39 protein-coding genes are annotated in these 44478 nt (G+C 68.3%); 13 read left to right on the top strand and 26 right to left on the bottom strand.

Going from position 1 to position 44478, the window contains the following annotated elements; genetic code table 11:
- Positions 1-77: 77 nt before the first annotated feature.
- Both AC5Y4D_RS24490 and AC5Y4D_RS24485 read right to left on the bottom strand, forming a co-directional pair.
- A complete protein-coding gene (locus tag AC5Y4D_RS24490; RefSeq protein ID WP_500038428.1) occupies positions 78-5870 on the bottom strand; it encodes a PE family protein in 5793 nt (1930 codons plus the stop codon).
- A 560-nt stretch (positions 5871-6430) separates the two neighbouring features.
- On the bottom strand, positions 6431-7219 hold the full coding sequence (locus AC5Y4D_RS24485; protein WP_500038427.1) for a (2Z,6E)-farnesyl diphosphate synthase: 789 nt from the start codon (positions 7217-7219) through the stop codon (positions 6431-6433).
- Positions 7220-7354: 135 nt separating this feature from the next.
- Between AC5Y4D_RS24485 and trhA the strand changes: the two genes are divergently transcribed.
- Entirely contained in the window at positions 7355-8119 is a 765-nt protein-coding gene (trhA, locus tag AC5Y4D_RS24480; protein WP_499946936.1) for a PAQR family membrane homeostasis protein TrhA, read from the top strand.
- An 8-nt stretch (positions 8120-8127) separates the two neighbouring features.
- Here the strand turns inward: trhA and AC5Y4D_RS24475 are convergent, their stop codons facing one another.
- The 4 genes from AC5Y4D_RS24475 to mca are packed head-to-tail and all read right to left on the bottom strand — an operon-like array spanning position 8128 to position 11680.
- On the bottom strand, positions 8128-8511 hold the full coding sequence (locus AC5Y4D_RS24475) for a nuclear transport factor 2 family protein (protein WP_500038426.1): 384 nt from the start codon (positions 8509-8511) through the stop codon (positions 8128-8130).
- A 13-nt stretch (positions 8512-8524) separates the two neighbouring features.
- A complete protein-coding gene (locus tag AC5Y4D_RS24470; protein WP_500038425.1) occupies positions 8525-10534 on the bottom strand; it encodes a thioredoxin domain-containing protein in 2010 nt (669 codons plus the stop codon).
- Positions 10521-10811: a hypothetical protein gene (locus tag AC5Y4D_RS24465; RefSeq protein ID WP_499946932.1), complete on the bottom strand. Its 291-nt coding sequence runs from the start codon at positions 10809-10811 to the stop codon at positions 10521-10523. The genes AC5Y4D_RS24470 and AC5Y4D_RS24465 overlap by 14 nt, the downstream gene beginning before the upstream one ends.
- Entirely contained in the window at positions 10808-11680 is an 873-nt protein-coding gene (mca, locus tag AC5Y4D_RS24460; protein ID WP_499946931.1) for a mycothiol conjugate amidase Mca, read from the bottom strand. Before mca ends, AC5Y4D_RS24465 begins: the two co-directional genes overlap by 4 nt.
- A gap of 79 nt (positions 11681-11759) precedes the next feature.
- On the opposite strand from mca, the gene AC5Y4D_RS24455 reads away from it, so the two are divergent.
- Positions 11760-12194 (top strand): DUF4307 domain-containing protein, encoded by a 435-nt coding sequence (locus AC5Y4D_RS24455; protein WP_499946930.1) that lies wholly within the window; start codon positions 11760-11762, stop codon positions 12192-12194.
- Positions 12195-12378: 184 nt separating this feature from the next.
- A complete protein-coding gene (gene greA, locus AC5Y4D_RS24450) occupies positions 12379-12873 on the top strand; it encodes a transcription elongation factor GreA (protein WP_036364008.1) in 495 nt (164 codons plus the stop codon).
- Positions 12874-12969: 96 nt separating this feature from the next.
- Here the strand turns inward: greA and AC5Y4D_RS24445 are convergent, their stop codons facing one another.
- The 4 genes from AC5Y4D_RS24445 to AC5Y4D_RS24430 form a co-directional block, all read right to left on the bottom strand.
- On the bottom strand, positions 12970-14124 hold the full coding sequence (locus tag AC5Y4D_RS24445) for a cystathionine gamma-synthase (protein WP_499946929.1): 1155 nt from the start codon (positions 14122-14124) through the stop codon (positions 12970-12972).
- 199 nt (positions 14125-14323) lie between these two features.
- Positions 14324-14983 carry an RDD family protein gene (locus AC5Y4D_RS24440; RefSeq protein WP_499946928.1) on the bottom strand — a complete coding sequence of 220 codons (660 nt, stop codon included), beginning with the start codon at positions 14981-14983 and terminating at the stop codon, positions 14324-14326.
- Positions 14984-15024: 41 nt separating this feature from the next.
- Positions 15025-16419, bottom strand: coding sequence for a cystathionine beta-synthase (locus AC5Y4D_RS24435; protein ID WP_499946927.1), 1395 nt, complete (start codon positions 16417-16419; stop codon positions 15025-15027).
- A 106-nt stretch (positions 16420-16525) separates the two neighbouring features.
- Positions 16526-17593, bottom strand: coding sequence for an alpha/beta hydrolase (locus AC5Y4D_RS24430; RefSeq protein ID WP_499946940.1), 1068 nt, complete (start codon positions 17591-17593; stop codon positions 16526-16528).
- Positions 17594-17803: 210 nt separating this feature from the next.
- On the opposite strand from AC5Y4D_RS24430, the gene AC5Y4D_RS24425 reads away from it, so the two are divergent.
- Together AC5Y4D_RS24425 and AC5Y4D_RS24420 are read left to right on the top strand one after the other, a co-directional pair.
- A complete protein-coding gene (locus AC5Y4D_RS24425) occupies positions 17804-18754 on the top strand; it encodes an SGNH/GDSL hydrolase family protein (RefSeq protein ID WP_499946939.1) in 951 nt (316 codons plus the stop codon).
- A gap of 77 nt (positions 18755-18831) precedes the next feature.
- Positions 18832-20049 carry an acetyl-CoA C-acetyltransferase gene (locus AC5Y4D_RS24420; RefSeq protein ID WP_499946926.1) on the top strand — a complete coding sequence of 406 codons (1218 nt, stop codon included), beginning with the start codon at positions 18832-18834 and terminating at the stop codon, positions 20047-20049.
- Positions 20050-20362: 313 nt separating this feature from the next.
- Here the strand turns inward: AC5Y4D_RS24420 and AC5Y4D_RS24415 are convergent, their stop codons facing one another.
- Positions 20363-21217 carry an endonuclease domain-containing protein gene (locus AC5Y4D_RS24415; protein WP_499993541.1) on the bottom strand — a complete coding sequence of 285 codons (855 nt, stop codon included), beginning with the start codon at positions 21215-21217 and terminating at the stop codon, positions 20363-20365.
- A 162-nt stretch (positions 21218-21379) separates the two neighbouring features.
- The gene (locus AC5Y4D_RS24410) at positions 21380-22213 is read right to left on the bottom strand and encodes a Bax inhibitor-1/YccA family protein (protein WP_499946754.1); all 834 of its coding nucleotides are present in this window, start codon (positions 22211-22213) and stop codon (positions 21380-21382) included.
- A 261-nt stretch (positions 22214-22474) separates the two neighbouring features.
- On the opposite strand from AC5Y4D_RS24410, the gene AC5Y4D_RS24405 reads away from it, so the two are divergent.
- Genes AC5Y4D_RS24405 through AC5Y4D_RS24395 form a run of 3 tightly spaced genes read left to right on the top strand, consistent with a single transcriptional unit; the run spans position 22475 to position 26041 of the window.
- The gene (locus AC5Y4D_RS24405; protein ID WP_499946755.1) at positions 22475-23524 is read left to right on the top strand and encodes an enoyl-CoA hydratase/isomerase family protein; all 1050 of its coding nucleotides are present in this window, start codon (positions 22475-22477) and stop codon (positions 23522-23524) included.
- A gap of 10 nt (positions 23525-23534) precedes the next feature.
- Positions 23535-24308, top strand: a complete 774-nt coding sequence (locus AC5Y4D_RS24400) for an enoyl-CoA hydratase (protein ID WP_499946756.1) — start codon at positions 23535-23537, stop codon at positions 24306-24308.
- A complete protein-coding gene (locus tag AC5Y4D_RS24395) occupies positions 24305-26041 on the top strand; it encodes an alpha/beta hydrolase (RefSeq protein WP_499993543.1) in 1737 nt (578 codons plus the stop codon). The genes AC5Y4D_RS24400 and AC5Y4D_RS24395 overlap by 4 nt, the downstream gene beginning before the upstream one ends.
- Here AC5Y4D_RS24395 and AC5Y4D_RS24390 read toward each other — a convergent pair.
- Positions 26038-26421 carry a rhodanese-like domain-containing protein gene (locus tag AC5Y4D_RS24390; RefSeq protein ID WP_499946758.1) on the bottom strand — a complete coding sequence of 128 codons (384 nt, stop codon included), beginning with the start codon at positions 26419-26421 and terminating at the stop codon, positions 26038-26040. The genes AC5Y4D_RS24395 and AC5Y4D_RS24390 overlap by 4 nt on opposite strands.
- Positions 26418-27002, bottom strand: a complete 585-nt coding sequence (locus tag AC5Y4D_RS24385) for a cysteine dioxygenase (RefSeq protein WP_499993545.1) — start codon at positions 27000-27002, stop codon at positions 26418-26420. The genes AC5Y4D_RS24390 and AC5Y4D_RS24385 overlap by 4 nt, the downstream gene beginning before the upstream one ends.
- 154 nt (positions 27003-27156) lie before the next feature.
- Here AC5Y4D_RS24385 and lpqV point away from each other — a divergent pair, with 154 nt between their 5' ends.
- Positions 27157-27555: a lipoprotein LpqV gene (lpqV, locus tag AC5Y4D_RS24380; protein ID WP_500038429.1), complete on the top strand. Its 399-nt coding sequence runs from the start codon at positions 27157-27159 to the stop codon at positions 27553-27555.
- An 84-nt stretch (positions 27556-27639) separates the two neighbouring features.
- Positions 27640-28701: a patatin family protein gene (locus tag AC5Y4D_RS24375; RefSeq protein WP_499993547.1), complete on the top strand. Its 1062-nt coding sequence runs from the start codon at positions 27640-27642 to the stop codon at positions 28699-28701.
- Here the strand turns inward: AC5Y4D_RS24375 and AC5Y4D_RS24370 are convergent, their stop codons facing one another.
- From AC5Y4D_RS24370 to AC5Y4D_RS24345, 6 genes are all read right to left on the bottom strand, one after another.
- On the bottom strand, positions 28702-29565 hold the full coding sequence (locus tag AC5Y4D_RS24370; RefSeq protein WP_499993549.1) for a patatin-like phospholipase family protein: 864 nt from the start codon (positions 29563-29565) through the stop codon (positions 28702-28704).
- A gap of 23 nt (positions 29566-29588) precedes the next feature.
- Positions 29589-30470 (bottom strand): class II glutamine amidotransferase, encoded by an 882-nt coding sequence (locus AC5Y4D_RS24365; RefSeq protein ID WP_499993550.1) that lies wholly within the window; start codon positions 30468-30470, stop codon positions 29589-29591.
- Between the two features lie 4 nt (positions 30471-30474).
- Positions 30475-30948: an SRPBCC family protein gene (locus tag AC5Y4D_RS24360; protein ID WP_499946763.1), complete on the bottom strand. Its 474-nt coding sequence runs from the start codon at positions 30946-30948 to the stop codon at positions 30475-30477.
- 83 nt (positions 30949-31031) lie between these two features.
- Positions 31032-32663, bottom strand: a complete 1632-nt coding sequence (locus tag AC5Y4D_RS24355) for a long-chain fatty acid--CoA ligase (protein ID WP_499993551.1) — start codon at positions 32661-32663, stop codon at positions 31032-31034.
- 98 nt (positions 32664-32761) lie between these two features.
- A complete protein-coding gene (locus tag AC5Y4D_RS24350; RefSeq protein ID WP_499993553.1) occupies positions 32762-33880 on the bottom strand; it encodes a YncE family protein in 1119 nt (372 codons plus the stop codon).
- Between the two features lie 432 nt (positions 33881-34312).
- Positions 34313-35095, bottom strand: a complete 783-nt coding sequence (locus AC5Y4D_RS24345) for a hypothetical protein (protein WP_499993554.1) — start codon at positions 35093-35095, stop codon at positions 34313-34315.
- Positions 35096-35206: 111 nt separating this feature from the next.
- On the opposite strand from AC5Y4D_RS24345, the gene AC5Y4D_RS24340 reads away from it, so the two are divergent.
- The 3 genes from AC5Y4D_RS24340 to AC5Y4D_RS24330 all read left to right on the top strand — a co-directional run bounded on the left by AC5Y4D_RS24340 (position 35207) and on the right by AC5Y4D_RS24330 (position 39944).
- On the top strand, positions 35207-36865 hold the full coding sequence (locus AC5Y4D_RS24340; protein WP_499993555.1) for an acyl-CoA synthetase: 1659 nt from the start codon (positions 35207-35209) through the stop codon (positions 36863-36865).
- A gap of 138 nt (positions 36866-37003) precedes the next feature.
- On the top strand, positions 37004-39712 hold the full coding sequence (locus tag AC5Y4D_RS24335; RefSeq protein ID WP_500038424.1) for an acyltransferase family protein: 2709 nt from the start codon (positions 37004-37006) through the stop codon (positions 39710-39712).
- A 52-nt stretch (positions 39713-39764) separates the two neighbouring features.
- A complete protein-coding gene (locus AC5Y4D_RS24330; RefSeq protein WP_500038423.1) occupies positions 39765-39944 on the top strand; it encodes a hypothetical protein in 180 nt (59 codons plus the stop codon).
- Between the two features lie 92 nt (positions 39945-40036).
- Here the strand turns inward: AC5Y4D_RS24330 and AC5Y4D_RS24325 are convergent, their stop codons facing one another.
- From AC5Y4D_RS24325 to AC5Y4D_RS24300, 6 genes are all read right to left on the bottom strand, one after another.
- On the bottom strand, positions 40037-40939 hold the full coding sequence (locus AC5Y4D_RS24325) for a vWA domain-containing protein (protein ID WP_500038422.1): 903 nt from the start codon (positions 40937-40939) through the stop codon (positions 40037-40039).
- Positions 40936-41907 carry a hypothetical protein gene (locus AC5Y4D_RS24320; protein ID WP_500038421.1) on the bottom strand — a complete coding sequence of 324 codons (972 nt, stop codon included), beginning with the start codon at positions 41905-41907 and terminating at the stop codon, positions 40936-40938. Before AC5Y4D_RS24320 ends, AC5Y4D_RS24325 begins: the two co-directional genes overlap by 4 nt.
- On the bottom strand, positions 41898-42371 hold the full coding sequence (locus tag AC5Y4D_RS24315; protein WP_500038420.1) for a hypothetical protein: 474 nt from the start codon (positions 42369-42371) through the stop codon (positions 41898-41900). Before AC5Y4D_RS24315 ends, AC5Y4D_RS24320 begins: the two co-directional genes overlap by 10 nt.
- Positions 42361-43227 carry a DUF58 domain-containing protein gene (locus tag AC5Y4D_RS24310; protein ID WP_500038419.1) on the bottom strand — a complete coding sequence of 289 codons (867 nt, stop codon included), beginning with the start codon at positions 43225-43227 and terminating at the stop codon, positions 42361-42363. The genes AC5Y4D_RS24315 and AC5Y4D_RS24310 overlap by 11 nt, the downstream gene beginning before the upstream one ends.
- Positions 43228-43234: 7 nt before the next feature.
- Positions 43235-44236, bottom strand: a complete 1002-nt coding sequence (locus AC5Y4D_RS24305) for an AAA family ATPase (protein ID WP_500038418.1) — start codon at positions 44234-44236, stop codon at positions 43235-43237.
- Between the two features lie 48 nt (positions 44237-44284).
- Positions 44285-44478, bottom strand: a 194-nt coding sequence (locus AC5Y4D_RS24300; protein WP_500038417.1) for an EAL domain-containing protein, incomplete at its 5' end; no start/stop codon positions are given.

Below are 44478 nucleotides of genomic sequence, written 5' to 3'. Positions count from 1 at the left end.
ACAGTGCAGACTGTCGCTGTTCGACGTGTGTGGAGTAATACCTGGTAGGCCGCTTACGTGGCCGATTCATTGAGTGCTTACGTGCCGTTCGGACCGTTGGTGCCCGGAGTGCCTGCGGCGGCGCCCGTACCTGGGGTGCCCGCCGCGCCGCCTAGGCCGCCAGTACCGAAGGCACCGTCCGCACCCGAGCCGCCACTGGGTCCGCCGCCCAGGCCGGCCCCTCCGGTACCGCCGTTGGCGTGGTTGCCGCCGGCGCCGCCGTTGGCACCATTGCCGGCCTGGCCGCCAATGCCGGTGTTCGGAATACCACCGTTGCCTCCGGCACCACCTTGCCCGCCGTTGCCGGAGTTTCCGGCGTTACCGCCGACGCCGCCGCCGTTGCCAGCACCGCCGGTACCACCGGCGCCGCCGACGCCACCAGCTCCCGCCGTGCCCGCACTGCCGCCGAGACCACCCGCGCCGGTGCCCTTGCCGCCACCACCGGTACCGCCGGCGCCCGACTGGCCGCCTTCGCCGCCTTGCCCGCCATTACCGCCGGCTCCACCCGCGGTGGTGTCGGTGCCTGCTCCACCGAGGCCACCGGCGCCACCGGCACCGCCCGCACCGCTTGCGCCACCGGCGCCGCCCAGACCGCCGACTTGGGTACCGCTGGTTCCGGCGCCGCCGTTGCCGCCGTTGCCGCCGGTTCCGCCTTTACCACCGGCGCCACCGTCGCCACCATCGCTGGCGGCGCCATTGGTGCCGCCTCCGGTCGCGGTGCCACCGGACGCGCCGTTGCCGCCGGCACCGCCGACACCGCCGGCGCCGCTGGCGCCACCGGCGCGGGCGTCGCGGCTGGCGACCGTGTTGGTGTTTTGGCCGGCACCGCCCTGGGCGCCGTTGCCGCCGTCGCCGGCCTGGCCACCGTTTCCGGCGGTACCCGCGGCACCGCCGGACTGGCCATCGCCACCGGCACCCGCGTTGCCTCCGGCGCCACCGTTACCGCCGGTGCCACCAGCTCCACCGTTGCCGCCGGTGGTACCGGTAGCCAAACCACCCGTACCACCAGTGGATCCGATGCCGCCCTGGCCGCCGTTACCACCAACACCACCATTGGTGGTCGCAGTGCCGGTACCACCGGCACCACCGGCGCCACCGGCCCCACCAGCGGCACCGTTACCCCCGGTACCACCGTTGGTGCGGTTGCCGGTGCCGTTGCCGCCGGTGCCAGCCGTCCCGGCGTTACCGCCCGTACCACCGTTACCGCCGGTGCCAGCCGTGCCGTCGTTGCCCAGCGTGGCCGTACCCGCGTCACCACCCCTGCCGCCGGCGCCGCCGGCGCCGCCGGCACCCGCTGCGCCACCGGTGCCGGCGGTGCCATTAGCGGTACTGGAGGTGGAGCCGGCAGCACCGCTACCGCCCTGGCCGCCCTGGCCGCCGTTTCCGGCACTGCCGCCGTTACCTGCGTCACCGGAGACAGATCCGCCGGCGCCACCCGCTCCACCGTTGCCGCCCTGGCCACCGGTGCCGCCGGCGGCGCTGGCGCCACCGGTGGTGCCGGTCGCGCCATTGCCACCGCTACCGCCGTGACCGCCGTCACCATACGAACCGCCGGCACCACCGTTGCCGCCCTTACCACCGGCCGAGCCATTGGTGAGCGCGCCGGCGTTGAAGCCGTTGCCGCCGTCGCCGCCGTTGCCGCTGTTGATCGCCCCGGCGCCGTTAGTGCCGTTGTTGCCGACGGTCGAGCCGGTGCCCGCCGTGCCGCCGGTCCCGACCGCGCCTGCGTCGCCGCCCTTGCCGCCATTGCTGGCGTTGATGTTGCCCGCAGTGCCGTCGGCGCCGCGGCCGCCGTTCCCGCCGAGGCCCGCTCCACCACCGGCGCCGCCGTCTCCGGCAGCACCCACGGTGCCTGCGGTGGCAGCGCCACCGTTACCGCCTGCGCCACCGTTACCGCCGGCGCCACCAGCTCCACCGAAGCCGCCGGCCGTGGTCGGGTTCGTGGAGTTGGCGCCTAGACCGCCGTTACCGCCTTGTGCGCCTGCGCCGCCGGTACCGCCGGCACCACCGTCACCGGACACCGTGCCGCCGGCGCCACCGTTGCCGCCGACACCACCGAAGCCGCCGGCAACCCCGGCGCCGCCGTTGCCACCCGAGCCGACCCCGGCCGCACCGGCCTTGCCCTGCAGACCCGCACCACCGGCGCCGCCGTGACCGCCGTTGCCGGCCTCCCCGGCGTCGCCACCGTGACCGCCGGCACCACCGCCGGCCTGACCGATACCGCCAGCACCACCGGCGCCGCCGTCACCAGACGTCGCACCGCCGGTGCCGCCGTGACCGCCGGCACCACCGACACCCAACGGTGACTGGCCGAGGCCGCCCGCACCGCCGATGCCACCAGTACCCGTCTCGCCGCCGGCGCCACCTTCACCGCCGGCGCCACCGTTGCCGGCCTGCGCTCCGCTGACACCACCCTCACCGCCGGCGCCACCGGCACCGGTGCCGTCGCCGGCACCACCCACGCCACCGGCACCACCGTTGCCGAGCACACCGCCGGCCCCACCGTTGCCGCCGACACCTCCGGCTGCGTTCGAGCCCGCCTCGGCGGCGTAGCCCTTGCCGCCGACACCGCCGTCGCCACCCTCGGTGGCCGCAGCGCCGGTAACGCCGTTCGGACCGCCGCCGGGCCCGCCAGTACCCTTCGCCGCACCGGCCCCGCCGGTGCCCGCGGCGCCACCCTGACCACCGGCACCGCCGTTGATGTTGCCGGAGTTGCCGTCGCCACCGACACCACCGGTGCCGCCGATGCCGGCCGCACCACCGTTACCACCGGCGCCACCGGCGCCGACTGCGCCCGCAACGCCCTTCGCCGCCGCACCGCCGGCGCCGCCGTTACCGCCGACACCGCCGCCACCGCCGAGGCCGCCCTGTCCGCCCGTTCCGCCAGCCCCGCCGCCATCGGCACCGGTCTCACCGACACCACCGGTGCCGCCCACGCCACCGACGCCACCGGCACCGCCCGCGCCACCGGCGCCACCGTTGCCTGCCAGCGAGCCGGCCGCGCCGCCGGCACCGCCGTGGCCGCCGATACCTCCGGCCTGGCCGGTGTCACCCTGCAGACCGGTGCCGCCGGTCGCGCCCTGCGCACCCACTGCGCCGCTACCACCGGCGCCGCCGGCGCCACCGTTGCCGACCGAACCGCCCTTACCGCCGGCGCCGCCGTTACCGCCCGCTGCGCCGGTCACGTTGCCCGCGGCGGCGTTGTACCCGTCGCCGCCGGCACCGCCGTTGCCTCCACTGGTGGCCGCGGCGCCCGCGGCGCCATTCGCGGCAGCGACGGTCCCGTTGCCGTTCAATCCGCCGGCCCCGCCGGCCCCGACGGTGCCGGCGTTACCGCCGATCCCGCCTGCGCTGCCATGGATGCTGGTGATGGTGCCATTTCCGCCGTGGCCGCCGTCGCCGCCGAGTCCGGCGTTACCGCCGGCACCGCCGACACCGCCGACGCCCAGGTTGCCGAGCGGGTTCTGTGCGAGGCCGCCACGACCGCCGCCGCCGCCTTGGCCACCGGCGCCGCCGACCCCGCCGGTACCGCCGATCTGGGACGGGTCAGCTGCGTAGGCGCCGACTGCGCCGGTGCCGCCCTGCCCGCCAATGCCACCCTGACCGCCGGTCCCGCCAGAGCCCGCCTTCGTCCCGGCGTCACCGCCGGCACCACCGGTACCACCGTTGCCGCCGGTCCCACCGGCACCACCGGTTTGGGTTGGGTCCGTGCCGGTCGCGCCGATGGCGCCGTTGCCGCCGGCACCGCCCGCACCGCCATTGCCCACCAGGCCACCGGCACCGCCGCGACCACCGTTACCGCCATTGGCGCCCGGCGTGACAGCGTTCCAGCCCGCGCCGCCGGCGCCGCCGTTGCCGCCAGTCAGCGCCGCGGCGCCCGCGGCACCGCTCGCAGCTGCGCTGGTTCCGGTGCCATTCAATCCGCCGGCTCCGCCGGCCCCGACGCTGCCGGGATTTCCGCCCTGGCCACCGACGCCACCGTTGCGGACGGTGGAGTTACCGGCACCGCCGATCCCACCGTTACCACCGAGTCCCGCAGCGCCGCCGTTACCGCCGACTCCACCGGCACCGGTAGCGCCACCGGTGCCGGAACCCAGCGCGGTGCCCCCGACGCCGCCGGCGCCACCCTGACCGCCAAGGCCGCCGGCGCCGCCCACACCACCGGTTCCACCGGTCGCACCTGCCACGGTCGCGTCAGCACCAGTGGCGCCGCTGCCGCCGGCTCCGCCGAGACCTCCGGCACCGCCGGCGCCTCCGGCGCCGCCGTCGCCCGATATCGCGCCGCCGTGGCCACCAGCCCCACCGACACCGCCGGTGCCGCCGGTCACTCCGGTACCACCCGCACCGCCGGGAGTGACCGCATTCACGCCCGCCGCGCCGGCCACGCCGGCGCCACCCTTACCACCGGCGCCGCCGTTGCCGGTCACGCCGCCGTCGCCGCCGACACCACCGGTCCCGCCGACCACGCCGACACCGCCGTCACCGCCCTTGCCCCCGGCGGCACTGCCGTCGCCGTTACCGCCTGCACCGCCGGTGCCACCGTTACCGGCCGATCCGGCGTTACCGCCGACACCACCGTTACCGCCGGCCGCATTCGAGCCACCTGCGGCGGTGAGACCCGCCCCGCCGGTACCACCGTTGCCACCGCCGGTGGCCGCGGCACCCGCGGCGCCGTTTGCCGCACCAAGCGAGCCCGCACCGCCCGCGCCACCGACGCCGGCGTTACCGCCCTGACCACCGGCACCGCCATCGGGAGTGCCGATGTCGCCGGCGCCGCCGACGCCGCCGTTACCGCCAAGCCCGGCCGCACCACCGGCACCGCCCACTCCGCCGGCCCCCAACAGGCCGGTGCCACCGGCCGCGCCGCCGGCGCCACCGTTACCGCCCTGACCACCGGCGCTGCCCGTCGCACCCGCGACGGTGGCGTCCGCGCCGTCACCGCCGTATCCACCTGCGCCGCCGGCACCACCGGCACCGGCCGTGCTGAACAGCGTTCCGCCGTTACCACCGGCACCGCCCGCGCCACCGGTACCACCGGCGATGAGCGACGACGGGTCACCGGTCCCGCCGGCCCCGCCGGCACCGCCCACACCGCCGGCGCCGAACATGCCGGCGTTGCCGCCAGTGCCGCCCACACCGCCGGTCAGACCGGGACCGGCACCGATGCCGCCGGCGCCGCCGGTACCGCCGTTGCCGTACAGCATCCCGCCCGAACCGCCCATACCGCCGTTGGCACCGGCGCCGCCCACGCCGCCGACGCCGCCGTTGCCGAACCAGCCGGCGGCGCCACCGACGCCACCGTTGGCCCCCACGCCGCCCGCACCGCCGACGCCACCGCTACCGAACAACCCGGCGGCGCCACCGGCACCGCCGACCTGACCGGCCGCGCCGGATCCGCCTGCCCCACCGTTGCCCCACAACAGGCCGCCGGCACCGCCGGCGGCGCCGGTCCCCGCCGCGCCGTTGGCGCCGTTGCCGATCAGCGGGCGCTGGAACAGCGCCTGGGTGGGCGCGTTGATCAGATCCGTCGCGGCTTGCAACGGGTTGACGTTGGCGACCTCGGCGGCCGAGTAGGCACCACCCGCCGAACTCAAGGCCTGCACGAACTGCTGGTGAAACGTCTGGGCTTCCAGGCTCAGCGCCTGATAGCCCTGCGCGTGCGTGCCGAACAACGCGGCGATGGCCGCCGACACCTCGTCGCGGGCTGCCGGTAACAACGACGCGATGGGTGCCGACCATGCGCCGTGGGCCTCGGTGATCGACGTTCCCAAGATCTCCAAGTTCGCCGCGGCCGAGGCGAACAGATCCGGGGCAGCCACCAAATACGACATCGCTGAAACTCCTGTGGTTCATAGCTGACGAGGTCACTCGAATGGGGAATGTACATGCTCTCGACAACGAAATGCCAGAAGTTGAAACAGGAATTTTCAGATTTTTCTGGAGGGCTTATCCGGCGTTCGCCTGGACGCCCGCCGCGGGCCCATCACTGAATGTTTGCCGGACAGTGTTTGAATTCATAATCATCCACTGCGGTCTCATCGACGTCTTCTCAGGCAGCCAGACATATTATTCATAAGTAGTTGTGCTGCAACGTGTTTGACAATCTGTCAGATACCTCGAAACGTAGGGCCCGGTACTGACGCAAGTTGAATACGAAATGCTTTCGGTGCTCGGAATCGTGGATGAAACAGCCTTGTCGCAAGCGGGCAACCCGCGGTATTAAAGTTTGCTAGAGGGCGTAGTTGCGGCTGCGCGGCGACGTTGTGCGCGTGACAGTTGCGGTCGCGGATGTCACGAACGACGGCACGCCGCCGCCCACGCCGACAGACCCTTTCGGGGGTAGACAGAGCGGTCTGCCAGCTAACGCCGGGACGCTATCGAACCGGATCGGCTACTTGCCGTACCGACGATGCCGCATGGTGTAGTCGCGCAGGGCGCGCAGGAAGTCCACGCGCCGAAACGCCGGCCAGTGCGCCTCGGTGAACCACATCTCCGAGTAGGCGCTCTGCCACAGCAGGAATCCGGACAGCCGCTGCTCCCCCGAGGTGCGGATCACCAGGTCCGGGTCGGGCTGCCCGGAGGTGTAAAGGTTCTCCGAGATGCCCTCGACAGTGACCGCCTCGATAAGCTCCTCGGCGCTGGCGCCGTTGGCGAGTTGCTTGTTCAGCAGGGCCCGAACCGCGCCGACGATTTCCTGCCGTCCCCCGTAGCCCACCGCGACGTTGACGTGGAAGGTGGCGTTCTGCGGAGTGGAGTCCACCGCGTCCCGCAGTCGACGCGCCGGCTCTTCGCCGAGCAGCGCGAGATCGCCGACGGTACGCACGCTCCAGCGGTTGGCCGGCGCGCAGATCTCCTCGACGACATCGGTGATGATCTCGATCAGGGCGGTGAGCTCGTCGGCGTCGCGCTGCAGGTTCTCGGTGGACAGCAGGTAGACGGTGGTCATCTCGATCCCGGCTTCCTGGCACCACCGCAGCATCTCGGCGATCTTGACTGCCCCCATGCGGTAACCGACGCTGACGTCGTCGTAGCCCAAGCTGCGCGCCCAGCGGCGATTCCCGTCGCACAAGACCGCGATGTGACGCGGCAACTCGGATCTCGTCGCGGCCAGACCCTGCCGCAGCCGCAGCTCGTACAGCCGGTACAACGGCTCCTTGAGGCGCGGCGGGACGATCTCCACGAGGATCACCCTACTGTGACGTGCGCCAGTTTCTCGGGTCGAATTCCGGCTATATCACTGAATGTCCATCAGGTTCTACTCAGCTGATTTCGCTAACCTGATATGACCCCATCGCTAGATCACAGACGAGGACAGATGAGCAGCCAAACCAGCACGCTCACCAACGCTGAGCAGGAAAAGGACGAATCCTCGCCGGTGCAGACCGCCCAGGATGCGGTCGAAGGCGCAGCGCACCAGATCGTCGAGGGCGTCGCCAAGGTCCTGACCAAGCCCCGTTTCCGCGGCTGGATCCACGTCTACTCGGCCGGCACGGCGGTCGCCGCGGGCGCCTCGCTGGTAGCGGTGTCCTGGGCGGTGGATTCCACCAAAGCCGGCCTGGCGACGATGCTCTACACCTTCGCCACCATCATCATGTTCACCGTCAGCGCCACCTACCACCGGGTGAACTGGAAGTCCGCCACCGCGCGGACCTGGATGAAGCGCGCAGACCACTCGATGATCTTCGTCTTCATCGCAGGCAGCTACACACCGTTCGCGCTGCTTGCCCTACCGGGCCACGACGGCCACGTGGTGCTGGCCATCGTCTGGGGCGGTGCGCTGGCCGGAGTCACGCTGAAGATGCTGTGGCCCTCGGCGCCGCGCTGGGTGGGGGTGCCGCTGTACATCCTGCTGGGCTGGGTCGCGGTCTGGTACACCGGGACGATCCTGCACAACGCCGGAGTCGCGGCCATGGTGCTGCTCTTCGTCGGCGGCGCGCTGTACAGCATCGGCGGCGTCCTCTACGCGGTGAAGTGGCCGGACCCGTGGCCGAGCACCTTCGGCTACCACGAGTTCTTCCACGCCTGCACCGCGGTCGCGGCGATCTGCCACTACATCGCGATGTGGTTCGTCGTCTTCTAGAGCGCGTTCTAGAGCTGGGTCATGTCGGCCGCTGACCAGTAAGCCTTCATCGCGGTGACCTTGCCGCTGTCGTCGAACACCATCGTCTCGATGGGCTCGATGCGCATCGTGTGGGCGCCGATGGTGACCGTGAGCCGGAAGTGGAACGCCGCTTCGTTGCCGCAGACTCGCAGCGTCACCAGTTCGCATTCACGTTGTGCGCCTGTCACTACCGAGTAAAAACCCTGGATGGCGCGGGTGCCGATGTGCACTTCGCCGCCGACCGGATCCTCCAGCGTGGCGTCGTCGGCGTAGAACGCGGTCAGATCCGCGGCGCTGCCGTCGCTCACGGTCTTGATGTAGCGGTGCACCGTGTCGGTGATCAGCTGGACACGGTCGGCGGCGTTCGGCATGGGACGCACGCTACTACCCGGGCACGCCGAGGGCCGACGCGAGATGGTCGGCGCCGGTGACCGGCAGATCGCAGACCCGACCGCGACACACATAGGCGGCGTCGGCGCCGTTGACCCGGTCGCGTCCGGCCAGCAGCGGCGACGAGTCCACCGGGCCGCCGACGACGATCGCTCCGCCGGGGGCGAGCCGGCGGGCTTCGGCCAACAACGACGACGGTTCGGCGCAGGACACCGCGATCTGCAGCGGGCCGCGGACGGCCGCTTCCGCGACGGCCAGCCAATGTCCGGCTGAGCGGGGCGCGCGCGCCAGCAAAACCGAGTGGGCACCCAGGGTCTCGCCCGCGACTTGCAGATAACGCTCGGCGCGTGGTCCGTCCACCAGATGCGCCGCGGTCAGCAGCGCCTCGGCGATCGACGACGCACCCGACGGCGTCGCGCCGTCCAGCGGGTCGGCCGGCCGTAGCACCAGCTGCTCGGCGTCGTCGGCGGTGTCGAACCACCGGCCGTGCCGCTGCGGATCACCGAAATGCTGCACCGCCGCGTCCAGCAGCCGGGTGGCCGAGACAAGCCATCGTCCGTCGGCCGTGGCTTGGTAGAGCGCCGTGAGCCCGACGGCCAGCATGGCGTGGTCCTCGAGGATCGCCGCACTGTCGCCCACCACTCCACCCAGGCTGGCGCGCCGCAGCCGGCCGTTGACCACGTGCAGTTCGAGTAGCGCGCTCGCGCAGCGCCGGGCCGCGTGGACCAGCTCCGGGTCGCCGAGCGCGACGCCGGCTTCGACGAGTGCGGTGATCGCCAGTCCGTTCCAGGCGGTCACCACCTTGTCATCGCGCCCGGGCTGCACCCGGGTATGCCGGGCGGCCAGCAAGCGGGCCCGGACGGTCTCCAGTCGCGCCAGGTCGTCGGGCTCGCTGAGCAATTGCAGCACCGAGGTGCCGTGCTCGAAGGTGCCCGACTCGGTGACATTGAAAACCCTTGCCGCCCAACGGCCGTCGTCGGCGCCCAGCACCTGGGTCAGTTGGGCGGGCGTCCACACATAGGTCGACCCTTCGCGGCCGTCGGCGTCGGCGTCCAGCGAAGAGACGAACATGTCGTCCGCGACGAGGTCGTCGAGCAGGAACCGAGCGGTCTGCGCCGTGATCCGGCGCGCCAGCGGGTCCCCGGTCCGCCGCGCCCAGTGCGCGTAAACCCGCAGTAGCAGCGCGTTGTCGTACAGCATTTTCTCGAAATGCGGTATCACCCAGGCGTTGTCGACGCTGTAGCGGGCGAAGCCGCCGGCGAGTTGGTCGTAGATGCCGCCGCGGGCCATCGCGTTGCCGGTGCGGGTCACCGCCTGGAGCGCGGCGGGCGACCCGGTTCGCTCGTAGTTGCGCAGCAGTGCCTCCAGCAACGCCGACGGCGGGAATTTGGGGGCGTGGCCGAAGCCGCCGTGGACGGTGTCCTGTTCGCCCAGTACGACGGCGACGGCATGGTCGCACAGTTCCGGGGCCACCTCGGGACCGCCGCCGGGCAGTCCCGAGCTCATCGAGCGCAGCTCCCCGGCGATGTGGTCCGAAGCTTCCTCGACCTCACCGCGACGTTCCCGCCAGGTGTCGCTGATCGCCGAAAGCAGTTGCAAGAAGCTGTCTTTGGGGTAGTAGGTGCCGCAGAAGAACGGCCGGCCGTCCGGGGTCAGAAAGCACGTCATCGGCCAGCCGCCCTGCCCGGTCAACGCGACGGTGGCGTTCATGTAGACGGAGTCGATGTCGGGCCGCTCTTCGCGATCGACCTTGATGCAGACGAAGTCCGCGTTCATCGCCGCCGCGACGTCGTCGTCCTCGAACGACTCGTGCGCCATCACGTGACACCAGTGGCAGGCGGCGTACCCGATCGACAACAGAATCGGCACGTCGCGCGCGGCGGCGTCGGCCAGCGCCTGCGGCGTCCACTGCTGCCAGTGCACCGGGTTGTCGGCGTGCTGGCGCAGGTAGGGGCTGGTGGCCTGCGCGAGGGTGTTGGTGCCCGCGCCGTCAGCCGGGGTCATGAGCGGCCGGCCGCGCGGGTCCGTCGCCGTCGGACCCCGGGTCGGCGCGGTCGACCGTGTCGGTGCCGTCGTCGGCGGCCTGGTCCGGTTCCGGGTGCTGCCGGTCGAACGATTCGGGGACCTTCTTGAGCTGCCGGTTCATCGAGCGCACCAGGAAGACCGTGGCGACGACCAGCAGCACGACGATCAACAAGCCCAGCGGGCTGGCCTTGCCGAAGTCGGGGCCGGGGTTGCGGGTGCCGCCGTCTGCAATCACGGTGAGCAGAAGGGCGTTCACTGGTCCGGCTCGATTCCGGCGAACAGGTCGGTCTCGGGCAGTGCCACCGGGACCCGCGAGCGGGCCAGCTCGAATTCCTCGGTCGGCCACAGCCGCTCCTGCCACGAGATCGGGGCGGCGAAGAACTCGGCGTTCGGGTCGATCTGGGTGGCGTGCGCGAGCAGCGCATCGTCACGCTGGCCGAAATACGCCGAGCACTCCACGCGGGTGGTCACCCGTTTCTCGAAGTGGTCGTGCTCGGGCAACCAGTGCTTGAGCCATTTGTCGAACGGCCCCTTTTGGCCGTGCTTCTCGAACTCGTCCTGCAACAGCTGCATCCGGGCCCGCAGGAAACCGTGCACGTAGTAGAGCTTGGACACCGTCCAGGGTTCGCCGGCATCGGCGAACCGCCGGTGGTCACTGCCCGCCTCGTAGGCGGCGACGGAAACCTGATGGCAGCGGATGTGATCAGGGTGCGGGTAACCGCCGTTCTCGTCGTAGGTGATCATCACGTGCGGTCGGAACTCCCGGACCACCCGCACCAGCGCCTCGGTGCACGTCTCCAGCGGCGCCAGCGCGAAGCAGCCTTCGGGTAGCGGCGGCGGCGGGTCTCCTTTGGGTAGGCCGGAGTCGACGAAGCCCAGCCAGGTGTGCTCCACGCCCAGGATCTCGGCCGCTTTGGCCATCTCGTCGCGGCGGATCTCGTGGATGTGTCCGTGTACGTCGGGCAGGTCCATCGCGGGGTTGAGGATGTCGCCGCGTTCACCACCGGTCAACGTCACCACCAGCACTTGGTGACCCTCATCGGCGTACCGGGCGAGGGTCGCGGCGCCCTTGCTGGATTCGTCGTCGGGGTGGGCATGTACCGCCATCAACCGCAGCTTGCTCACGTGCTCCCTAGTGTTCGTCCGGCTCTGTCGAGTGCCACCTATAATTCCAGTTCTCCTGTACCCCACAACTCCCCAGGGCATGACTGACGATTCGCTCGAGCGTCCCGAGGCACGCTACGGCCGCACCCGCCTCTCCCGGAAATCACGGCGTTGGGTGATCCTCGGTCTGACCGCGGCGGCCCTGGCGGCGGGCATCGCCATCGCAGTCGTCGGCTACCAGCGGATCGGCACTGCCCCGGTCACCGGGACGCTGGCGGGCTATCAAGTGATCGACGACGAGACGGCCTCGGTGATCATCAGCGTCACCCGCAAGGACCCGTCGCGCCCGGTGGACTGCATCGTGCGGGTGCGGTCCAAGGACGGCAGCGAGACCGGCCGGCGCGAGGTGCTGGTGCCGCCGGCCGAGCAGGCCACGGTGCAGGTCACCGCGACCCTGAAATCCAGCAAGCCGCCGGTGATCGCGGACGTATACGGCTGCGGCACAGACATACCCGCCTATCTGCGCTCGCCGTGACCGCCCGACAAACGCCGAACTGCGGATATGTCAGTCATCATCGGTTAGCGCGGTGGTAACGTAGTCGAGTGCACGGTCCTGCTTGGGACCGTGTATTGCTGCATTAGGGGCGGGGGGACTGGCCCCGAAGCGGGATCAGTATTCACGCGAATACGCGGAACGACAAAGCAAGGAGCGCCACGAGATGACGGACACTCAGGTGACCTGGTTGACCCAGGAGTCACATGACCGACTCAAGGCCGAGCTCGATCAGCTGATCGCCAATCGTCCGGTCATCGCCGCTGAAATCAACGACCGCCGCGAAGAGGGGGACCTGCGGGAGAACGGCGGATATCACGCCGCCCGCGAGGAGCAGGGCCAGCAGGAAGCCCGCATCCGGCAGCTGCAGGATCTGCTCAACAACGCCAAGGTTGGCGAGGCGCCCAAGCAGTCCGGTGTCGCGCTGCCCGGTTCGGTGGTGAAGGTCTACTACAACGGCGACAAGTCCGACAGCGAGACCTTCCTGATCGCCACCCGCCAAGAGGGCGTCAACGACGGCAAGCTTGAGGTCTACTCGCCGAATTCACCGCTGGGTGGCGCGCTGATCGACGCCAAGGTCGGCGAAACCCGCAGCTACAAGGTGCCCAGCGGCAACACGGTCGAGGTGACGCTCGTCAGCGCGGAGCCCTACCACTCCTGAGTCCTGCTTAGGGCGCCGAGAGTGAAGCGCGCGACGCCTGAGCGGGGTGTCGCGTCGTCAGTTTCACGCTCGGCGGAGACGCAGACCGGCGGGAAGTCAGGCCAGCGCCTGTTCGAGATCACCGAGCAGGTCGGCGACGTCTTCGATACCCACCGAGAGTCGCACCAGGTCGTCAGGAACTTCCAGCTGTGACCCGGCAGTGGACGCGTGCGTCATGGCGCTGGGGTGTTCGATCAGCGATTCCACCCCGCCCAGCGATTCGGCGAGGATGAAGATCTTGGTGCCGGCACACAGCTGCTCGGCCGCCTGCCGTCCGGCGCGCATCCGCACCGACACCATGCCGCCGAAACCGGACATCTGCCGCGCGGCGACCTGGTGACCGGGGTGGTCGGGCAGGCCGGGGTACAGCACGGCGCTCACCGCCGGATGTTCGGCCAGGAATTGCGCGACGGCTGCGGCGTTCTCGCTGTGCCGCTGCATCCGCAACACCAGAGTCTTGATTCCCCGGATGGTCAGGTACGCGTCGAACGGGCCCGGCACCGCGCCCGCGCCGTTCTGCAGGAACGCGAACGCCTGGTCGAGTTCTTCGTCGTCGGTGACCAGCGCGCCGCCCACGACGTCGGAGTGACCACCGATGTACTTGGTGGTCGAGTGCAGCACGATGTCGGCGCCCAACGTCAGCGGGCGCTGCAGCGCGGGTGAGGCAAAGGTATTGTCCACCAACACTTTCGCCGACGTCTCGGCTCCCAACTGGGCGATACCGGCGATGTCGGCGATGGACAGCAGCGGGTTGGTCGGCGTCTCCACCCAGATCAACCGCGTCTGCGAAGTGATGGCTGCCCGCACCGCGTCCAGGTCTGACAGCGCCACCGGGGTGTAGGCGACGCCCCATTGCGTGAAGACCTTGTCGATCAGCCGGAAGGTGCCGCCGTAGGCGTCGTCGGGAATGACCACGTGGTCCCCGGGTCGCAACACGGCGCGCAGCACACAGTCGGTCGCGGCCATGCCGGAACTGAATGCGCGCCCGAACCTGCCGTCCTCGATCGCGGCCAGCGCGGCCTCCAACGCCGACCGGGTCGGGTTGCCGGTGCGCGCGTACTCGAACCCGCCGCGCAGGCCGCCGACCCCGTCCTGGGCGAAGGTGCTGCTGGCGTAGATCGGGGGGTTGACGACGCCGGTCGCGGGATCCGGGCGATAGCCGGCATGGATCGCCTTGGTGGCCAGGCCGGTGAAGACGTGTTCATCGCTCATCGAGGGCCAGCCTAATCGCGTCCAGCGCCGCTCGGGCATTGAGTGTGCGCCTACGGCCTTGAGCGTGAAGCTATGGCTTCCAGGGTGAAGCCAGGGCGGGAAATCGCGAATTCTCCCGCCCTGCTTGCACTTTCAAAGCCCTGTGTTCACTCTCGTCCGGCCGCGGGACCCGCATCCGGTCCGATTGACTCGATTCGGATCAGAGTGGCAGGCAGACCGTTGTCATGATCTTGTCGGCTAGGGTTTGACGCGTCTTATCCCACAACGGGAACAGGAACCCGACATAGCAGATGATCGCGTCGACGAAGTGCGCGAGCTGGCGCACCAACGACATGCTGAATCCCAGCGGGTCGCCGCTGACCTCGCTGACCACCTTGAACTTCATGATCGACTTGCCGATGCTCGACCCCGTGACGCCCTGCTTGTAGCCGTAGTTCCAAACCACGTAGGCAGCGATCGCCCCGTTTGCCACCAAATTCAGCAGCGTGGCGACGATCGAGTCGTCCGGCACGACCAGCGCTATCGCCGTCGTGATTGCACCGATGACCAGCACCGGGGCGAAATCGATCAGGAATGCAAGCGCCCGGGTTCCCCACGGGGTGTAGGACTCCGTCGGCAGCTCCCTGATCGCCGGGCCGGGCGGCGGCGGTGCGACCGCACCCGTGGGTGGTGGCGGCGGCGGGTAGCCACCGGGCGGCGGCGGTGGCGGTGCCGCACCGGCGACCGCAGGCGGATTGAATCCGGCACCGCCCCCGGCGTTCGGCGGCGGCGGAAACCCGCCCGACGGTGAGCCGCCGGACGACCCGGGCGGCGGAGGCGGGGGTGGGTAGGACCCGCCGGGGGGCGGCTGAGCGGTCATGGGCAACCTTCCGACGAGGACTAGCTGAACTTAGCGGGATACTAGCGTCGTCGCGTTCCCTCGGACAGGAAGCCCAACAGGTCGTAGCGGGTGATCACCCCGACCGGCTTGCCCTCCTCCACCACCATCAGCGCGTCCCAGTCGCGCAACGCCTTGCCTGCCGCGCTGGCCAGTTCACCTGCCCCGATCAGCCGCAACGGCGGGCTCATATGTTGCGACACCGCGTCGGCCAGCTTGGCGCGACCTTCGAACACCGCCGACAACAGTTCGCGTTCGGAGACACTGCCCGCGACCTCACCGGCCATCACCGGAGGCTCGGCGCCGACGACCGGCATCTGCGACACCCCGTACTCGCGCAGGATGCCGATGGCGTCGCGCACGGTCTCCGACGGATGGGTGTGCACCAGATCGGGTAGCGCACCGGACTTGCGCCGCAACACATCCCCCACCGTTGCCTCCGCGGCCGAGCCGTCGAGGCGGCTGCGCAGGAACCCGTACGACGACATCCAGGCGTCGTTGAAGATCTTGGCCATGTAGCCGCGTCCGCCGTCGGGCAGCAGGACGACGACCAAGCTGTCCGGTCCAGCCTGTTCGGCGACTTTCAGCGCCGCCACGACGGCCATCCCGCAGGATCCGCCGACCAGCATGGCTTCTTCACGCGCCAATCGCCTGGTCATGTCGAATGAGTCGGAGTCCGAGACGGCGATGATCTCGTCGGGCACCGCCGGGTCGTAGGCGGCGGGCCAGAAGTCTTCGCCGACGCCCTCGACGAGGTAGGGCCGGCCGGTGCCACCGGAGTACACCGAGCCTTCCGGGTCGGCGCCGATGATGCGCACCCGCCCGTCGGAGACCTCTTTGAGGTAGCGGCCCGCGCCGGTGATGGTGCCGCCGGTCCCGATGCCGGCGACGAAGTGGGTGACCTTGCCGTCGGTGTCGGCCCAGATCTCCGGGCCGGTGGTGGCGTAATGGCTAGCCGGACCCTCCGGGTTGGAGTACTGGTCGGGTTTCCACGCGCCCTCGGTTTCGCGCACCAGTCGGTCGGACACGCTGTAGTAACTGTCCGGATCCTCCGGCGGCACCGCCGTCGGGCACACCACGACCTCGGCTCCATACGCGCGCAACACGTTTCGTTTGTCCTCGCCGACTTTGTCGGGGCAGACGAATACACATTTGTAGCCGCGGCGCTGGGCGATCAGAGCCAGTCCGACACCGGTGTTGCCCGAGGTGGGCTCGACGATGGTGCCGCCTGGCTTCAGTTCGCCGCTGGCCTCGGCGGCATCGATCATCCGCTCGGCGATCCGGTCCTTGGAGCTGCCGCCGGGGTTGAGGTACTCGACTTTGGCGGCCACTACGCCCGCGCCTGGGGGGACGACGGAGTTCAGCCGAACCAGCGGGGTACCGCCGATGAGGTCACTGATGTGCTGCGCGATTCGCATGCGCCTATGGTCTCAGGCGGTTTCGCGCGGCGCCGCACTCGGGCCGACCGCTGGCCCTCGCGTCGCCTGCTGGCCCGTCGCGCCCGCTAGCCCGTGGCCTCGCCCGCTAACCCGTCGCCTCGCGGATGTACTCCCCGATCTGCCGCAACGAGCGTTCCGCCTCGGGCAGTACCGGTCCGGCGACCTGGAAGTCGTGCACCTGTCCCGGCCAGACCCGCACCTCGGCCGGCACCCCCGCCGCGGCCAGCCTGCGTGCCGCCAACTGTGCGTCGTGCAGCAACACCTCAGAGCCGGACACGTGGATCAACGTCCGCGGCAGGCCGGGTTCGATGTGCTCGAGCGGTTCGTAGATATCTTCGGGACGACCGAATTTCTTGTTCTTCGCCGCACAGCTAGCAACTAATTGACCAAGCGCGTCAAAAGCCCTGGACGGAAACATTGCGTCCGTTTTGATATTCGGATGGGCCTGCTTGTCTTCCTTTGCCAGCTGCAGCAACGGCGAGATCGCCACCAGCGCCGCGGGCTCCTCGCCTTCACGCAGCAGCCGCTGCGCGAGGGACAGCGCCAGGTAGCCGCCGGCGGAGTCGCCGGCCAGCACGATCTGCTCCGGGTCGTATCCCAGCTCGCGCAACCAGTAGTAGCCGTCGTAGCAGTCGTCGAGAGCCATCCCGATGGAATGCTTGGGCATCAGCCGGTAGTTGACGACGAGAACGGGCGCGTCAGCAAACTTCGACAGTGTCTCGACCAGTCGGCCGTGGGAATTTGCTCCACAGGTCAGGAACGCGCCGCCGTGCAGGTACAGCACGACCCGTCGGGTACCGTCGGCGGGCAGCACACCGGATGCCCGAACCAGTTGCGCGCAAGCATTTGGCAGCTTCACCTCGGCTCGTACACAGTTGGTCGCGGGCAGCAGCACGCGGGCCGCATGATCGATCAAACCCCAGGGCCAAGGCAGGTGCGGGACGTAGCTACCGGCAGCCAGAACGGGTCGTATCGTGACGCGCGTCGCAAGCGTGGCTAACCGCGCAGCGACACTTGGGCCGGCCTCGACCACCTCGACGGGTGCGCCGTCACTGATGGCAAACCTGCGGGCTTCGAGTCTACGGGCCTTCAGCGCGTCGCGCGGGCGAATCGTGACTCTGGGTGAACCGGAGACCTTACTTGGAGCGGTCATGCTCAACACTTCCTACGCCGTTGTAGTCCGATACAGCATGTGACGAGTTCGATGGTGCCGAGCTCGCAAACTTAGCTTGGCAGCCGATTACCCACTCGACATCCGTTTATTCAGTTCGATATCGCATTTGTTTCACACCGTAACCGGTTTGTTCTTCAGCTACCCACGAAATGAGCACAACAGTTCTAAACTAGATCCGTGAGCATGCGCGTGCCACGGCGTTCCACGATCGCTCTGGCCACTGCGGGTGCACTCGCCTCGACGGGCACGGCCTATCTGGGCGCACGCAACCTGCTGGTGGGTCAGGCGACGCATGTGCGAACCGTGATCCCGAAATCCTTCGACATGCCGCCGCGCGCCGACGGCGTCTACGCGCCCGGCGGTGCGCCGGTGCAGCGCTGGCGGCGGGGAACGCCGTTCGATCTGCACCTGATGATGTTCGGCGACTCGACCGCCACCGGCTACGGATGCAGCAGCGCCGAGCACGTGCCGGGCGTGCTGATCGCGCGCAAGCTGGCCGAGCAGACCGGCATGCGGATCCGGTTGAGCACCAAGGCGATCGTCGGTGCCACCTCCAAAGGTCTGGTGGGACAGGTCGACGCGATGTTCGTGGCCGGTCCGCCGCCGGACGCGGCGGTGATCATGCTGGGCGCCAACGACATCACCGCACTCAACGGGGTCGGCCCGTCGGCGCAGCGGCTGGGCTCGTGTGTGCGCAAGCTGCGCAACCGGGGCGTCGTGGTGGTGGTGGGCACCTGCCCGGATTTCGGTGTCATCACCGCCATCCCGCAGCCGTTGCGCCACCTGGCGCATACCCGCGGTTCGCAGTTGGCCCGCGCCCAAGCCGCCGCCGTGCGGGCTGCCGGCGGTGTGCCGGTGCCGCTGGCATTGCTGTTGGCACCGCGTTTCCGCAGCGGCACTCCCGAGTTGATGTTCTCCGCGGACCGGTACCACCCGTCGGCCACCACCTACGCACTGGCGGCCGAGGAGTTACTGCTGGCCATGCATCAAGCTCTGAGTGAGAAGGCCGGAATTGCGTTGCCGCCGTTGCCTTCTCGATCCACCGCTCTGGCCGGCGGCAGCAGCGAGCAGCGACGCACGATTTTGTCGCGGCTGTGGCGGCGCCAGGCAGCACCCGTCGCGGAGACGGTCGACGGGTAGCGACTAGATTTATTGCGTCTCGTCCTAGCCGGGCCGGGTGGGCGTTCCCATCTGCGCCACTCTCCGAGGGAGCCGTCATGCCCGAAGCCGTCATCGTCTCAACTGCCCGTTCACCGATCGGCCGCGCCATGAAGGGTTCGTTGGTCGGCATGCGGCCCGACGATCTGGCCACCCAGATGGTGCGCGCCGCACTCGACAAGGTGCCGGCACTGAACCCGCACCAGATCGACGACCTGATCCTGGGTTGCGGCCAGCCGGCCGGTGAGTCCGGTTTCAACGTCGCGCGCGTGGTCGCCGTGCAGCTCGGCTACGACTTCCTGCCGGGCACCACCGTCAACCGATACTGCTCGTCGTCGCTGCAGACCACCCGCATGGCGTTCCACGCGATCAAGGCCGGCGAGGGCGACGCGTTCATTTCGGCCGGTGTGGAGACGGTGTCCCGGTTCGCCAAGGGCAGCGCCGACTCCTGGCCGGACACCAAGAACCCGCTGTTCGACGAGGGCCAGCAGCGCACGGCCGCCGCTGCCGCGGGTGCCGACGAATGGCACGACCCCCGCGCCGACGGGAACGTGCCCGACATCTACATCGCGATGGGTCAGACCGCCGAGAACGTGGCCGCGCTGACCGGCATCAGCCGCGAAGACCAGGATCACTGGGGAGTACGCAGCCAGAACCGCGCCGAGGAGGCGATCAAGAACGGCTTCTTCGAGCGTGAGATCAGCCCGGTCACCCTGCCCGACGGCAGCACCGTCAGCACCGACGACGGCCCCCGCGCGGGTACCACCTACGAGAAGATCAGCGAGCTCAAGCCGGTGTTCCGGCCCAACGGCACGGTCACCGCGGGCAACGCCTGCCCGTTGAACGACGGCGCCGCCGCGGTCGTGATCACCAGCGACACCAAAGCCAAGGAACTCGGCCTGACGCCGTTGGCGCGCATCGTGGCCACGGGTGTGAGCGGGCTGTCCCCGGAGATCATGGGCCTGGGCCCGATCGAGGCGGTGAAGCAGGCGCTGGGGCGGGCGGGCATGTCGGTGAACGACATCGATTTGTTCGAGATCAACGAGGCGTTCGCAGTGCAGGTGCTGGGCTCGGCGCGCGAGCTGGGCATCGACGAGGACAAGCTGAACGTCTCGGGCGGGGCGATCGCGCTGGGCCACCCGTTCGGCATGACGGGTGCGCGCATCACCGCTACCCTGCTGAACAACCTGCAGACCCACGACAAGACATTCGGTGTGGAGACCATGTGTGTCGGGGGCGGGCAGGGTATGGCGATGGTGATCGAGCGGCTGTCATAGCTGCTTTGGCGTTGACTCTGCGTTCAGGGCGCAAAAGTGCGAGAAGGCGGCGTCCTCAGCGCAGACTCAACGCACTCCCGACCCCGCCGTCCGTTGACTCTGCGTTCAGGGCGCAAAAGTGCGAGAAGGACGCACCCTCAGCGCAGACTCAACGCACTCCCGACCCCCGCCGTCCGTTGACTCTGCGTCCAGGGCGCAAAAGTGCGAGAAGGCGGCACCCTCAGCGCAGACTCAACGCACTCCCGACCCCGCCGTCCGCTGACTCTGCGTCCACGGCGCAAAAGTGCGAGAAGGCGGCGTCCTCAGCGCAGACTCAACGCAACGAGCACGCGTCCCAGGCACAATGCATTCGGCGAATGATATCTGCGGCCCGATGCCGACTCACCACCCTGACGACGGTCCAACCGACCTCGTTGATGTACTCCTGGCGTTCGACGTCCCACGCGTACTGTTCCGGGTTGGTCCAGTGCTGCTCGCCGTCGTATTCGGCCGCCAACATCATGTCTTCCCAGCCCATGTCAAGGAAGTACCGGGGCAATCCGTCTGGCCCCAGCACCGGTATCTGCGTGCGAGGCTTCGGGAAACCCGCATCGATCAACAGCAGCCGCAGCCAGGTTTCCTTTGGTGATTGAGCCCCGCCGTCCACCAGACCCAGCGCGGCTTCCAGTTGGCGCAAGCCGCGGGTATGCCGATGGCCGGCAGCCAACTCCTCGACATCGGAAACTTTGAAGTCGGTCGCCGCAGCAAGGGCATCGAGTCTGGCAACGGCGCGACCGAGGGGTCCGCGGCGGCCGATGTCGAAGGCGGTGCGCTCGGGCGTCGTCACCGGCATTCCCTGCAGCCGTTGGAACTCGCCAGCTAACAACAACTCATCGCGCGTCACGACGCGCGGCGGTGTCCTCGCGTTGCGCCAGATCAACTCGACTGGCGCGTCGTGGTCAACCCATTTGGCGCCGAGCATCGCCGATGCAGCGGCACCGGCTATTACCGCTTCCCGACGCGACCAGAGCCACGCGGCAACAGTGCGTTGTCGCAACGACGGCTCGACTCCTTTGTCCAGGTAGACATTCGGCATGATCGCGCGGTAATACTTGCGAAGCTCGTACTTACTCAGCTCGCCCGCGGCAAGCGCCTCACTGCCGATGAATAGTCCACCTGCGTAGTTCATGACGGAATGGTGCCAGCGCGCACCGACACCTCAGTTGACTCTGCGCTCAGGGCGACAAAGTGCGAGTAACCCACGCCCTCAACGCAGACTCAACGCGAGAGCCCAGACAAAGAGAAAGCCGGCACGCGATGGCGTGCCGGCTTTGCCCGTCGAGGGGATCGACTAGTCGTTCTGGAAATAACTCAGCAGGCGCAGGATCTCGGTGTACAGCCAGACCAGCGTCACGGTCAGGCCCAGCGCGATTCCCCACGCCGCCTTCTCCGGCGCCCCCGCGCGGATCATCTGGTCGGCGGCGTCGAAGTCGATCAGGAAGCTGAAGGCGGCGATGCCGATGCAGATCAGCGAGAAGATGATCGCGATAGTCCCGCCGTTACGCAGCGGGCCGGCACCGTCGGTGAAGAAGCTCATGATCAGGTTGCCGATCGACAGCACAACCGCACCGATCAACGCAGCGAAAAGCATCCGGGCGAACTTAGGCGTGACGCGAATTGCGCCCGTCTTGTAGACGACAAGCATGCCGAAGAACACGCCGAGCGTGCCCAGGATGGCTTGGCCGATCATCACCCCGGCATTCGGCGACTGACCGCCGATATTCACATTGAAGGTCAGCAGGAATGAAAAAGCGCCGAGGAACAGACCTTCCAACGCGGCGTAACTCAGGACAAGCGCCGGCTTGTCCTGCCTGCCCGTGAAGATCGTGAACATCAACAATCCGAAGCCGCCCAAGCCACCGACCAGGACAAACGGAAACGCCAGCATTTTGTTAGCGGCCACCATGAAGTACGACACCGCCGCGACAGCCGACAGGGCGGCCAGCGTCAGGCCGGTCTTGGTGACGACGTCATCGATGGTGAGCGGGCGCGAAGGCCTCACCTGCGGCTGGTAAGGAGCGTAGGGGTCACCCTGGTACCCCGGCGCCAGACCGGGACCGAATTGCGCATACCCGCCCTGCTGCTTCGGCAGCGAGCGGAATACCGGGTTGCTTGTCTCCCGCACCGTCGGATCCTCTCTGAGATTCATGTGGCTGTTAGCCGACGAACAACTGCTCAACGATTGGTGGTCCGCTCGGGTTCCCCAGCGGAGCTGCTGTGTCTAGTTCGTCCGGGACTCCTGTACCCAGTCCGGATGAAGGTCCGGATAGCCCTCAACCTTAGCCCCGCGGGCATCGGCGAGCGAGTAACGATCTAGATTGCTGGTCAAACTCATGGTCGACGTGGCCGCGGTAGGCCAGGTATTCCGACGAGGGGAGACGAGCGGGTGACTGGGGCCGTAACTGGGGAGTCCGACGAGGTTCTGACCCGAGTAGACGGCGGGGTCGGCTTCGTCACCCTCAATCGGCCGAAGGCGATCAACTCGCTGAGCCAGAACATGGTCGAGTTGCTGGCCACGGTCCTGACCCGGTGGGAGCGTGACGAGGCGGTGCGCGCGGTGGTGCTCACCGGCGCCGGCGAGCGCGGGTTGTGCGCCGGCGGCGACGTGGTGGCGCTCTATCACAGCGCCCGCAAAGACGGCGTCGAGGCGCGACGGTTCTGGCGCGACGAGTATCTGCTCAACGGACAGATCGGCCGGTTTCCCAAGCCCTACGTGGCGGTGATGGACGGCATCGTGATGGGCGGCGGCGTCGGGGTCAGCGCCCACGCGAATACCCGGGTGGCGACCGACACCTCCAAGATCGCGATGCCCGAGGTCGGCATCGGCTTCATCCCCGACGTCGGCGGCACCTACCTGCTGGCCCGGGCGCCGGGCAAGCTGGGCCTGCACGCCGCGCTGACCGGGGCACCGTTCGACGGCGCCGACGCCATCGCGCTGGGATTCGCCGACCATTACGTGCCACACAGCGACCTGGACGCGTTCACCGCGGCGGTCGCCACCGACGGCGTCGAAGGCGCGCTCGCCCACCACGCCGTCGAACCTCCACCGAGTGGTCTTGCGGCACAACGTGAATGGATCGACGAGTGCTATTCGGCCGACACCGTCGCAGATATCGTCGCCGCGCTGCGAAGCCACGACGCGGCAGAGGCCAACAAGGCCGCGGACCTGATCGCCACCCGCTCCCCGATCGCGCTGTCGGTGACGTTCGAAGCGGTTCGCCGCGCCGGTGAACTGGAGACGCTGGAAGACGTTCTGGTGCAGGACTATCGGGTGTCCTCGGCGTCGCTGCGTTCGCACGATTTCGTCGAAGGCATCCGCGCACAACTGGTCGACAAGGACCGCAACCCGAAGTGGTCGCCGGCGAGGTTGGACGAGGTGACGGTCGCCGACGTCGCGGCCTATTTCGCGCCCCTGGACGACGACCTGAGTTTCTAGAGAGGCAAAGATGACGTACGAGACCATCCTCGTCGACCGCGACGAACGCGTCGGCATCATCACCCTGAACCGGCCCAAGGCACTGAACGCGCTCAACAGCCAGGTGATGGGTGAAGTCACCAGTGCCGCAGCCGAATTGGATGCCGACCCGGGCATCGGTGCGATCGTCATCACCGGTTCGGCCAAGGCGTTCGCCGCGGGCGCCGACATCAAGGAGATGGCCAATCTGTCCTTCGCCGACGCGTTCGGGGCCGACTTCTTCGCTCCCTGGGGCAAGCTGGCCGCCGTGCGCACCCCGACGATCGCCGCGGTAGCCGGATACGCCCTCGGCGGCGGTTGCGAGCTGGCGATGATGTGCGACCTGCTGATCGCCGCCGACACCGCGAAATTCGGCCAGCCGGAGATCAAGCTGGGTGTCATCCCGGGCATGGGTGGCTCGCAGCGGTTGACCCGCGCGATCGGCAAGGCCAAGGCGATGGACCTCATCTTGACCGGAAGGACCATCGACGCCGCCGAAGCCGAGCGCAGCGGACTGGTTTCGCGAGTGGTTCCCGCCGACGACTTGCTGACCGAGGCCAAGGCAGTCGCCACGACCATCTCGCAGATGTCGCTGCCGTCCGCGCAGATGGCCAAAGAGGCCGTCAACCGGGCATTCGAATCGACGCTGGCCGAGGGACTTCTCAACGAGCGCAGGCTTTTTCACTCGCTGTTCGCCACCGACGATCAGTCCGAGGGCATGGCGGCCTTCATCGAGAAGCGCCCGCCCGATTTCACCCACCGATGAGCGGTACCGCCACCGTCGCGACCGACGACGAGCCAAGCGACCTCGATAGGGACCTGGCGCCGCCGCTGGTGCACGGACGGTGGTGGGTCCGCAACTACACCTACACCGGGACCCTGCTGGGCCTGATCTTCCTGTGGTTGTCGCTGACGCCGTCGCTACTGCCCCGCGGTCCGCTGTTCCAGGGCGTGGTCAGCGGCGTCTCCGGCGCAATCGGTTACGGGCTGGGCGTTTTCACCGTCTGGCTGGTCCGCTACATGCGTTCGCAGAACACCACCGCCCCGGCACCGGGCTGGGCGTGGCCGCCGCTGCTCGTGGTCGGTGCGATCGGAGTGGTCGTGATGGCCATCCGGTTCCACGTGTGGCAGGACGACGTGCGGGACCTGATGGGAGTACCGCACCTGAAATGGTACGAGTACCCCTACACCGCCGCACTGTCGATGATCGTGCTGTTCACCCTGGTGGAAATCGGCAAGCTCATTCGATGGCTGGTCAGAGGTCTTGTGGCACAAGTGGATCGGATCGCGCCGTTTCGCGTGTCGGCGGCCATCGTGACCATCGGACTCACGGTGCTGACCATCAGCCTGCTCAACGGCGTGGTCCTCAAGTTCGCGATGAGATCCATGAACGGCACCTTCTCGTCGGTCAACAACGAGATGGATCCCGACACCGCTCCCCCGCGAACCAACCTGCGCTCCGGCGGTCCGGGCTCGCTGGTTTCGTGGGAGTCGTTGGGACATCAGGGCCGGCTCTTCGTCCAGGGCGGACCGTCGACGAGAAAGCTCGCCGCATTCAACGGCGCTCCGGCCACTGTGCCGATCCGGGCCTACGCGGGCCTGAAATCCGCGGACGGCATCGACGCGACCGCGGATCTGGCGGCGCGCGAGCTGATGCGCACCGGCGGCCTGCAACGCGCCGTCGTCGCGGTGGCCACCACCACCGGCACCGGATGGATCAACGAGGCGGAGGCTTCGGCGCTGGAGTACATGTATAACGGCAACACCGCGATCGTCAGCATGCAGTACTCGTTCCTGCCGAGCTGGTTGTCGTTCCTGGTGGACAAGGAGAACGCCCGGCACGCCGGGCAGGCACTGTTCGAGGCCGTCGACAAGCTGATCAAGCAGCTGCCGGAGTTCAAGCGCCCCAAACTCGTCGTGTTCGGTGAGAGCCTCGGATCATTCGGCGGTGAGGCGCCGTTCATGAGCCTCAACAACGTCCTGGCCCGCACCGACGGCGCCCTGTTCAGCGGACCGACGTTCCAGAACACGATCTGGACCCAGCTGACCGCGACCCGGGATCGCGGTTCGCCGCAATGGTTACCGATATACGACGACGGTCACAATGTGAGATTCGTTGCGCAGCAACAGGATCTGGACCGGCCCAAAGCCGAGTGGGGCCGACCGCGGGTTGTCTATCTGCAGCACGCCTCCGATCCCATCGCCTGGTGGACCCCCAACCTGTTGTTCAAAGAACCGGACTGGCTGAAGGAAACACCCGGCTCCGACGTGCTGCCCGCCATGCGCTGGATCCCGTTCATCACGTTCTTGCAGGTATCCGCCGACATGGCGGTTGCGGTCGACGTTCCCGACGGGCATGGCCACCGCTACGTCGCCAACTGCGCCGACGGTTGGGCCGCGGTGTTGTCGCCGCCGGGATGGACGCAGGACAAGACCGAACGGCTGCGACCGCTGCTGCACGCCAATGTGACGCTGGAAGGGCCGTCCGGCGACAACTAGCCGGCTGCGAGGTCCAGCACGCCGGCGGCGACCAGCGCGTGATAGCCGCCCGCCACGTCGGTCGCGCGATGCAGACCCAGGTCCAGCAGTGCGGCGGCCGCCAAGCTCGAGGTGTAGCCCTCCGAGCACAGGATCACCCACTCGACGTCGTCGCCGACGGCCTGCGGCAGGCGGGCGTCGCTGGTCGGGTCGCAGCGCCATTCCAGGACGTTGCGTTCGATCACCAGCGCGCCGGGAACCTCGCCTTCGCGGGCGCGCTGGGCGGCCGGCCGGATGTCGACGAGCACCGCGCCGCGTCGCAACGCCTCGGGCAGCTCATCGGCGGGCAGTCGGCGATACCGTTGGCGGGCCGCGTCCAGTACCCGGTCGATCCGGCTCATCCTGGCCCTTCGGGCTGATCGGTCAGTTCGGTGCGCTGCCGGCGCAGCGTATTGCGTTCGGTCACTTCGTAATACGACATGGCGGTCAGCGGGGGGGAGTATGCGTGCACGCTCAGGGTCGGCTCCAGCGGAGGCGACGAGGCGGCCGGTCGCGGCGCCCACACCACGTCGTGCACCCAGCCCAGCGGGAAACCGGCCTGATCGCCGGCGTCGAGCCGCCGACGACGCAATTTTCTACCGTCCCAACGGAACTCGTTGAGCGACCCGGCAAGCACCGTTAGCGCGCCGAGCGAACCGCCGTGGTCGTGCAGTTCGGTCGCATGCCCGGGGACCCAGCTGATCAGCCAGAGGTCGAGTTCCTCGTCACCGTGGATGCGGACGAACCAACGGTCGTTCTCGGGCACGCCGCCCGCGGGCAACAGGTGGTCGCAGCGCCCACTGAGCACGTCGTCCGCGGCCTGATCGGTGGCATGCAGCAGATCCGGCACCCGAAGCCGGGTGGGCCCGGGGTAGGGAACGGCCAGCGCGGCAGCGGGGGCGGAGAAGGGACGGGAAAGAGACTGCGAAAGAGGCAGAGCCATGGGACAGAACTCCGGAGTGGGAAACGGCTGGGGCAAGCGGCGGCGTCAGGGCCGACAACACTCGCAAAGTCCGAACCGCTCCAACACGGGGAAAGTGTTGCATAGATTGGGTGGCGTGTGCCGACGCAGACACCTCTCAGCGCGGTCGGTAGTGCTGTGCGCAGTGGTCGTCGTTTCGGCCGTCGTGGCCGGCTGCTCGGGCGGCGGCAGCGGCGGCAATGCCGGTTCTTCGTCGGCGCCGTCGTCGCCCGCGTCCAGTTCGCTGCCCGCCGGAGCGATCGGCGTCTCCCCCGCCGGTGTGACGACCCGGGTCGACGCGCCCGCGGAATCCACCGAAGAGGAGTATTTCCAGGCCTGCCATGCCGCCAAGGTGTGGATGGACGCCCAGGGCAGTACCGGCGAGGCCGCCATCGAGCCGTACCTGGCGATGGTCCAGAGGTCCGCGTCCGGCGTTGCCGGCAGCTGGAACAAGCGGTGGGCGGACCTCGGCTCCGCACGGCAGGCCGCTGTGATCGTCGCGGCCCAGGCAGGCGCCCGCGGCGAATGCGGTTGAGGCTGACTTTCGAATTCCGATCAGGGGTGCAAGAAACCCTTGGCCGGTTCTGCCGGTGCGGGCCGCGCCAAGCAGAATGAGGCCATGGCCGGTCCGAATTCCGTTCGTCCGCGCGGATCGTCCGGCGCTCGCGTCGCGTTGGCGCTGGGCAGCGGCGGCGCCCGCGGTTACGCCCACATCGGGGTGATCCAGGCGCTAGAAGAACGCGGTTACGAAATAGTCGGGATCGCCGGCTCGTCGATGGGCGCGGTGGTCGGCGGCGTTCAGGCGGCCGGACGGCTCGACGAACTCGCCGACTGGGCCAAGTCCCTCACCCAGCGCACGATTCTGCGCCTGCTCGACCCGTCGTTGACGGCGGCGGGGGTGCTGCGGGCCGAGAAGATCCTGGACGCGGTGCGCGACATCCTGGGTCCGGTCACCATCCAGGAATTGGACGTCCCCTACACCGCGGTTGCCACTGACCTACTGACCGGCAAGTCGGTGTGGTTTCAGCGTGGTCCCGTCGACGAAGCCATCCGGGCGTCCATCGCGATACCGGGTGTGATTGCGCCGCACGAGATCGACGGCCGTCTGCTCGCCGACGGCGGCATCCTGGACCCGTTGCCGATGGCGCCGATCGCTGCCATCAACTCCGACCTGACCATCGCGGTGAGCCTCAACGGCAGCGAGCCGGGTGCCACCCGCGACGCCGAACCGGGTGTGACCGCAGAGTGGCTGAACCGCATGCTGCGCAGCACCACCGCGTTGTTCGACACCAGCGCCGCCAAGGCACTGCTGGACCGTCCCACGGCGCGCGCGATGTTGAGCCGGTTCGGGGCGACCGTCCCGGATCTGGAGGACGAAGCCGACGCGGTCGACCAATGCGACGACGACGATGTCGATGCGCCGGAGATCCCGAAGCTGGGCGGTTTCGACGTGATGAACCGGACGATAGACATCGCCCAGTCCGCACTGGCCCGCCACACGTTGGCGGCCTATCCGCCCGACCTGCTGATCGAGGTACCGCGTACCACCTGCCGCAGCCTGGAGTTCCACCGTGCCGTCGAGGTGATCGACGCTGGTCGCGCGCTGGCGACCCGCGCGTTGGATGCGTTCGAGAACTCCGGCGACGACGAGCAGGATCGGAACGCGGTCGAGACCCGCTGACTATTCGGCGACGCCGAGGAAACGCGCGACCGCTCCGGCCTCGCGGCGTCCCTGTTCGCGCCCGGCCCGCGCCGACCCGATCCGGCAACGCGGATCGAGCGGGTTGGGCCCGAATGCCGTCAGGGACTCCTCGTCGGCGAACACACTCAGCGCAGTGCCGGGGAACGCGGCGATCTCGGCGGCGGGTCCCGGACCGAACGGTGACGGAGCGTCCGCGCCGGCGGGCACCAGCACCACTATCGCGTCGCAGTCGTCGGCGACACCGACGTTGACCGTGCTGTTGACGCCGCCGTCGATGTAGCGCCGGCCGTCGATCGTCACCGGCGGCCACGCCCCGGGCACCGCGCAGCTGGACGCCACCGCGTCCACCAACTCGACTCCGGAGTCGCGGTCGAAGATCACCAGGCCCCCGGTTTCGGTGTCGATCGCGGTGATCCGCACGTCGCGCTGCGGCCATTGGTGCGACGGCAGCCGGTGCGCGATCACCTCCCGGCGCACGGCCTCGGGCACGGTCCGGGTGGCCAGCGCCACCGCGCCGATCCGCTGCAGCCGTTGCGCCTTGGAGGCACCCGGCTCGCGCAGCGCGTCCAGGAACAGCGCGGTGATCGAGTCGATGTCGACGCCGGGGTCGATCTCGGCCGACGTCTCCGCCACTTGCCGGTCGAACAGCTCGGCCAGCGTGCTCCCGCTGCTGATCTGAGCTGCCACCGTCGACCCCGCCGACGTGCCGACCAACACGTCGGATTCCAGCAACAGCCGCGCCGCGTCCGGCGATTCGTCGGCGATGCCGCAGAGAACGCCTGTCTCCCAGGCGATTCCCGCAACTCCACCACCGGCCAGGACAAGTGCGCGTCGGGAGGACATTGCAACTACTCTGCCAGCCGGGGTTAGGGAAGGTGCCGCGTGCCCGGCATCGCGTGCTGGGCGCGGAAGACCGGCTGAGTGAGATCGTCCCTGCGCACCAGGTGTCGGGGCGGATCCGGGAACACCAGATTGCGGGTGATCTGCAGGTCGGTGTCGACGTAGACCAGCTCACCCGGGTCGAGCAGGCACCAGCGGTCGTCGTCGTCCATCGGCTCGGTGGCGAACACCACCGCCGAAGTCTGGGTGAGCGTCTCGCTCTGGGCGTGGATCCTGCTGGTGGACATGTCGAAATCGGGTCGGCCGTCGTGGCGCCGGTCCAGCATGAACAGCTGGTGGGTCTGCGGGTACCGCAATGCCCACATCTGGGTGCCCATGCACAGCAGGATGTTGAGCGCATAGATCGGCACGTTCGTCGCCAGCCAGCCGACGGCGTCGACCAAACCGCTTGTCACGTCGCCTTTTTGGGCTCGGATGTATCCGGTGATCAAGGCGAACACCCGCTCGGAGTCGGTCTGGCCCAGCACCAGGTCGTGGGTGCCGAGTTCCCGCAGCCGTTCGTCGACGACGTCGAGACCCTCGATCATGCCGTTGTGCGCGAAGATCCGGCCGTCCTGCAGGAACGGGTGGGTGTTGCGCACGTCCAGGGATCCCGTCGTCGCGTAGCGGACGTGGGCGATGAACGTCGTACCGGACAGACTATGCGCCTCGGTGGCGAAATCCCGGTCCTGCCAGGCCGCTATCGGTTCCTTGTGCAGCTGTGGCCGGCCGCGTTCGTCGAATAGTCCCAGTCCCGTGCCGTCGGGGTTCTTGCGGCTCTGCGTCTCGAGACTGTCGGGTGCGTCGAGTAACCAGAAGGTCGCCGTCACAACCTCTGTGCCGGCATGCAGGCCGAAGAGTCGACACATGAGTTCAATGCACCAGCTGCGCGGACAGTTTTTCTAAGACCACGCGCGCGTAGCCCTTCCACATCTTGCCGAACAGCGGTAGCAGCGGCGCCGTCGCCGACGATTTCGGGTGCAGCGTCCATTGCCAGCTCACCCGCGTTCCGGTGCCCGCCGGCGCGAACGACCATTTGCCGTCGACCGAACTGACCAGGGCCGCCAACGGACCGCTGACTCGCGACAGTGTGTAGCCGAACGAATGCGGCGGGTCGACGCTGGTCAGCTCCTCGTGTACGCGACCGCCACCGACCATCAGAATGGTGCGGGTCTGTCCAACCGAGTCCCAATCGCCGGTTTGGTCGCGCACCGCTTTGATGGGCGGGATCGCCCCGTACCACTGAGAACAGACGTGCGGCAGCGAGATCGGCATCGTGCCGGCGAAGGCATCCTCGACCGAGACGGGTATCGCTCGGGACTGCTCGACGGTAACGGGCTGGGTCATATCCCCCTCTTTCCGGCCACGAGCAGACACAGAATCGCACTGTCGAGCACGAAATTGTGCGAGTCTGCGTCTGCTCGCGGTGTCTAGTCGCGCACCTCGGTCACATCGTAGGCGCCCTCGGCGTAGCGCGACCGGATGGTCTTCTTGTCGTACTTGCCGACGCTGGTGCGGGGGATTTTTTCGGCAAAGGTCCACCGGTCGGGCAGCCACCAACGAACCACCTTGTCCGACAGGAATTTTCGCAGTTCACCCGCGGTGAGGTCGGCCCCCTCCCGGGCGACGACGACGGCCAGCGGACGTTCCTGCCAGCGTTCGTCGGGGACGCCGACGACGGCGGCCTCCACCACGTCGGGGTGCGCGATCAGACAATTCTCCAGTTCGACCGACGAGATCCATTCGCCGCCGGATTTGATGACATCCTTGGCGCGGTCGGTCAGGGTGATGAAGCCCTGCTCGTCGATGCGCCCGACGTCGCCGGTGCGCAACCATCCGGAGTCGAACTTGGACTCGTCCTGGTTCAGGTAGTACGAGCCGGTGATCCACGGCCCGCGAACTTCCAACTCCCCCACCGCTTTACCGTCATGGGGCAGCGCCCGGCCGTCGTCGTCGACGATGCGGGTTTCCACGCCGCACACCGGTTGGCCCTGAGTGACCCGGAAGGCCCAGTGCTCCTCGTCCGGCGTCGCGGGCGGCGGCCAGGCCATCGACGCCAGCGGCGACGTTTCGGTCATCCCCCACAGCTGTCGGATCTGCACGTTGTGCTTGTCCTCGAAAGTGCGCATCAGCGATTCCGGGACGGCCGATCCGCCGCAGGCGACCAGGCGCAACGAGGACATGTCATGGCCGGGGTTGCGCTCGAGATGATGCATGACGTCGTTCCAGATGGTCGGCACCGCGCCGGCCAGCGTCGGGCGCAGGTGTTCGACCATGTGGACCAACGACGGGGCGTCGAGGTGCCGATCGGGCAGCACCAGATCGGCGCCGGCTGCCAGCGCCGCATACGGCAGACCCCATGCATTGGCGTGGAACATCGGCACGACCGGCAGCAGCCGGTCACTGGACCCCACCCCGATGCCGTTGGTGGTGCACGTCGCCATGGTGTGCAGGAAGCTCGAACGATGGCTGTAAACAACCCCTTTGGGGTGTCCGGTGGTGCCGCTGGTGTAGCACATGGCGGCCGCGGAGTTCTCGTCGAGCGACGGCCAGTCGAATTCCGTTGACTCGCCGTCGATCACGTCGGCATAGCGCACCACCGTTTTGCCGGACTCTTCCAGCACCGCGGTGTCACCGTCGCCCACCGCGATGACGGTGTGCACGGTGTCGAGTTCGGACAGCACCGGCGCCAACAACTCGGCCAGCGACAGGTCGACCAACAGCACGCGGTCCTCGGCTTCGCCGGCCACGTAGATGATCTGCTCGGCGAACAGCCGGATGTTCAGCGTGTGCAGCACCGCCCCCATCGAGGGCACCGCGAGGTACGCCGTGAGATGTTCGGCGTTGTTCCACATGAAGGTGGCCACCCGCTGATCGCCGGTAATGCCGATGCGGCGCAACGCGTTTGCCAGCCGGGCAGCCTGCCGGCCCAGTTCGCGGTAGGTGGTGTTGCGGTAACCCCCACCCGTGGCCGTGATGACTTCCCGCGATCCGTGGACTCCGCACCCGTGCCGCATGATCGCGGTGATCGTCAGCGGGAAATCCTGCATCGTGCTGTACATCGATGTACCGCCTCACGCGTCGCGGCGCAGCACCGCCTCATCTCCTGCGCGAATGCTATCGCCGCGCCGCGCGACGAGAAACCTCGGCCCGAGGGCCGTCAGACCAGCGCGGCGTCGTAGCGCAGCACGTCGGGGACGAACAGATCCGTCGAGTGCGCACTTTCCAGCGCGGCCTGCTCGAAGCCGGCCTCCGAGGCGATCGGCGCCACCAGGACGGAGCCGGAGTAGTCGGCGACATACAGGTACCGACCGTCCGGGCTTTCCACCACGCAGGACGGCTCAGCCGCGACCTTCAGCGATTCGACGACGTCCTGGGTGAGCGTGCACAGGACGGTGACGCTGTCGTCGCTGACCAAGTAGGCCCGTTCGCCGTCACCGCTGAGGGTGAGTCGGGTGAGGATGCCGCTGACCTCGGCCACCTTGCGGGTGCCGGTGATCTTGTTGGTGCGGGTGTCGACAACGTCGACGACGGCGAACTCCGGACCGCTGCTGGCGACGTAGGCCAGCGCGCCGTTGGGGCTGACGGCGACGTCGCGCACGGCCAGCCCGATTTCGATGGTGGCGATCACCGCCGGCTCGCTGTTGCCGCGGGATTTGTTCCTGCGGCGCCACCGCGAACGCCGACCGGATTCTTCCAGTTCTGCGCCGGTGTCGATGACGACCAGTTGCCCCCCGGACGGGCCGTTGACGCCGACGTACACGCGCGTCCCGTCCGGACTGACCCGGACGCATTCGGTGGTGGTGCCCGGGGTGGTCGCGATGTCGATCACCTGCACGTGCCCGGTGGCGGTGTCCATGACGGCGACGTCGGCGTTGCGGGCGCCGTTTCGGCCGATGTAGAGGTGCTTGCCGTCCGCGCCGGCCGCGAGGTCGCTGACACTGAGGGCCACCGGGTGGGTGGCGACCACGTCGCCGGTGAGCACATCGATGACCTGGATCGCGTCGTAGGCGTTCGCCACGCTGGACACGTAGGCGCGGTCAGCGGCGTCCACGGCCAGGGCGAACGGCTCGTCGACGCCGCGGATGGTCTGCACCACGCGGTAATGGCCGGTGTCGATGACCGAGACGCTGGCGCCGCCGTAGTTGGTCACCAGCAGCCTGCTGCCGTCGGGGCTGGCGGCGATGCCGCTGATGGGGCCGTTGTTCACCGGGATCTGGACGGTCACCGGCTCGGCGGCCGCCGCGTGCTGAATCAATTCGCCGTTCCTGCTGCTCACGAAACTCACGTTGGCACCGCCTTACTGTCGTTCGTCGGACCTCGAGGCCGGCGTGCGTCGCGCCCACCTGGGTGACACCGGCTTCCGGTTGATGCGCATGACGGCATCATGGGTTTAATGCGTTAATCAGCCATTCTAGTGGTCGAATTTCTGCCGAATAGAATGCAAATTCGGCGCTGTTATCTGGGTCACACTTCCTGGCTTAGTATTTGCTCAGGTGAGCCCAAAGCGGGGTCCCGGCCGTACGTGCCTAGCAAACAACAAAACGCCTCCACAACAAGCTTCCGCCTGCTTATGGCTAATAATTTATTGACACGCGTGCTGATCGTTAAATAAGAAGTTCTTAATTATTGCCGCCGAAAAGAGGCGTATATCACAGTGTCGAATAGCGTGTCGTGGTGAATTAGTAGACACGGCGGCTCAGCTGCGCCGCTAGCGCTTCTTGTCCCGCACCTTGTACGTCGAGGGCCACGACTTTCGGGACTCGTCGCCGGTCAGTGGCGTGCCCATCCCGCCGACTTTGACGTTGTAGGCCTCCTTGCCGGGGCCGACCTCCCGGTTGGCGTGCTCCTGGGCCAGGTAGTAGAGCTCGTCGATGGTGGCCTCGTCGTAGGCCACGAAGGATGTTTCCCGGGCGATGTCGTCGATTCCGGCCAGCATCCGTTCGGGCAGGAAACGCGATGCCAACGCCGCCGCGCCCAGCAACACGAACGGGACGACCCAGTAGAAGGTGAACGACAGCGTGGTCTTGGTGTCCAGGATCGTCGCGCCGTCCTGCACGATCGGCGGGATCGCCGACGACACCGTCATCCCGGCGAACGCGGCGACCCAGACCCAGGTCAGGATGGTGGTGATCCGCCGGAACAGCGCGGTGTTCACGACATCCGGGGGCTGCTCGGCCGCGGCGAACTCGCGCACGAACGGCTTGCCGATCAGCACACCGACCAGCGTCACCAGGAAGATGCCCGCGTTGCTGAGCGGTTGAATCCAGCGCTCCATGAAGGTGTCGCCAACCGTGACGGCCAGCACCACCAACACCACAAACGTTGCGACGGCACCGATTTCGAGCGATTGACCGGGTTTGCCGGTGGCCCGCCCGACCGCGAGAACCGCGACGGCCATCAGCAGCGCGATCGACACCGCGGTGATGAATGGGACGTTACCGACCAGGACCCAATAGACGATCCACGGCGCAAAGCCGAAAAGCATGCCCACGAAGGGTCAGTCTATGGGTGGGTCAGATGGCGTCGCGGCACGGGCGGCGGCAGGTATAGCCTACGGACCGACAACCTCCGTTGTCGCGAACTTTTCGTCGAGGAGGGGCCAATGGCCAGCGCACTGACCGGCATCCGGCAGAAGCTGCAGCACATCAGCGAGGCCGGACGGGCGGTCAAACGACTCACCGATACCGGCATCATCGACCTGAAAGACCTGAATTCGACGATTCAGGGCGGCAAGCTGTCGCGCGTCTACGGTCCGCAGGCCACCATGACCATCCTGGGTGGCCGCAGGTATCCGACGCTGCCGGCGATTGTCGACGAACGCGGGACGCTGACCTACCAGGAGGTCGACGACCAGTCCTGGGCTCTGGCGCACGGTCTGCAGTCGCTCGGTGTCGCCGCCGGCTCGGTCGTCGGGCTGTTGTGTCGCGATCACCGCGGCTTGATCATCACGATGGCGGCCTGCGGGAAGATCGGCGCCCGCATGGTGCTGATGAACACCGGCTTCGCCAAACCGCAATTCGCCGAGGTCTGCCAGCGCGAGGGCGTCAGCGTGGTGCTGCACGACAGCGAATTCCTCGGTCTGCTCGACGCCCTGCCCCCCGAGCTGCCGCGCGTGCTGACCTGGGTGGACGAGGGCGCGGAGCTGCCCGCGGCGGCACACACGCTGGACGACATCGTCGCCGCGAATTCCACCGACCCGCTGCCGCCGCCGACCAAATCCGGCGGCTCGGTCATCTTGACCAGCGGCACGACCGGCCTGCCCAAGGGCGCGCCGCGCGACACGGTGAATCCGCTGGCGACCGCCCAGATCGTCGACCGAATCCCGTTCCCGCGCAAGGGAACCATGGTCATCGTCTCGCCGATCTTCCACAGCACCGGCTGGGCCACCTACACGGTCGGTGCGGCATTGGGCAACAAAGTGGTGACCCTGCGGCGGTTCAAGGCCGAAGCCACGCTGAAGCTCATCGCCGATCACCGAGCCGACATGTTGGTTGCGGTCCCGACGATGCTGCACCGGATGGTGGAGCTGGGTCCCGACGTCCTCGGGAAGTACGACACCTCGTCGCTGAAAGTGATCCTGATCGCCGGGTCGGCGCTGAGTCCCGAGTTGTCCACCCGCGTGCAGGACACCTTCGGCGACGTTCTCTACAACATGTACGGCTCCACCGAGTGCGCCATCGCGAGCGTGGCCACCCCCGCAGAACTCCGTGCCGCACCCGGCACTGCCGGTCGCGCGCCGCTGACGTGCGAGGTGGTGTTGTACGACGAAAACGACCGCCGGATCGAGGGTTCGAACCGTCGCGGCCGCATCTTTGTCCGCAACGGCGCACCCTTCTCGGGCTACACCGACGGCCGCAACAAGCAGATCATCGACGGCTACATGTCCAGCGGTGACATGGGCCACATCGACGAGAACGGGTTGCTGTTCGTCGACGGCCGCGACGACGACATGATCGTGTCCGGCGGTGAGAATGTCTTCCCGCAGGAGGTGGAGAATCTGCTCGAGGAACGCCCCGACGTCGCCGAGGTGGCGGTGGTCGGTGTCGACGACGTCGAGTTCGGAAAGCGGTTGCGCGCCTTCATCGTTTCCGAGCCGGGTGCCAGCCAGGACCCGACGGAGATCAAGCAGTATGTGAAGAACAACCTGGCTCGCCACAAGGTGCCGCGCGATGTGGTGTTCATCGAGGAGCTACCCCGCAACGCGACCGGAAAACTGCTGCGGCGGGTGTTGACCGAGATGGACGTCGAGGAACCGGCGTAGCCAACGACGCCGCGGACGCTCAAATACCTGCCACTGCGCGTCGGATCGGCTAGCCTAGCTCACTCGAAGACAACTTCGAATTGGTAAGCGGCAGCGGGGAGCCGACCAACAGTGGCGACGATCTCATGCTCCACGCGGGTGGGGGCCGGGTCCGCTGCTCCGGCGTCGACGCGCTCGCGTCCGGGCAAGCTGCCCGGGATCGACGGCATGCGGGCTCTCGCGGTCAGTGCGGTCGTGCTGTATCACGTCAATCCGGCATGGCTGCCCGGCGGCTATCTCGGCGTCGACGTGTTCTTCGTGATCAGCGGGTTTCTGATCACTCGGCTACTGCTCGCCGAGCGCGCGGACACCGGTCGAATCAGCCTGCGCCAGTTCTGGATTCGGCGGGCCCGCCGGATTCTGTCGCCGTTGTTGCCGATGCTGTTCGTCGTCGTCGGCGTGACCGCGCTGGTCGACCGCTCGTTGTTGCACGCGCTGCGCACCGAGGTCTCGGGTGCGCTGACCTTCACCAGCAACTGGGTGCAGATCAGCGAACACCAGTCGTACTTCGCCAAGTTCGGGCCGCCGTCGTTGCTGCAGCACCTGTGGTCGCTGGCGGTGGAGGAACAGTTCTACTTGGTCTGGCCCGCGATCGTCGTGGCGGTGCTGTGCTGGTATCGCCGAAGACCCGGTGCCCGGGCGGTCGCGGTGGTCGCCGGACTGGGTGCGGTTGCCTCCGCGACAGCAATGGCTCTGCTGTATCAGCCCGCCACCGATCCCTCGCCGATCTACTACAGCACGGCTACTCACAGCGCCGGGCTGTTCGGCGGCGCCGTGTTGGCCGCCGTCTGGCCGGCGGCGTCAGGAGTGCACTGGTCGGCGCGCCGGACGGCGCTCACCGGCGCATCGGCCCGGCTCGGCCTGGCCGTGATAGCCCTGGCCTACTGGTTGCTGGACGAGAACGGTTCGCTGACCTACCAGGGCGGTATCGTCGCCGTCTCGGCAGCCAGTGCGCTGCTCATCGTCGGGGCGGGACACGGCCGCACCCTGATCGGCCGGTTGCTGTCGCGACCCTCGGTGTGCTGGCTCGGTGCCCGGTCCTATGGCTTGTACGTGTGGCATTGGCCGGTCTTCGTGCTCGGGGACCGCATCTGCGGGCAGCGGACGCTTCTGGTCGCCGGGGTGGAGGTGACCGTCGCGACGCTGTTGGCCGCGGGTTCGTACCGCTGGATCGAAAGGCCCGTCCTGCGCCTCGGGTACCGCGGCGCGGTGCAGGCCGGCTGGCGCACGGTGCCCGGCGGGCGTACCGGCAGCAGGCTGGTGGCAGCCGCGCTGGCCGCCGCATCGGTGTTCGTAGCGTCCGCGCTGGTGTGGGCGCCCACCCCGGCGCCGACCGGGCTGGACAAGCAGCTGGCCGACGCCCTCGCGGCGCAAGAGGCGTCGACGCCCGTTGCGGATCCCGGTGTGTCGACCCCGGTTACGCCGGCGCCCGTCGCCGACGCGCCAGCCGCACCTGAGGCGCGCCCGTCGTCACCGCCGGAACCGATCGGTCCCCCGCCCGGCGACCAAATCACTGCGGTGGGCGACTCGGTGATGCTGGCCTCGTCTTTTGCGCTGCGTGAGCGGCTGCCCGGCATCCGGATCGACGCGGCCACCAACCGCGCCATGCAGGCGGCTCCCGGCATCATCGGCTCCCTCGCCGCCAACGGTTCGCTGCGCCCGGTGGTCCTGCTGGGATTGGGCACCAACGGCCCCTTCACGCCCGACCTTTTGGAAGCGCTCCTGGAAACCATCGGCCCGGACCGCAAGGTCTTCCTGGTCAACCTGTATCTGCACGACCGGTCCTGGACCGACCAGGTCAACCAGATCCTGACCGACGCGACCTTCACTCACCGCGCGAACGTCCACCTGATCGATTGGCAGAGCGCCGTCAGCGGCCACGAGGACCTGCTCTACGCAGACCACATCCACCCGCAACCCCGGGAAGGTGCCGACCTCTACGCGGAGACCGTCGTCGCGGCGATGATCGAGGCGGAGAACCCCGCGCCGCCCGCAGCACCGGATCCCGTGGCCGACGGACTCCGCGACGCCCCGGTAGGCGCGGCCTTGTCCACCCCGGCCTCACCCACGCAACCGCCTTCGGTCTCGCCGACCCGCGATCGCACCGCAGAGTACGGCTTCGTCCTCCTGGTGCTGCTCGTTCTGTTCGCACTGCCGGTCACGATCACGATCGCCGGCTTCGCGGCCGGCCGTATCGCATGCGCGCCTGCACCGGTGGCCGTGCAGGTCAGGAACACCCTCCCCCGGGCGTGCGCTCTGCTCGCGCTGTCGTCCTCGGCGCGCTCGCCACCCACCGCACCGACCGGTGCCAGGTCGAAACAACGACCACACAGCAGACGCGGGCCCGTTCCGAAAGGAACTCGGAGCCCGCGTCTTGTTGTGTGGACCGGCGGAACGCTCACGCTGGATTGCCGGGCGGCGCTGCCCCGGCCGCGTCCTGCAGCACTTGCCGGAGTTTGTCGAGCGGATCGCCGTTGCCCGGGTCGAGTCGGCGCGGCGGGATCTCGCTGCCGTCGGGGGCGAATACCGGCGGTGGTGCGGCAGGCGGCGCCAACGGCACCGCCGGCGGGGGCGGCGGGGCGGACGCCGGTGGTGCCGACAGTCCAGTCCTCTTGGCCGCCAACCGATTCGCGGCATCGTTGCGGATGTCTCGCCGCTGCTTGTTCGGGTCGGCATTGCCTGCGAAGCAAGCTTCCGGTGCATCTCCGACGACGGTCAGCGCGCTTGCGTAACGTTCGTCGGCGCGGCTGCGGTCACCGGCCGCCGCAGCCCGGTCGCCCTGCGTCTCGCGGACCAGCTCGAGGTTGACCCGCACCGGGCAAGAGCCGGCGGCGTCCGTGCGAGCCAGCGCGGACGTGAAGTGGTTATCGGCATCGTCGAGCCGACCCTCCAGTACGGCGGCGACGCCCGCGGCGAACGGCGCTTTAGCCGGCTCGACGACGTTGACGATGCCCAGGACCGCCGCGTCGTTGCGCAGCGTGCCGCCGTCGCCGTCGGCGAAAGCCGAGACGGCCGAATTCCCTGCGACGACGAGGGATAGCAGCTTCACGGCCACCGCCAGCGCGACGACACTCAGCGGTGACGAGTAGATCAACAGCCGCCGTCGCAACCGCAGCCGGGCCGGTCGCGGCCTCACCGGGTCACGTCCCTTCGCGCGATGCGGCCGCGCCGGAACTCCCGGATTGACAGGTAGATCTCGGCGAGCAGCAGCGCGGCCGCGAGCAACGCCGGTAACCAGTACAACTCGATCCGTTCGGCCGACTGGGCCCGGACGCGGGCGTCGTCGGCAGAGTCGGGCAGTTCGGGACGGAACGGCTGCGCAGGATCCCGGTGCTGGTACGGCACGGCGAGCTGCCTAGCGATTTCCCGCAATTCGGCTTCGTCGATCGCCTCGGCGCGGCCGTAGCCCAGCACCGCCCCGCCGTCCACCACATTGTGTGTCACGTCGAAGTCACCTTGGGGGGTACGCGAACCGGGCGCGCCGGAACCGAGATACAGCACCACATTTCGTGAACCCGGGTACTGCTGCGCGGCCTGGATCAGCTGATACCTCAACACATTGCCGGCCGCCGCGGCGTTGACGTCCGAGTCGAGACCCCGACCGTAGGGGTAGAGAGCCGCGATGGTCGGACGCAGACTCCAAACGTCCTGCGACAGCGGCCAGTCAAGCGCAGCGCGGGAAGCGAAACTGACCAGTGCGTAGCGCGCCGCCGGGTACTTGTCGATCACAGCCGTGATGTCGTTGCGCATCAACGTGATTCGCGACTCGTCGACAGAGCGGTCGACGATCAGGAACACGTTGAGATGCTCGCCTGCCGCCGCTGTGCCCTGCCGATCCTTGCCCTGGACCCCCGGACGGGTGACCGCGGCGAGAAGCAACAACACCGCCAAACTCACCCCGGCCCAGCGCAGCACGGCGCGGCGTGGCCGTCCGGCCGACCACAGCACCTGCCGCAACGCCACCAGCCGGGCCAGCACGAGCGCGCCGATGACGACCGCGAGGATCGCCCAGGGCAGCAGGGGCTGAAACGTCATCGGCGCAACACCAACAGCGCGACCGACAGCACCGCCGCCGAGATCAGCCCGATGGCCAGCGGGATGACCGGCGCATCCTGTAGATCCGATGCCACCACCGTGCCGTCGGCCAGACGCGCCGGCGGGGCGTGCCCGCGTATCTCGTTGAGGGCCCGGGTCACCGGGGCCGGTCCCGGCACGCGGTACCGGCCACCGGTCTGCTCGGTGAGCGCGAGCAATGATCCGCTCGCGGGCGAGGGGGCCGTGTCGATCACGTTGAGTTGGATCGCGGCCCGTTGCGCCAGGTCTCGCACACTGCCGGCGTTGAACAGAGCGGCGCGCTGCTCCCCGGCGGCACGGAGATCCGACGGACCCAGGTAGATCACCGAGCGTCGGCTGGTGCCGCGCTGATCGGCGGTGGGGAATCCTGAGATACACAGCGCCAGAACATCGTCCACGCTCGCGGCGTAATCCGTGTAGATCACCTGCGGGGCGAACGACCGGGCCTGTTGAGCGCGGGTGAAGTCACCGAACCGCGCCACGGCGTACGCGTGGTCCCGTGTCAACGGCACCAGGCGGCGGTTGGTCGAAGTCAGCCCGATGCGGTGGGCCGGAGCCGAATCGACGTCTTGGCGGGCAAAGTAATCGAGAAACTCGACCGTGACGGCGTCGGTCACCGGTTGTCCGACGCACAGCATGATGTCCTCGGGGTGAGCGGCGTCGAATTCCCTGCTGGACGCGGTGGGACGGGCCCCTGCCCAGGCGGCGGCAACGAACATGACCGTCAGCACCACCAGGGTCACCACCGTCGACAGCGAACGCAGCCGGGCCACCCGCGCGTACTCGGGCAACCGGGTGAGCCGCACCACGTTGGCCAACGGGCGCAACCGCTTTCGGGCGGCAGTCATCGGCAGCAGGGCCGCCAACAGCACGGCGGCGACGAAGCAAACCGACCCGATGGCCGCCACCGGCCACCACTTCAGGTCCACGAGCGGATCAACTCCTGCGCGTCGGCACTCACCTCGACGACGTCAACGAGGGTTTCGACGTTGAACTGCCCGTCGCCGAGTCGGGTGAGTAGCGGTGCGGCCCCAGCCAATTCGTTTTCCGGTAGCGCCCCGACATGTAAGTACTGCGCCGGCGTACCGGTCGCCTGATGCAAGAAGCTGCGCACCGTCCTGCTGATCGCCGCACACGCTTCCGGAGCTGTTTTCTGGCCGGCGACGTGTTGGTCGGCGATGCGCTGCACGCGCCGGGCGAAGCGGTGACGGATCAACCGGGCGTGCAGCCGTCGCACCGCGGGGATGCGCCGTAACCGGTGTGACGGCAGCGTCCACACGAAAACACCCGCGTACCAACATAAGACACCCAGGATCAGGAGAGCGCCCCAGAACAGCCACCATGACGAGTACGGCTGTGGCCCGAAGATGTGGCGCAGTAGATCATCCGGCACGGGCAGCCACCTCGGTCATGTTGACCAGTTCGCGCCGGATGTCGCCGCTGGTTGCGATGGTCGCGTGCGGAATCGCATGACGGGTCAGGAACGCATGGAGGCGGTCGCGACGGGTCTGCTCGGCGCGGCGGTAGGCGGCGACGACCCGCGGCCCGAGATCGGCTCCGTTCAGGACGAATCGGCCGGTGGCGACGTCGTATCCGTCGATGTCGCTGCGGCCCACCGCGGGCATGTCGGAAACCATGGCCCACATGACGTCGTGGCGTCCGGTCACGCTGGTGAGCACTGCGTCGAGTCGGTCGTCCGGTTCGGGTTCGTCGGACACGACGACGATGAGCATGGTGTGCCGGTAATGCGTTGCGACATAGTCGAGTTGGGCGGTTACGTCGCTGCGACCGGGGTCGTTCATGGTGTGCTGATACCAGCGGTGCAGCAATCCCTCGATGTACGTCTCACCGCGCCGCTGCGGGACGTTCACCGAACCGCGTCGATCACCGTAGACCATCCCGATCTGATCCGAGCGCCGCAGCCCGATCAGACCGACCGCGCCCATGACGTGCGCGGCCACGTCACGTTTGTACTCTCCGCCCGGGGCGAGCGCGGACATGTTGCGTCCGGCGTCGGCGACGAGCAGGATCTTGTGGTGCTTTTCGGAGACGAACCGTTTGATCAGCACGCTGCCCGACCGCGCCGAGGCTTTCCAGTCGATGTCGCGCACGTCGTCGCCGGGGACATACGGGCGAAGGTCGTCGAATTCCATGCTGCGCGTATGCAATAGCGCGTAGCGCCCGCCCTCGAGCAGGCCGCGGGTGTCGGTACCGAAGTGCGCCTTCGCCCGATTCAGGTGCTTTCCCAAGACGACCTCAGGGCACGCGCACGACGCGCAGCGCGGCGTCGATCACGACCTCGGGTGTGATGTCGGCGCTGGCGGCTTCGAAGCCGAGGATGAGCCGGTGTCGCAGCACCCGATGCGCGAGCTTCTCGACGTCCTCGGGCAGCACGTGCGCACGCCCGAACAGGACCGCACGCGCCCGCGCCGCCTTGCAGAACGCGATCGTGGCGCGCGGGCTGGCGCCGTACTCGACCAGGCGCGCGATCTGTTTGGGCAACTTCTGGGCGGGATGGCGGGTGACGTCGACCAGTTGGCTGGCATAGAGCATCAACGCACGATCCATGTAGACGTGGCGCACCACGTCCTGCAGCCGCAGCACATCGTCGAGGCTGACCACCGGTGCGGCGGGGTGCTCCTTGTCGTAGACACCCGCGTCGATGCGCGACATCACTTCCACTTCCTCTTCCGGGGAGGGGTAGCGCACGATCTCCTTGAGCATGAAGCGGTCGGTCTGCGCCTCCGAGAGCGGATAGGTCCCTTCCTGGTCGACGGGGTTCTGGGTGGCGATCACCAGGAACGGCTCCCCGATGGGATGAACCTGCCCGGCGATCGTGGCCTGCCGCTCCTCCATCGCCTCGAGCATCGCGCTCTGGGTCTTCGCACTGGAGCGGTTGATCTCGTCGAGCAACACGATGTTGGCGTGCACCGGACCGAGTTGGGTGACGAACGAATTGGTCGCCGAGTCGTAGATCTGGGTGCCGATGATGTCGCTGGGCAGCAGGTCAGGCGTGCACTGGATGCGCTGGAAGCGACCGTGGATGGACTCGGCGAGCACCTTGGCCGCGGTGGTCTTGGCCAGACCCGGCACGCTTTCGAGCAGGATGTGGCCGCCCGCGAGCAGGCCGATCAGCAGCGATTCCCGTAGGTCGCGCTGCCCGACGATCTTGGCGGCGAACGCCCGGGAGATCGCGTCAACTGTCCGTCGGATGCTGTCGAGCTCGCGCTGGTCCGGCTGGCTACGTGCGGTAGTCATACGCCCGCCTTTATACCCGGGAGGCGGCTTTCCACACCGCCGGCACGGTTAGACGGCCCGTTGGTGCGGGGATTTCGGGCGGACGATGTCGTCGATAGGGGCGGGCTGTCCGAACAGGTGTCCTTGTGCGAAGCGACAGCCGGCGGCCTGGATGATCTCGGATTGAGCAGTCGACTCGATACCTTCGGCGATCACCTCGAGACCCAGCTCTGCGCAGAGCCCGATCACCGAGCGGTAGAGAG

Source organism: Mycobacterium sp. NGS67 (assembly GCF_059812185.1).
The sequence above is the reverse complement of the archived record's forward strand: the minus strand, read 5'-3'. Positions and strand labels throughout refer to the sequence as shown.

Bases quoted from the DNA above. Each gene is read 5' to 3' on its own strand.
- greA (WP_036364008.1), top strand. From the start codon at position 12,379: ATGACGGACACTCAGGTGACCTGGTTGACCCAGGAGTCACATGACCGA.
- AC5Y4D_RS24490 (WP_500038428.1), bottom strand. From the start codon at position 5,870: ATGTCGTATTTGGTGGCTGCCCCGGATCTGTTCGCCTCGGCCGCGGCG.
- AC5Y4D_RS24395 (WP_499993543.1), top strand. From the start codon at position 24,305: ATGAGCGGTACCGCCACCGTCGCGACCGACGACGAGCCAAGCGACCTC.
- AC5Y4D_RS24435 (WP_499946927.1), bottom strand. From the start codon at position 16,419: ATGCGAATCGCGCAGCACATCAGTGACCTCATCGGCGGTACCCCGCTG.
- AC5Y4D_RS24365 (WP_499993550.1), bottom strand. From the start codon at position 30,470: ATGTGTCGACTCTTCGGCCTGCATGCCGGCACAGAGGTTGTGACGGCG.
- AC5Y4D_RS24375 (WP_499993547.1), top strand. From the start codon at position 27,640: ATGGCCGGTCCGAATTCCGTTCGTCCGCGCGGATCGTCCGGCGCTCGC.
- AC5Y4D_RS24470 (WP_500038425.1), bottom strand. From the start codon at position 10,534: ATGACCCCGGCTGACGGCGCGGGCACCAACACCCTCGCGCAGGCCACC.
- AC5Y4D_RS24400 (WP_499946756.1), top strand. From the start codon at position 23,535: ATGACGTACGAGACCATCCTCGTCGACCGCGACGAACGCGTCGGCATC.
- AC5Y4D_RS24455 (WP_499946930.1), top strand. From the start codon at position 11,760: ATGACTGACGATTCGCTCGAGCGTCCCGAGGCACGCTACGGCCGCACC.
- AC5Y4D_RS24370 (WP_499993549.1), bottom strand. From the start codon at position 29,565: ATGTCCTCCCGACGCGCACTTGTCCTGGCCGGTGGTGGAGTTGCGGGA.
- AC5Y4D_RS24355 (WP_499993551.1), bottom strand. From the start codon at position 32,663: ATGTACAGCACGATGCAGGATTTCCCGCTGACGATCACCGCGATCATG.
- AC5Y4D_RS24415 (WP_499993541.1), bottom strand. From the start codon at position 21,217: ATGAACTACGCAGGTGGACTATTCATCGGCAGTGAGGCGCTTGCCGCG.
- AC5Y4D_RS24325 (WP_500038422.1), bottom strand. From the start codon at position 40,939: ATGACGTTTCAGCCCCTGCTGCCCTGGGCGATCCTCGCGGTCGTCATC.
- trhA (WP_499946936.1), top strand. From the start codon at position 7,355: ATGAGCAGCCAAACCAGCACGCTCACCAACGCTGAGCAGGAAAAGGAC.
- AC5Y4D_RS24430 (WP_499946940.1), bottom strand. From the start codon at position 17,593: ATGACCGCTCCAAGTAAGGTCTCCGGTTCACCCAGAGTCACGATTCGC.
- AC5Y4D_RS24390 (WP_499946758.1), bottom strand. From the start codon at position 26,421: ATGAGCCGGATCGACCGGGTACTGGACGCGGCCCGCCAACGGTATCGC.
- AC5Y4D_RS24445 (WP_499946929.1), bottom strand. From the start codon at position 14,124: ATGAGCGATGAACACGTCTTCACCGGCCTGGCCACCAAGGCGATCCAT.
- AC5Y4D_RS24385 (WP_499993545.1), bottom strand. From the start codon at position 27,002: ATGGCTCTGCCTCTTTCGCAGTCTCTTTCCCGTCCCTTCTCCGCCCCC.
- AC5Y4D_RS24475 (WP_500038426.1), bottom strand. From the start codon at position 8,511: ATGCCGAACGCCGCCGACCGTGTCCAGCTGATCACCGACACGGTGCAC.
- AC5Y4D_RS24340 (WP_499993555.1), top strand. From the start codon at position 35,207: ATGGCCAGCGCACTGACCGGCATCCGGCAGAAGCTGCAGCACATCAGC.
- AC5Y4D_RS24440 (WP_499946928.1), bottom strand. From the start codon at position 14,983: ATGACCGCTCAGCCGCCCCCCGGCGGGTCCTACCCACCCCCGCCTCCG.
- AC5Y4D_RS24360 (WP_499946763.1), bottom strand. From the start codon at position 30,948: ATGACCCAGCCCGTTACCGTCGAGCAGTCCCGAGCGATACCCGTCTCG.
- AC5Y4D_RS24305 (WP_500038418.1), bottom strand. From the start codon at position 44,236: ATGACTACCGCACGTAGCCAGCCGGACCAGCGCGAGCTCGACAGCATC.
- AC5Y4D_RS24420 (WP_499946926.1), top strand. From the start codon at position 18,832: ATGCCCGAAGCCGTCATCGTCTCAACTGCCCGTTCACCGATCGGCCGC.